Origin of the sequence: Xenorhabdus bovienii (genome assembly GCF_024721015.1) — a bacterium.
In the GTDB taxonomy this organism is placed as follows: Bacteria; Pseudomonadota; Gammaproteobacteria; order Enterobacterales; family Enterobacteriaceae; genus Xenorhabdus; species Xenorhabdus bovienii.
In genome coordinates this window covers 57,672-115,342 of record NZ_JANAIF010000003.1, presented here as the reverse complement: position 1 = coordinate 115,342, position 57,671 = coordinate 57,672, and the positions used below count along the sequence as shown (strand labels likewise).

Below are 57,671 nucleotides of genomic sequence, written 5' to 3'. Positions count from 1 at the left end.
CAGTAGGAAAAGGTGCCGTTCTTCACCGCCCACGTTTCCGTGAGGCGATCCGCACAGGTATTATCTTTGGTTTGGTTGAAGCCTGCACGCCTTTAATCGGTTGGTTTTTGGGACTTTATGCCAGCCAATATATTATGGAATGGGATCACTGGATTGCATTTTCACTGCTGTTCATGCTTGGCTGTCGGATGGTTATTGAAAGTTTGAAAAATAATGTTCAAACTACCGTTGAATCTACTCCTCGCCGTCATAGTTCAACGACATTAGTTATCACTGCAATTGCAACTAGTCTCGATGCTATGGTGATTGGTGTCGGTCTCGCTTTCTTACAGGTCGATATTTTGCATACCGCCATGACAATTGGAATAATAACCATGATTATGGCTACATTAGGAATGTTAATTGGGCGCTATATTGGACCATTATTAGGAAAACGGGCAGAATTGATTGGTGGTCTGATATTAATCATCATTGGGTTCAATATATTATTTGAGCATCTTAAATTATTTATGTATGCAGTATAGTTATCTCTCCGGAATAGATATCTTCCTATATCTATTCCGAATCAAACTATCATTATCAAATACGCCGATAAACTTTTAGCGTAAAATCAGCTTCACAATTAAATAGTTTTTCAGTCATCAAATTAGTTTTAACCTGTTCTGATGCCCGCCAGGCAAAAGGGGTCATCTGCAATAAATTATGAGCTTGCTCTCCATCCAATGACATTGCATAGGCCAGCATTTCTGTCGAAATTAATTCAAATCCCTCCCACTGTTCCTTGTTTTCAGGATGTAAATTCACTTCCTGATAAATCAATTCCTTCAGCTGATACAAATGACGTGGGCCAGGTGTAACCGTCAAAACAATGCCATGCGGTTTTACAACACGAGCTAATTCAGTCGCTTTGCAAGGAGCATAAATCCGCAGAATTCCGTCAAGCGAACCGTCAGCAAATGGCAGGCGGTGGCTGGATGCAACGCAGAAATTGACTTTTGGGTAGCGTTTAGCCCCATAACGAACCGCTATTTTCGCTACATCCAAACCATATACCGTTATATTCTGATGGAGATTCAACTGTGCCTGTACCGCAGCCGTATAATAGCCTTCACCACAACCAATATCCAATAACGTTCCGGCGCCTTCTGGCAAATACTTGTCAAGCAACTGAATAGTTTTCTGTTGTAATTCCTGATAGTAGCCAGAATGTAAAAACACCCTTCTCGCCTGCATCATTTCAACACTGTCACCCGGTTCTTTTGAGCGTTTATGTTGAACTGGCAGCAAATTAACATAGCCTTCTTTCGCACAATCAAACTGATGATTGTTTTCACAGCGCCATTGATGATGAGTGAACAATAATGGTGAATGACATAGAGGGCATTGATAAGACATAACATTCCGATGAATAGGGAAATTTAGAGGCTTACTATAGCATGTTTTTTATGGAACTGCGGGTGATACTGGATTGACTATTCCAAGTTCTAAATTTATTGTCTTTATTACATTTAACAAACATTGTGATTACAAAAATAATGATTATGCCATTTGACAACTTGGAAACCGAACGACTTCTATTAAGAAAATTAGCTTATGATGACGCCCCTCAAATTCAGCAAAAATTCCCTTATTGGGAGGTCGTGAAGTATTTAGACAGCAATGCAGTTCCTTGGCCATATCCGGATAACGGTGCAGAATACTTTGTCAATCACATTGCTATGCCTGAAATACAAACTGGAAAAGCATGGATATGGTCAATCAGGATGAAAAATAACCCTGATAAACTAATTGGTATGATTGGGTTATATGATAAACCGGATAACAACCGAGGTTTCTGGCTTTCTCCAGAATATCATGGCCGAGGATTGATGCGGGAAGCCAGCGAAAGAGTCACTGATTACTGGTTTAATGAGTTGGATCGAACCTTACTCAGAACACTGAAAGCCTGTATTAATGAAAATTCGAGAAAAATTTCATTAATACAGGGAATGCGTTTGATCAGCACCAATAAAAAGCAATATGTGTCAGGTAGATATGATTCTGAAATGTGGGAAATAACCAAAGATGAGTGGCGTAATAAGTATTCTCTTCCTTGACGTAAATTACCAATAAATACGTACAGCAATATTTATATAAAACAAGAGGCAATATAGCTTTTTTAGATAAGAGCATTTACAGATTAAATTTAACTTAAAAAAGAATAAAGTATAAATCTGATAAATTCTCAACACATAAAAATAATTTAATTATCATAATCTATTACCATTATATTATATGGCTTATGACAATAATGTAATAATTGCAATGTGTTGATTTGGCCTCAGATCCCGCTCGAAAACACGATTTACACATACAGTAATGAAAAAATCATGCTGTTGGCATACTCCATACTCTGTTGATTACTGCTCTATTAAAGTATGAGTCATAACTTCCGGCAATCAAATATCCGAAAAATTAAAATAGTCATTAAATATACTGGCTTGATTTAATGAGCAAGAAAAGAAAAAGACCCTGAAATCAGGGCCTTATTTATTAAATCATCATGCAATGGTGACGTATGGAAAGGCTTTGGATCATTCCCACTCGATCGTCGCTGGTGGCTTACCACTGATATCATAAACTACCCGCGATATGCCACTGACCTCATTAATGATCCTGTTCGACACACGACCTAAGAAATCATATGGCAGGTGTGCCCAATGAGCGGTCATAAAATCGATGGTTTCAACCGCACGCAGGGAAACGACCCAGTCGTATTTACGGCCATCACCCATTACGCCGACAGAGCGTACTGGCAGGAATACAGTGAACGCCTGACTGACTTTATTGTACAGATCCGCTTTATGCAGTTCTTCAATAAAAATAGCATCTGCACGGCGCAGCAGGTCACAATACTCTTTCTTCACTTCACCTAATACACGCACACCAAGACCTGGGCCTGGGAATGGATGGCGGTACAGCATGTCATATGGCAGACCCAGTTCCAGACCAATACGGCGAACTTCGTCTTTAAACAGCTCTTTCAGCGGTTCAACCAGACCCAGTTTCATATCGTCCGGCAGGCCACCCACATTGTGGTGCGATTTGATGACATGAGCATTACCTGTCGCAGAAGCAGCAGATTCGATAACATCTGGATAAATCGTGCCTTGTGCCAGCCATTTAACCTGAGTTTGTTTTGATGCTTCTTCATCAAATACATCAATAAAGACATGACCTATGGTTTTACGCTTGGCTTCTGGCTCATCAATGCCCGTCAATGCAGACAAGAAGCGCTCTTCTGCCTTAACATGAACGAGGTTCAGGTCGAATTTACCCTCAAACATCGCCATAACCTGATCGGCTTCATTCAGACGCAACAGACCGTTGTCTACGAAAACACAGGTCAGGCGTTTGCCAATGGCGCGGTTCAGCAGCAATGCGGTTACGGAAGAATCCACGCCACCAGACAGTGCCAGAATAACGTGATCATCACCAATCTGCGTACGTAGGCGTTCTACAATATCGTCGATGATGGAAGCAGATGTCCATAATGCTTCACATTGACAAATATCCAGTACAAAACGTTGCAAAATATTCAAACCCTGATGAGTATGAGTAACCTCTGGGTGGAATTGCACGCCATAAAAACGTTTTTCATCATTGACCATAATGGCAAACGGGCAGGTATCCGTGCTGGCAACGGTGATGAAACCTTCTGGAACAGCAGTGACTTTATCACCATGACTCATCCATACATCCAGCAAAGGCTTACCGGATTCACTCAGGGCATCCTGAATACCACGGAATAATTCACAGTCACTTTTGATTTCAACTTGAGCATAACCAAATTCGCGCTCAGTGGAATTACCCACCTTGCCACCCAGTTGCGTGGACATGGTTTGCATACCATAGCAAATTCCCAGTACCGGCACGCCTGCATCAAAGACATATTCCGGCGCACTCGGGCTATTATTCTCTGTTGTACTTTCCGGTCCACCCGAAAGGATGATACCACTCGGGTTAAATTCACGGATTTGCTCTTCCGTGACATTCCATGTCCAAAGTTCACAATAAACACCAATTTCACGAATACGGCGGGCAATTAGCTGGGTATATTGCGAACCAAAATCAAGGATCAGAATGCGATGCTGGTGGATATTAGTTGTCATTTGAGGTGAATTCCAAAAACAAGTGGCAAGAAAAATAAAGAAGTCAGTGGCCCGATAGCGGGCCACCCTAAATAAATTACAAACCTAAACGATAGTTTGGTGATTCTTTGGTGATGGTCACGTCATGTACGTGACTTTCCTGAATGCCCGCACCACTGATACGAACGAACTCTGCTTTAGTTCTCAGTTCGTCAATAGTGGCACAGCCTGTTAACCCCATGCAGGAACGCAAGCCACCCATTTGCTGGTGAACGATGCTTTTCAACAGGCCTTTGTAAGCCACACGGCCTTCGATGCCTTCTGGCACCAGTTTGTCAGCCGCGTTATCGGTCTGGAAATAACGGTCAGAAGAGCCTTTGGACATCGCGCCCAGTGATCCCATACCACGGTAGGATTTGAAAGAACGTCCCTGATAGAGTTCAATTTCCCCTGGGGATTCGTCTGTACCAGCCAGCATTGAACCCACCATGACGCATGATGCGCCCGCTGCAATCGCTTTAGCGATGTCACCAGAGAAGCGGATTCCACCGTCAGCAATCACAGGAATGCCAGTACCTTCCAGTGCATCCACAGCATCAGCAATCGCCGTGATTTGAGGGACACCAACACCAGTAACGATACGGGTAGTACAGATAGAACCAGGGCCAATACCAACTTTCACTGCGTTAACGCCGGCTTCAAACAGTGCCTTAGCACCTTCGCCAGTCGCTACGTTACCACCAATGATTTGCAAATCAGGATATTTAGCACGGGTTTCACGAATACGCTGCAAAACACCTTCAGAATGGCCGTGGGATGAATCAATAAGCAGGATATCCACTCCCGCAGCCACCAGCGCATCAACACGTTCTTCATTGCCAGCGCCCGCACCGACCGCAGCACCAACCCGCAGACGACCTTCTTCATCTTTACAGGCGTTAGGCTTACGTTCTGCTTTCTGGAAATCTTTCACAGTGATCATGCCAAGCAAGTGGAAGCTATCATCAACGACCAGTGCTTTCTCAACACGCTTTTCGTGCATTTTCTGCAACACAACTTCGCGCGCTTCACCTTCTTTTACGATGACCAGACGCTCTTTCGGCGTCATTACCGCAGTCACTGGCTGATCCAGATCAGTAACGAAACGTACATCACGGCCAGTAATGATACCTACCAGTTCGTTCTCTTCTGTCACGACAGGATAACCCGCGAAACCATTACGTTTAGTCAGTTCATGTACTTCGCGCAATGTAGTTTGTGGCGTTACAGTAACAGGATTAGTCACGACACCACTTTCATGCTTTTTCACGCGACTGACTTCTTCTGCCTGACGCTCAATGGGCATATTCTTGTGAATGAAGCCGATGCCCCCTTCCTGGGCCAGTGCAATTGCCAGAGCAGATTCCGTCACAGTATCCATGGCCGCTGAGAGCATAGGAACGTTCAGACGAATAGTGGAAGTTAATTGAGTGGACAGATCTGCCGTATTAGGCAGGACTGTAGAATGGGCAGGAACCAACAAAACGTCATCAAAAGTTAATGCTTCTTTTTTAATTCGCAACATGGGCAATATCTCACCAAGCTATGGGCAATAAGGCATAAAATATTGCCGCGGCATTATACAGGCCGTAATCGATTGCCTCCAGCATTTTTTAAAAAAATTTCTTGATTCGTACTCTGGGATGATTAGTATCAGTTAATTAACCTCTTGCTTTGAAATTTGATCTGGCTCACATGTCACTACCAACCAACACCGGAATTTTTTCTGTTAGTCGTCTGAATCAGACTGTCCGTCAGCTATTAGAGCTGGAAATGGGTAGAATTTGGCTAAGTGCTGAAATTTCTAACTTTTCCCAGCCTTCATCAGGGCATTGGTACTTCACTTTAAAAGATGAGCGGGCGCAAATTCGTGCTGCTATGTTTCGCAGCAGCAATCTGCGGGCAACATTTCGTCCACAAAATGGTCAGCAGGTGTTGGTGCGTGCACAGATTACGCTATATGAACCACGGGGGGACTATCAACTGATTGTGGAAAGTATCCAACCTGCTGGAGATGGACTGCTACAGCAACAATTTGAGGTGCTGAAACAGAAACTTACCTCAGAAGGGTTATTTGATTCGATCCATAAAAAACCACTGCCCTCACCAGCAAAACGCCTCGGTGTCATTACCTCCGCCAGTGGCGCTGCGCTGCATGATATTCTCAATATCCTGAAACGCCGCGATCCATCACTGCCAATTATCATTTATCCCACTGCGGTTCAGGGAGCTGAAGCGCCGTTACAGATTATTCGGGCGATTGAGCTGGCAAATGATCGGCAGGAGTGTGATGTTTTAATTGTCGGCCGTGGCGGTGGATCACTGGAAGATTTGTGGTGTTTCAATGATGAGCAGGTAGCACGGGCGATCTTCCAGAGCCGTATTCCTATCGTTAGCGCAGTTGGGCATGAAACCGATGTCACAATTGCAGATTTTATAGCCGATCTGCGCGCACCTACGCCTTCTGCGGCCGCTGAGCTAGTCAGTCGCAATCAAATTGAGTTGTTAAGGCAAGTTCAATCTCTGCAACAACGACTCGAAATGGCGATGGATTACTTTTTTGCCCAAAAACTGCGTATTTTTAATACGTTGCAGCATCAGCTCCAGCAACAGCGCCCCGATTTACGGCTGGCTCGGCAACAGAACAAGTTAGTGGAGTTGCGTCAAAAATTGGTCGATAGCCTCCTGCGCTGTTTGAAGCAACATTCTCTTTCACATGAGAAGCTAAATCTACGACTCTTACAGACAAATCCCGATCAGCAAATTCGGCATTATAGCCAACAGAGCCAACAATATGATTTTCGGTTGAAGCAAGCGATTGAACGCCAATTAGGACATTATCGGGAAAAATTTGCGGTGTCCTGCTCGCAGCTCAATGCCGTCAGCCCGCTGGCAACTCTGCAACGCGGTTACAGTATCAGTGAAACATCCGATGGCACGTTACTGAAGGAAACTAAGCAAGTAAAAGTTGGGGATACCCTAAACACCCGATTACAGGATGGCTGGGTTAAAAGTCAGGTGATTCAAGTAAAAAGACAGACCAAGAGAGAAAAATCACAATAGATACAAAAAATAGAAATAGCGGTGATTTCCTACCGCTATTTAAATTCTATTAGAAGCGAACTTCCGCACCCATTACGTAGGTTCTGCCACGAGCAGTTTGGGTCACTGCATCATCATCTCCCATAAATGCTGAGGAATTCATACGGTTCAATGCATCAGCATAGTTTCTATTGGTCAAGTTCTGTACGGATAATTTAACAGAAATATTTTTATTGATCTGGTAATCCGTGTATAAATCGACAATAGTTGGTATCTTATCATCTTTCATCATCTTTATATGGCCACCATTGTTTTTATCCACCTCCATTGAAGGATCTTGATGATAAGATTTTCCCGTATATTTCACTATAGCTCCAACACGAATTTTTTCGTCCAATAAACGAACGCCCATATCCAATGTGATATAACGTTCTGGCAATTGAGATGCTGGACTTGCCCCAAATTCGGATGTTGCTTTGGAAGTCGGCTGTTGTGTTTTTTGCTGGCTATACGCCAATGAACTGTAGAATATACCAGCATCATAGTTTGCCGAAAGCTCGTAGCCACTCATATCAACTGGTGTCAAGCTATTGGTATAAACCATTATATTAAAGGGTCTTTCATGGTAATCTTTGGGTTCCAATGAACCATCATCTTTGCAGATTTTTCCTGTTGCACACAGTGTATAAGATTCACTTCTAATGTAATTTTTAATCTTGGTATGGAAATATGCTGCTTTCAGGCGGAACGTATCTCCTTCCACAATTAAATTTGGACGATAGCTATTAAAACCAATTTGATAAGTATCCGCTTTCTCCCCTTTCAGGAAGGGATTTACAGAAGCCCCCGCTTCATTGGAATAAAAAACTTCCTGAGCATTTGGTGCCCGCATTGAATGGGCATAACTTACAAATGGCTGGAATGCAGGGGTGATTTCTGCGGATAATAAAATGCCCGGATTAAATCCACGCGATTTTATATTTAATAATGCTCTTCCCTGTGGGAAACAGTCCAATATTTCATCACAAGCTGGTTTTATTCCTTTTAAGCTGGAATCTAAATAATTTAGTCCCAGATCTGCGGTATAAATACCGTGTTCAACTTTTAACTTGCTATAAATACTGGTAGTATTCTGTTTTCCACTTGGTGAAAATACGTTATTCTCTTCTGTAGATACATACATCTGCCCATCACCGAAATCAATACCTGTTCTCTTACGATATTCATTACGCATCAATTTACTACCAAGCGTAAACGCAAAATCGGTATCACCGTAATTAAATCGACTGGTGTTTTTAATATCAATAGCATCAGATTTATTACATGATTCACTCCTACTCAGTCCAGCCAAAGTGCCACCCTGAACGTCTTGAATACTATTTCCCGTACTGAGCAAAATTTTTGTGTCAATTAATTCACTAAATGGTGTGTAATGATATTTCAGATAATAGTCATAACTATCAATATGACGTTTATTAAATTTGTTGTGATAAAAACGCCCGCTTAACTCTAGATCGTGAAAATCATTGGGCTTGATATTTATTTTCATTAATTGAGAATTTGGCTTTTGTTTAAATGTATCTCTTGTACCAAATTCATTACTACTGACACCCATAGCATTTTTATAATGCGCATCAATACTGTGTCCACTGACAGCAAACATCGCACCAAGGGAACCTTCTGGACTAAATGTCTGTGTTTTTCCTGCAACCGCCATCATTCCACTTTTGCCGATACCATTGTTACCGTATGCCCATTTAGTACGCACTCCTAGTTTACTCCCTTCAAAGATGACATCATCGACACCAATGGTACGGAAGTTAGCACTTCCCACCAACGCATTAACTGAGTCAGAATCACTGGATTGCCCACGATCAATATCTGTTCGTATAATAAAATTAGGATCAAGCAGTACACCAAATTGGTTATAAGGCTGCGCCCCATGCCCATATTCACTCGGTGAAGTACCATAAAAACTCTGGCTCACACCATCCACCATCATATTGACGCGGCCAAAACCACTTAACCCACGGATATTAACACTTATAGTTCCCTGACTTGCATCCATCTGGGTATAAGTGCCCGGCAGGCTTCGCAGGACGCTGTCCATAGATTCCAGTTTATTATCTTCACCGACAGAACTATAAGCGCCGGGTTTTTCCATTGCCTGAATCTGTGGGGAATTATTATCTTGAGCACCTGAGACTTTCAGGCTACTAAAGCGCATAACTTTTTCTTTTTTATTGTCACTCGCATTTTCAGCATAAGCTATCCCCTGAAGCCCAATAAGTATTACACTGGCTCCCGCTATTTTTGCCACAATTCTCATTAGCATCACATCCTAAATAAAATAATACTGATTAATACTCACATTGCTTCGCAAATTTGGCGATAAAATACCCATGACACTGATAACAAATTATCAGCGCCTTGGGTTATAAATATATTTTTTATTAGTCTTTTAGTTGTGGAAAATAAACTTTGGCATCATCTAACATTAAAAGGAAACTATAATCAAAGGCAATATCATTCAAGCGATTAAAACGCCCTGGTTTTCCACCATGCCCAGTATCCATATTCGTTTCCAGTAATAAAAGACTATCCCCCTGCTTTATTTCCCTTAATTTGGCTACCCATTTTGCAGGTTCCCAATATTGCACCTGAGAATCATGCAAACCCGTCGTAACCAATAAATGAGGATAACGCTGATGTTTGACATTATCATAAGGGCTATAAGACTTAATGCGGAAGTAATCCTCTTTGTTATTTGGATTGCCCCACTCTTCATATTCACCCGTCGTCAATGGAATGGATGGATCAAGCATTGTAGTCACAGCATCCACAAAAGGCACTTTTGCAATCACCCCACGATATAGCTCCGGAGCCTGATTGATCACCGTTCCCATCAATAAACCCCCTGCGCTGCCACCTTCGGCATATACGCGCTGGCTGTCACCATACCCATCAGCAAGCAATGTTTTGGTTGCATCAATAAAATCATGAAAACTGTTCATTTTGTTTTCGACTTTACCTTGCAGATACCAGTTCTTACCCAATTCACCACCACCACGCACATGCACCAAGGCATACACAAAGCCGCGATCCAGCAAACTCAGCAGCGGAGAGCTAAAATAAGGGTCCATACTGATACCATAAGAACCATAACCGTAAATCAAGATTGGATTTTCCCCTTTCTTAAACAATGATTTACGGTATACCAGAGAAACCGGCACTTCTACGCCATCCCGGGCTTTTACCCAAATACGCTGGCTTTCATAGTTCTCTTTGTCGAACCCTTTGACTTCCTGCTGTTTCAGCAATTCACGTTCACCCGTTTGCATATTCCACTGGAATACCGAACTCGGTGTAGTCATGGACGAATAACTATAGTGCAGTAAATCAGTATCGGGTTCCGGGTTATAGTCTAACGATGCCATATATGCAGGTTCATCAAACTTAACGCGTTTTTCCTGCTGGGTTTTCCAATCAATCTGACGAATTGTTGACAATCCTTTGGTACGCTCTTGCACTACCAACCAGTTGTTGAACAGCGCAAAATTTTCCAGATCAGTCTCTTCCTGGGGCGCAATTACCGTCTCCCACGGTTTATTAATAGCGCCTGCTTGGTATAAGCCAAACAATGGATGTTCATGGTTGGAACGGATATAGAATTGTCCACGGAAATGATCGAGATCATATTCACGCCCAGCCTGACGAGCAGAGAAAATCTGAGTTTCTGATTGAGGATTATTGGCATCAATCAGCCGATATTCCGAGGTCGTACTGCTGGCAATAGAGATCAAAATATAGTCAAGCGAGGTACTTTCTGATATTCCCAGATAAAAACGGTCATCATCTTCCTGATAGATTTTTTTATCCTGTTGGATATCAGTGCCATATTGATGACGGAATAATTGATAAGGCAACAGAGTCTGTGGATCTCTACGCACATAAAACAGCGTATTACCATCATTTGCCCACACAATATTGCCAGATGTGTTTTCAATGACACTGTTCTGCCATTCACCATCACCTAAATTTTTAAATGAAACCTGATAATTGCGGCGACCTTGAGTATCTTCTGCCACAGCTATACGCTTGTTGTCCCGCGTAACCGCAAACCCACTGACTCGATAGAACTTATGGCCTTTTGCCCGTTCATTACCATCAACCATCACCTGCCAGTCGGTTGAATTATCGACAGGTTTACGCTGATAGATCGGGAAATCTTTCCCTGCCTCATAAACGGTACGATAAACATACCCATTATAGGTATAAGGAGCTGACTGGTCTTCTTTACTCATTCTGCCAGCCATTTCGTTATACAGTGTTTCCCGTAATTCCTGGCCTGATTTCAGCATCTGCTCGGTATACTTATTCTCAGCCGTCAAGTAATCAATAACGTCTTTATCCTGACGAGTGTCATCGCGCAGCCAGTAATAATTGTCAACACGGGTATCACCGTGAAATGTCATCTTATGTGGCTGTTTTGTAGCTATAGGTGGCACCATATTTTTCTCCATTGCAATAGCGGCAAAACTGTTACACAGCAAACTACCACCCAGTAGAAAGCTGCGCACTACCCTTTTTGTTTGAGGTGAAAATACCGTTTTATGCTGTAACATGCCATTAATCCTGTATTTTTACTGAGATAAATAAAAATCAATCGGCAGTTCAACTGTCACCCTGCCATTGATTAAAATAACATCAGGGGGTAAAGGTAAGGGTTGCGATCTTTCCAACACGAGCCTTGCTTCCCGGTCGAGTGAGTTCGTCCCCGAACGTTTTATTAATTCACTATCAATCACAGTACCCAACTGATTAACCGTGAATTTTACCATCGGTCGCCCTGTTCGGTTTCTTCTCTGGGCATCCGGCGGATATTTCTTATAGCGATTTAAATGCCCACTGACCTCAGCCTGCCAGACCGCTCTCGCATCAGCAATGGCATCGGAATTACTTTCATAAGATGCGGCTGTACGAGAGGTTATATTATCTGCCGTCGCATTACTGGTTGTCGGTGCAGCGCTACTGCGAGACTTTTCACTTTCCTGTTTCTCTGCCTTCACACGCTTAACAGGCTGTGTTTTTTTAGGTGCATCCTGTTCTTTCTGTTTTTTCTTCGGCTTATGCACCAAAATATTGGCATTTTCATTCACATCCAATTTTGGCATGTTGATTTCATCAACCTTACTTTCCTGTTGCTGGCTGGCAACAGACAATTGCTGTTCAATTCCAATAGGTTGATTCTGTATCTTGTGTATCGCTTCTGTCTGCAATGATAATTCCACCATAACCGCAGGCGGAGGCAGGAACTCCTCAATATCAATATCCTTGGGTGTATAAATAAACCAGCCCACCAGCAAAGCATGGAGAGTGATCGCAGCGAGAAAGGATTTTGTCACGTGACCAACGTGAGTGGTTTGATACGTGGTATACGTCAACATTTCTTATAACACATAATATCAATGATAAATTAAGAGAATGATAATCAATTAGATATATAAATGAAAACTATTTTTATTTATTGGTGTCATCACATCCTTGTGATATTTACAACTATTGGGTTATAGCTTTAGTTACTTTGGGGGTAAACCAGACAAAATCAGCATATTCTCTGTTCAGAGAAACCCCTTGCTCTGCGATAACGAATACAGCAACCTGCTCATTTGGCGCTATTTTTTTCACATGCTGAGGGACTCCCATCGCTTTTACCGCGTGGTATCCGCCCGCAAATAGCAAAGCAGGTGATGGCGCGTTAACCAACTGCTCAGCCATCCGCCGATCACGCATTTGTTGAATCATCGTCATGGCAGAAAGGTGTTTTGCCTCTATGTCCGCACCGTGAGAATTTTTAATCGTTTCTTCGATTAATTTTTTAACGTCATCAGAAACCCACGCCGTTTTATCCGTAGGGGAATGATTTTTATATGCCTGATCGATCTCCGAGCGATCCAAATTCGCCGCCAGCAACGGATAAGGTGCTTTCACCAGCTCCGTAACCAGCTCCCCATACAATTCCCACGGCCAGCCTTGTTGCCACGCCAATAATTGCTTAATTCTTTCCTCTCTGACAATCGGATTGCTCTGCAACCAGCTTTTGACTTTATTCACTTTTTCCTGCTGGTTTGGGTTAATCATTTCCAGCAATACGGAACCGTGGGGGCGTTTCTGCCCAAGCTGCTGAACCAGCCATAACTCGATCTGATGGTGGTAGGGATTATCATGCTTTTCACCCACAATGACTCTAGGGTAAGCAGCCAGTTGCTCAAGCAGTTCAGCGGAGGTGATCGCTTTGCCCGTTGTCATATCAAGCAACATGCCGGATTGCACTAATTCACTGGAAAGGGTTTGAAGCGCTCTTTGAGATCCATTTTGAGGATCGTGCTGTGGTGTTACACAGCCGCCAAACAGGAAGGCACACGCTAAAAAAGTCGATTTTATACAGGTAGATGCTTTCATAGGTATTCATTATCAAAATATAAATTTTCCGCATATTATAGATAATGAGAATTATTTACAAATAAAACTACCCTGTTAAGCCTATGCTTGGCAGGGTAGCTGATTTCTTCATCCCGACCTGATTACTGCTATCGGGACGGGTTATAAAGATGACTTACAGTGGATTGGTCTGTGCTTCAACGGCAGCCAACGCAACCATGTTCACGATACGACGGACAGAAGCAATCGGCGTCAAGATATGCACTGGCTTCGACACGCCCATCAATACTGGGCCAACTGTTACACCATCGGAGCTGGTGACACGCAGCAGGTTATAGCTGATACGCGCAGCTTCCATATTTGGCATAATCAACAAATTAGCTGCACCTTTCAGTGGGCTGTCCGGCATAATGTCACGACGAATGTTTTCCACCAGTGCCGCATCTCCGTGCATTTCGCCGTCGATTTCAAGTGACGGAGCCGCTTTCTGCACCAGTTCTAGCACCTTACGCATTTTTTGTGCGGAAACACAATCAGAAGAACCAAAACTCGAACGTGATAACAAAGCAACTTTAGGTTCAATACCAAAACGGCGCACAGTTTCGGCAGCCATCAATGTAATTTCAGCCAGTTCCTCTGGAGTAGGATCTTCATTGACATAAGTATCTGCAATAAAAGTATTCCCCATCGGCAACATCAAGGCATTCATCGCACCTGCGGTATGTACCCCCTGACGGAAGCCAAAGAAATCTTTCACTACTTGATAATGTTCGCTGTAGCTGCCGACAGTGCCACAAATCAAGCCGTCTGCTTCACCACGATGTACCATGATTGCACCGATCAGTGTCGGATTACCAATAACCGTACGGCGGGCCTGCTCCTGAGAAATACCACGGCGTTTCATCAGTTGGTAATACTCCTGCCAATACTCTTTAAAACGCGGATCATTTTCGTTATTCACGACTTCAAAATCTTTACCAACTTCAATGTGCAGACCTTGCTTCTTAATACGCATTTCAATGACGCTGGGGCGACCAATCAATACTGGGAATGCCAATCCAAGGGAAACCAATTCCTGCGTGGCATGCAGTACACGAATATCTTCCCCTTCCGCCAATACAATACGCTTTTTCTCTTTTTTCGCCTGAGAGAAAATCGGTTTCATAAACAGGTTGGTTTTATAGACAAACTCGTTGAGCTTCTCAATATAAGCCCCAAAATCAGCGATAGGCCGCGTTGCGACACCGGAATCCATCGCAGCTTTCGCCACGGCAGGCGCGATTTTGACAATCAGGCGTGGATCAAATGGCTTCGGAATAATGTATTCAGAGCCAAAGAACAAATCTTGGTCGCCATAGGCTGAAGCCACTTCCTGGCTTTGTTCGGCCAGTGCCAAATCCGCAATCGCGTGAACACAAGCGAGTTTCATCTCTTCATTAATCGTTGTCGCTCCGACATCAAGTGCGCCACGGAAGATGAATGGAAAACAGAGCACATTGTTAACTTGGTTAGGAAAATCAGAACGGCCTGTACAAATAATAGCATCAGGGCGTACCGCTTTTGCCAGTGGTGGCAAGATTTCCGGTTCTGGATTCGCTAACGCCATGATGAGCGGATCTTTCGCCATCGTCTTCACCATCTCTGGTGTCAGGACACCCGGCCCAGAACAGCCAAGGAAAATATCGGCATCAGGGATCACATCCATCAACGTACGACACCCATTATCTTCGATAGCATAATCGGCTTTGGTCTTTTCCATATTCTCTTCGCGACCACGATAGATAACACCCTTCGAGTCACAGACGGTAATATTTTCACGCTTCAGACCCAGAGCCACCAGCAAGTTCATACAGGCAATAGATGCTGCACCCGCACCAGATACCACCAAGCGTACTTTGCCGATATCTTTATTGACAATGCGCAATCCATTTAATACCGCAGCCGTACAGATAATCGCCGTGCCGTGCTGATCATCATGGAATACAGGAATTTTCATCCGCTCACGGAGTTTCTGCTCAATATAGAAACATTCCGGTGCTTTGATATCTTCAAGGTTAATGCCACCAAAAGTCGGCTCCAATGCAGCAATGATATCAATCAATTTATCAGGATTGGACTCATCAACTTCAAGATCAAAAACATCAATGCCAGAGAATTTCTTAAATAGAACGCCTTTACCTTCCATAACGGGTTTGCCGGCTAATGCACCGATATTCCCCAAGCCCAAAACAGCAGTACCGTTGGAGATAACCGCGACAAGATTGCCGCGTGCAGTATATTTATAAGCCGCCAGTGGATCTTTTGCTATCTCAAGGCAAGGCGCAGCAACGCCTGGCGAATATGCCAATGCCAAATCACGCTGTGTTGTTAATGGCTTGGTCGGGGTAACCGTGATTTTCCCTGGTTGCGGAAATTCATGAAAATCAAGAGCACTTTGTTTTAATTTCTCGTCCATCATCTGATCCTTTGCGAGTCATATCGAAGTGAAAACCCGCCCAGTATAGTAGTTACAGAAGGTTAAATCATGATGTCAGCGACATTTTGTTAAGAACCCTTGGGAATCAAGAATAAAAAACAGACAAAATATGATCTTATGTTAACCAATACTAGATAAATAGTATTCTTATAATACTCATAAGGAGGTATTTTATCTTCAATTAATTAATAACCCGCTAAATTAATTAAAGAAGCATTCTAAAAACAACTTTTAAAATAAGCTTACAAAAACGAAATTTAATCTATAAAATCATCATGCGTATTTTATTTAGAAAATTATTAGCAATTAAGGAAACGCATTTTCTTATGGCAGTGAATTTTATTTCGCCTGAATGGATAAACCTGTTTGCGATATTTTTATTTTTATATCAGGATATATTTTCAGAATCTCATTATCTATGATTCAATATACTCTATAAAAATTACACAGCAATTTAACATAAAGCAGAGTCCTGTCTTTTATGTTTTATTAAATATAAAAATCTGCATTTCTATATGGGAGAAGGAACATGCATAATCATTCAGTCATGATAGTCGATGATCATCCTATCATTCGTCACGGTTTAAAAAGGTTGATTGAATTGGAACGTGAACTCATTGTGACTGCTGAAACAGGCAATGGTGAAGATGCTATTAATATAGCTTGCCAGATAAAACCTGACATTATTCTGATGGATTTAAAAATCCATGGCCTTTCCGGAATTGATACGATTAAATCTCTCCGCCGAAAAGGGCTTGATTCCTATGTTTTGGTACTCTCAGATTCAGATAATCGCGGTGATATTTATGATGCAATTGATGCCGGTGCAAATGGTTATTTATTAAAAGATATTGAACTGGCTCCTCTGATGAGTAACATAAAAAAAGCCGCAAATGGCGATGCAGTGTACAGTGAAAAAGTCTACCAATATTTATCCACCCGTCATCTTTATATTGATCCTTTATCAAAATTAACCAAACGTGAATTGGATGTCCTAAAAGAAATCTCAGAAGGAATGACAAATAAAGAAATCGCTGACTTTCTTTTTATTTCAGAAGAAACTGTGAAAGTTCATACCCGTAACTTATTGAAAAAACTTAAATCCCGCTCCCGTCTAGAAGCCACCATCATCTATCTAAGGCATAGAAAACCAGAGTTAATCTGACATCTGGTTGATCAATGTCCTCAATATGCAACACAATTTCCCTGAGTCTGCCAACGGGGAAATTGTGAGTTAATGAGATTGTCAATTAATTACCAACCAATTAGTTTCATATATGATTAATAACAACTGTTATTTATATAATTTATTATTTCACGTGATTAACTAATGTCAACAGACAAAATAACTTGATCAAGTTTAATTAAATTTGAACATAAGCAGAGTAGATTGTTATCCATCCTAAAGAAATGACGTAGATGGCGCACATGAAAGATGCCGTGTTATCTGGATAAAATGCCAAATTTCCCGCATTATGTCGGATGTGTAAAACCAGACTAAGGATCTCATCATGTCAGATACCACTTCTCACAAAGCATTCACTCTCTACGGTATCAAAAACTGCGATACCATGAAAAAAGCGCGTCGCTGGCTAGAAGACCAAGAGATCCTCTATCAGTTTCATGACTATCGCGTTGATGGTCTATCCTCTGAGTTGCTACAGTTATTTATTGAACAAGTGGGCTGGGAACCTCTGTTGAATACTCGCGGTACAACTTGGCGCAAATTGTCTGATGATCAAAAGTCAGCTATTAATAATACAGAAGCTGCCAAAAAATTGATGCTGGAACAACCTTCAATCATAAAACGCCCGCTATTGGTGTCAGAAACAGGGAATTATTTACTCGGCTTTAACGCCGAACAATATCAACAGTTTTTCTTTCATGACTAGATAAAGGCCAAATAATGACTTGTCCAGTAATTGAACTTACCCAGCAGCTAATCAAACATCCTTCTGTCAGCCCTGATGACCAAGGATGTCAGGATATACTCATTCAACGTCTGCAAAATACTGGCTTTACAATAGAACGAATGCCTTTCGGGGATACTCTGAATTTCTGGGCTTACCACGGAACAGGCACAACGTTTGCCCTCGCAGGACACACTGACGTGGTTCCTGCCGGTGATACTTCAAAATGGCAAACCCCTCCTTTTGATCCCGTTATTCGTGATGGCATGCTGTATGGCCGTGGTGCAGCGGATATGAAAGGTTCTCTGGCGGCCATGGTTGTTGCTGCTGAACGTTTTGTTAAAGCTAATCCTGACCATCCAGGCCGCCTCGCTTTCCTGATTACTTCAGATGAAGAAGCCAGCGCGACAAATGGCACAGTCAAGGTGGTCGAAACTTTAATGTCACGCCATGAACGCCTGGATTACTGTCTGGTAGGAGAACCTTCCAGCCAGCAACGTCTGGGTGACATAATTAAAAATGGGCGTCGGGGTTCCCTGACAGCCAGTCTGACTATCCACGGTATTCAAGGGCATGTTGCCTATCCACAGCTGGCAGATAACCCTATTCACCATTCACTGCCTTTTCTACAAAAACTGGTCAATACCCAATGGGACAATGGCAATGAATTTTTCCCCGCAACCAGTATGCAGATCGCCAATATTCAAGCGGGAACTGGCAGCAATAACGTCATACCGGGTAAATTGTGGGTTCAATTTAATTTCCGTTTCAGTACTGAATTGACAGATACCGAGATCCGCCAGCGGGTTGAAGAGATGCTGAAAAAACATAATCTGAAATATGACATTGACTGGTGGCTATCCGGCCAGCCTTTCTTGACCTGCAAAGGTGAACTTGTCGATGCCGTGGTTGAATCCATTGAACAGTGTTGCGGATATAAACCAGAGATATCAACGAGTGGCGGTACATCGGATGGGCGTTTTATTGCCAAAATGGGAGCGCAGGTTGTGGAATTAGGGCCTATCAACGCCACTATCCATAAAGTTAATGAAGGTATCAGCGTGTCAGATTTACAGAAATTGAGCCTGATTTACCAACGTATCATGGAGCAATTAATCAAATGATGACGCCTGAAATGTTGACAGGTCTGTCAACAGATCACTTGGTGACATTAGCGGGTAATCACCGTTTACAGTTCAATGCCACTAAAGCGTTTCTTGCTATGCAAAGAGATGCAGCCAAGGCAGGTTTTAAATTACAGCCCGCCAGTTCATTTCGTGATTTCGCGCGCCAGCAAACTATCTGGAATGAAAAATTTCGGGGACAACGTCCGGTATTGGATGACAATAGCCAGCCCCTTGATATTACAAAAATGACCGAAGGAGAGATTTGTGAAGCTATTCTCCGCTGGTCTGCTCTGCCGGGAGCCAGCCGTCATCACTGGGGTACTGAACTGGATATTTATGACCCATTCCTTCTGCCACAAGGTAAGAAATTGTTACTGGAACCATGGGAATATGAAAACGGCGGCTATTTTGAACCACTATCAGACTGGCTGACTGAAAATATGTCTATTTACGATTTTTATCGCCCATTCAACCAACATAACAGTGGTGTAGCATATGAACCGTGGCATATCAGTTTTTGGCCGCTGTCTCATGAAGCAGAAAATTTGTTCAATGAGCAAGTGCTGCTAAATGTCTGGCAGGATCACAATATTGCTGGTATTGATTGGTTATCAGCCAACCTCTCCTCTCTTTTTGAAAAGTATGTCAAGATAGCTGAGCCGGATTAAGCGTAATCCCAGTAGGCACTAATTTCATAATATTCCCAGGAGAGCATGATGCACTGGTTGATGGATTATTGGTGGGTTATTCTGCTACTACTCGTCGGTATTATTGTTAATGCAATAAAAGAGTTGAGCCGCGTCGATACGAAGCGCTTTTTAGATAACAAACCAGAATTACCCCCTCACCGAGATTTTAATGATAAATGGGATGATGAGGACGATTGTTCCCAGAAACACCGCAAGAAATAGTCCAATTTTTCCACTGATTGGCAAGTATCTCATCAATGCTTGCCAATGCTCCTGCAGTTTCTTCCCGACAACGTTTCAACAACGCCTTACGTCCGCTCAGGGATAAATCGCGTGCGCACTGTTCAATATCTATCTGTTGTTGAAGATATTTTCTCAATGCTGGCAAAGCCAGATCATGTGCCAATAATAACCGCTGTAACGCAAAATAAGACGCAGACAGGGGACGATGAGCGAATGCAAAACCCGCCAGTTCCTGCCAGTCGCTATCACTGAGCTGGTTATCACCATGATGATAAATAGGTAAGGAAAAACCGATCAGTAATTCCAGCCAGTATGCATCACGACATAATTGCTGTTGCGCGGACTCAGCCAGCCATTTGCCCTTCTCACTCAGTGGCAAAATAGCCATCGCGGTATAGCAACCACTGCTCGCTTCAAGATGGGTCCCCATCCGCACCAATCGAAAGCCACATGTTTGCCAGAGTGACCAAAGTTCAGCGGTATAACCAAAACTGACAGAAAGAAAATCCTGCTTTTGTGCACGGGCTTCTTGACACTGTTGAGTAACTAAGCGCTGTGCAATGCCACGGCGGCGATATTGTGCCTGCACAGCAATACGACTGACACGCTGTGAACGCATCGTCGCAGCCTGTGGAAAGCCACCATGTGCTGCCAAAGACTGAGCCACCAGATTCCCCCTTGGACGGCGACGCCCTGCCCACACTTCATGCGCCAATGTCTGTGGCAACTCGCCTTCACTTACCATCCATAACGCACCGATCAATTGTTGATTATTCACAGCGGAACGAGATATAGCGGCCAGAAAAGTCATTCCGTTACCATCCAGCAAACGGCGCAAATCAAGAGGGGATGTGCGGTAATGAGCACTGGTCAACAATCCATAAAACTGACGCAGTAATTCAGGTTGTCGCAACCACATTGCCTGAGTGATGGGATAAAAGTGCAAATTTTTCTCAGGCTCGGAATAAACCAATGGCTCATCCGGCAACGATTTTTCGTTAAATAACCGTTTGTCGTCGAATAACAGTGAGCTATCTAACCATGTTTCCAGTGGATCATTTTCAGCCCAACGCATCGGTGTTTCCAATTCTCTAACATGGCAATCAGGCAATGTGGCACACAACTTCAGCAAAAATCCACGTCCGGTTCCTTCATAGCCCTGCACCGTTGTCGTTAATAACACTCGTGGAAAATATCGGATTAATTCGGCTAATTGCGGGGTTGGGATCGCCGCAGCTTCGTCAATCAGAAGCCAATCAGCATCAATATCGTGACCTTCTCGATTGTTTTTCAATCGACAATATTTCAATAAATTGTCTACTGCCCAGAATGGGGTTTTATCAACAGGAGAATCCTGCTCAGGATCGGAAGTCCCGGAATAATGTCGAATAACTTCTGTCGTGATTTTTGCAGGTGCACAGAGCCAACACTTCCCCTGCCATTGCTGTATGAGCATTCCGGCCAGGGCAGATTTTCCGCGTCCTCGGGGCGCAGTGACCACCCAAACCCCCTGTGAAGCCCGTAGTAATTGTTCAAGAATAGCCTGCTGGCTGGCAGTAGGATTACCATCAGGCATCTGCCACGGTACGGTTTGTGATAATTGCACTGGCTGAAAGGGTTTTCCCTGTTGCCATAACAGGATATTGGGAAGCTCAAGGATTTGCTGTTGAATATGTTGGATAAAATGAGGCGTAGAGATCACGCCAGCCGACTCGTTCCAACGCGAACTGTCTTCATCTGGCTGTGCTGGCCATTGTGACCAAGTTGGTACACGCATCACCAGCCAGCTTCCGGCTTTTAGCGTACCAGCCAGAATCGCCAGCGCTTCGGCATTAAAACCACGGGTTACATCAAAAACCCCATGCATAAATTCGCGCCCAAGCAAACTAAACGCTTTTGCTGGCTCAATCGCATCCTCGTCTCCAGATGCGACGGTTACCCAATCCCCCTGAAACTGTTTTTTCAGATGAATAACAATCTGCTCGCTCCACTGGACATCACCACTTAAAACCACCAAGCGGCGCTGCCCTTGCTGCTGCATTTGTTCCTGCAACTTTTTCCAGATCGAATCTAACACGGTCATGGTTTACCAATCATGATAGATAAAATACCCGCTGCAATCAGCGGGCCGACGGGAACGCCCTTGAACAACGCTACACCCAATACAGTACCGACCAATAACCCCGCCACTGTAGAAGGCTGACTCGACATCAAGGCAACACCTCGGCTTCCCAGCCACGATACGATAATACCGACAGCGATAGCGAGCAGTGATTTCCAGTTCAAAAATGAACTGAATATGTCCTGCGCAGAAATTTTTCCACTTGCTATAGGTGCCATAACTCCGATGGTGAGAATCAGGATACCTATCGTCAAACCATATTTTTCCACCCAAGGGAAAAATTGATTCAGTGGTGTAATGCGGACTATCAGCAAAAACAACATAGCAAGCGTTACTGTCATGTTATGGCTGATAATGCCAAGGCCTGCCAGCACTAACAAAATAAGTAAAGTAGGGTCAATATAGTTCATGAATTTTTGTTCCCTGCAAAAAAATTTTACTGATGGTTTTTACACCGACCAATACACATCTAATACATAGCAGAATAATAACTTAAAATTTAATATCTTAATCATATTATTTGCATTCAATAAGATATTGCTAATTAATGGCCACATTAGTAGAAAAAACAGTCTGTAAGAAAAAATACATAAGATTCCCCCTTCCCTATTATTTAACAATAACTTTAATTTATAGTTACATTTATTTATTTGATTATGAAAAAATTAATATTCTCAATCATATTCAATATGTTATTAACTGACTATACCTCTCAATGAGTGCCTGCAATGAATGAAAATTATACTTTGGATAATCAATCAGCCAATTGACTATCCTAACCGCCTTCCAACTTATCTAATATTTATCATTTAAATCATATCATTATGAATATTTGTTGTTTTTTGCATCATAATTATTATTAATAATTGTTGATAATAACATTAAATAATTTATTGGTAATGGAAATATTATAATGAGATGTGTATGAAACAAAATGGTTGGAAAAAACAAATAAAACACTTGTCTTAATATGCTCACATTAATAAAAAATCATGTTTTGATAGTCAATCAATCTATTAGCCATTCTGGTTCCTTTTTATATTTATCAAAATTTTTCTCATCAAAGCTACCCCCACTATTTTGATTAAGGGCTATCTCTAATTATTAGTTTAAATAATCATTTAATACATTAATCCAAATCACCATTTTGTAACGGTAATAGATCCCTCTCCTGAATATCCAATAGTTTCAGAAAGTGCTTTAAGATAACCCTTTCCCATTTACCCGATGTTTACAGTCCTGATCATAGAATTGCTGGCATTTGGAATTATTGGTTTACATAATAACGGTTATCAATAATAATAATTAGTGATAATCAAATTAATTCACTTACTAAGTGTCTGAAATATCATAGATTGTGACGATTTATTTGTTGGTTCAGCATCAAGCTACATTAACCATACGACACAAACATACATTAAGACTTTTAACAGGGAAAATGCAGAAAGGTTGTAAGGAAAGCCTTACAAACGGGATGCATTCGTATGAAAGATATGAAAAAAACACTCTTCTCAATCATGTTCAGTGTGGCATTAACTGGTTGCACCACTCAATGGGTGCCGGTAGGAAGTCACTATACCCCTTTTAATGAAGCGAACGCAGAGTGCAATATAGAAGCACTCCAGCAGTTCCCTGTGAGAAACGAAGTTGCCCAACGGTCTTCAATCAAAACCGTAAAACATTACTGTCCTGCCTGTTGTAAATCTGACAAAGCTGATAAATCTGACAAAGACTGTTATTTCGATCAGAGTGTCCCTACGACCGAAAGTTATGTTATGGATGTTAACGAACGCTCCAGACATCAATTATATAGCAGCTGTATGGAGCGAAATGGTTGGGAAGAACAGACAAAATATCTGTTTTAATGTGCTGTAATAAATAAGAATTATGGTCTGGGTAGTCAATCAAGCTATTGGCTATCCTGAATATTCCCTATTACCATACCTCTTTTTCACATTTATCAAATAAATATCCCCATCATCATGATCAAAGATATCCCCCACTATTTTAGTGGAGGATATCTCTGATCATCGGCTTAAGTAATCGTTTGCGTCGTTAGTCCAAAATAACCCCGATTCGGCGTGCTACTTCTTCATACGCTTCAATCAAGCCACCAAGACTCTGGCGAAAACGGTCTTTATCCATTTTATCCAAAGTCTGCTGATCCCACAGGCGACTACCGTCCGGAGAAAACTCATCCCCCAATACGACGTTGCCGTTGAACAAACCAAACTCTAATTTGAAATCCACCAGAATCAAACCAGCATCATTGAACAGTTTACTCAATACTTCGTTGGCTTTGTAACTCAGTCGTTTCATCTCGGCCAGATGCACCTTGCTAACCCAGCCGAATGTTTCACAGTAAGACTCATTGACCATCGGATCATGCTTGGCATCATTTTTCAAAAACAGATCAAACAGGGGGGGATTCAATACCATTCCTTCTTCCACACCAAGGCGCTTCACAAGAGAACCCGCAGCACGGTTGCGGATAACACACTCAACCGGCACCATATCCAGTTTTTTCACCAGGCATTCGTTATCTGACAGCAGCCGTTCCATTTGCGTCGGAATACCCGCCTCTTCCAGTTTGTTCATAATGAAATGGTTGAATTTATTATTCACCATACCCTTGCGATCAAACTGTTCGATGCGTTCACCATCCAAGGCTGATGTATCATTACGGAATTCCAGCACAAGCAGGTCAGGGTTGTCAGTGGAATACACTGTTTTTGCCTTTCCACGATACAACTCAGCTTTTTTCTGCATCTTACACTCCAGAGATGTGACATCTTTAAACAAAAAAATTAAACGAAAAAATTTCACCCAAAATATAAAGGGGCCTAGGCCCCTTTATGTATTACTTGTCTGTAGTTCTGCTGAATGCTGCCTTAAATACAGCCATCATTTGATCATTTTCAGCCTGAGTCAGCGGCTGGCCTTTCTCTTTGATAAATTGCAGGCTGCTTCGGTTATCCAAGTCGCCCACCTGTAACTTGTAATTTCCTTCGCTGATGGAAGGAGCCTCGACGCCCAGTTCTTTCCAGCCTGAAGAACTCAGCTCTTTATAAGTCACCTCTATCATTCCCGTCGCACGCGTACGATCAGTGACACGCATGCCTATACTTTCCAACGTATGCGGTAATCGGTTCCAGACCACAGTGTATGGCGCACGGACAATGATTTGTGGCAAAGCTGTATTATCGCTGCCACTGTTTACTACTAACACCCCTGTATTCTTCGTGCTGTTCAAACTTGCTAACTCCTGCTGCTGATTTAAACCATCAGACAGCTCGTTAAGCATGATTAAATCATAATCTTGGATTATTGCCGGATCAGAGACGACTTTCCCATCATGTTCCAAACTTTCATTTGTAACAGACAGCGCAATTTGAGAACCCTGCGGAGACACTTCAATACGGTAGCGTCCACGATAAGGAATATTTTCATCTGCCCGCGACCATGAGATCCAATCAGTGACCAGAATTTGCTTGGTATCATCTTTTTCGCTAATCTGGTAATTCTTCTTCGCCAATAGACTAACCACTTGTGACCACAGATTGCTGTGTTCTGGGGTATTTTCAATCAACAACTTACCGGTTCGCACATTATTTCCCATGTGGGAACCCGCCAATAACTGCATCGCCTGTACTGGCGGACGAATATCAAGGGATTTACCCACCGCCCCTTTTTCGGTCGCTGATGAAATAGTATATTCACTATTTTGCGGCGGCAATATCATTCCTGCTGGAACGTTCAATGCTTTCAGCGGTGGCGTCTCAAGATAGGACTCATCCCCACTCACCTGACGTTTATAGTGCTGATCTTTGGAACAGGCTGCCAGCAAAACGACTAATGACAGGCCAGCAACCTTCATGACCTTCGATTTTTGCAATAATGTTGCCATTAAAATTCCCTAATTTTTACAGTAATCCAGCCAATTTCAAGGCATTATTAACCGAAACTTGTCCTGCCTGCGTCAACGGAATCATTGGCAGGCGCAGCGTGTCATCGGCAATCAATCCCAGTTTACGACAGGCCCACTTGGCTGGCGTCGGGCTAGGTTCAACAAATAATTGATGATGCAATTCCATCAGTCGGTTGTTCAGGCTACGCGCCTTCACAAATTCACCCTTCTGAGCCAGTTCGTATATTTGTGCCATCTCCGCAGCCGCTACATTCGCCGTCACAGAAATAACCCCTTTTCCACCAAGCTGCACAAAATCAAGAAAACTTGCATCATCACCACTCAGCAAAATGAAATTTTCATCATTAACCAATTCTTGGATCTGACTGACACGACTTAAGTTCCCAGTCGCTTCCTTAATCGCAACAATATTTTCCAGTTTTGCCAGACGGGCAACAGTCGATGGCAGTAAATCACATGCGGTCCGAGAGGGTACATTATACAGAATTTGTGGTAAGTCAGTATTGTCAGCTATCGCTTTATAATGCTGATATAAACCTTCCTGTGATGGTCTATTATAATAAGGTGTCACAGACAGGCAACCAGCAATACCCGTATTTTCAAAACGACGAGTCAGCGAAATGGCTTCTGCCGTCGCATTTGCCCCTGTTCCGGCAATCACCGGAATGCGGCCATCAGCCAATTCCAATGTTGTCAGTACGACATCCACATGTTCATCTTGGCTGAGTGTTGCACATTCACCCGTTGTCCCAACAGAAACAATTGAAGATGTACCACTGGCGATATGATAATCAATTAACTTTTTCAAACTGGTTTTATCAATCTGACCGTTTGAATTCATTGGCGTTACCATTGCAACCATACTGCCCGTAAAACCAGAGTTACCACTCACCATTGCCATTTCCCCTTAACTAAACCTTAAACTGCGGATGAGAAGTTCATGGTACTTTCTTGTCATACAGAAGAAAACTCTTTAAGCGCACGATTTCAATGAATTTTGTTAATATCAAGTGTAGTCGATTAAACAGAGATTATAATCGCACTTCCCTTCACAAATACAATTGACCTTCTCCTGATCATTTTTTATGTTTAATGACGACACACACAGCAAACATCTACCGTAGAAAGGAAAATCGCTTTGCCAAAATCAGAACAGTATTTTTTAGTGATCACTGCCCTTGGTGCAGATCGCCCCGGCATCGTCAATACCATTACCCGCCTTGCCAGTGCATGCGGCTGTAATATTGAAGACAGCCGTCTGGCAATGTTTGGCGAAGAGTTTACCTTTATCATGCTGCTATCCGGTAGCTGGAACGCCATTACCCTGATCGAATCCACTCTGCCACAGAAAGGGGCAGAACTCGAATTGCTTATTGTGATGAAACGGACTCGGTGCGGTGTCCAGACAAAATTTCCTTCGACAATTTCCGTCAGAGTGGATGTGGATGATTCACCGGGTATTGTTGAACGTTTTACCAATCTGTTCACGACCCAGAATTTCAATATTGCTGAACTGGCATCAAAAACCCACCCCGCTGAGGAAAATATGCCCGCCCGTCTGCAAATCCACATTACAGGCCATAACCCACTGGATGATAATGGCCTCATATTCAAAGAATCCTTTTATCGCCTATGTACAGAATTAAATGCACAAGGCAGTATTAGCGTACTGGATCATTTAAATAAAAACGATTAAACGGAGAATACGTGATGAGCCAATTGAAAACTGGTGATAAAGCCCCAAAATTCAGTCTTCCTGACCAAGATGGCGAAACCGTTAGCGTATCTGACTTCAAAGGTCAGCGTGTTTTAGTTTATTTTTATCCCAAAGCGATGACGCCAGGCTGCACTGCTCAGGCTTGTGGCTTACGTGACAAGATGAATGAACTGAAAGAAATCGGTGTTGAAGTGTTGGGTATCAGTATAGATACACCTGAAAGGTTATCTCGTTTTGCAGAAAAAGAGAGGCTGAATTTCACACTTCTTTCTGACGTTGACCATCAAGTTGCTGAGCAATTTGGTGTTTGGGGAGAAAAACAGTTTATGGGAAAAACCTATGATGGCCTTCACCGCATCAGTTTCTTAGTTGACCCAAAAGGTGATATTGAACACGTTTTTAATAAATTCAAAACCAGTAACCATCACCAAATCGTACTGGACTACCTGAAACAACATTCATCATAATCCGGCATCGACCAATCCCCCTGTTTGACAGGGGGAGTTTCGTTATCTACGTTGACGTCGTGCCTGAAATGTCAGTGCAATTATTATTCTGATCCTACGATTTTTTCTTCAGACCAAACACGAATAACAGCCTTGATCAAAGTTGCCAGTGGAATGGCGAAAAAGACGCCCCATAACCCCCAGAATCCGCCAAAAATAATGACAGAAAGAATGATCACGAGTGGGTGTAAGTTCACCGCCTCTGAGAACAAGATAGGTACAAGGAGATTACCATCCAGCCCCTGCACAACCAGATAGGCAATAAACAGTGTCCAGAAATCAGTACCAAGCCCCCATTGAAACAGCGCCACAATAATGACAGGAATTGTGACAATCACCGTGCCGATATAAGGGATGAGTACAGACAAACCAACAAATACCGCAAGCAGCAGAGAATAACGTAATCCAAAGAAAGCAAACACCGCATAAGTACAAATAGTCAGAATAACCATCTCCGTGACTTTTCCACGAATATAGTTGACGATCTGTTGATTCATTTCATGCCATAGTTTACCCGCTAAGCCGTGATTACGTGGCAACACACTCTGTAATGCTGCAACCATCTGGCTTTTATCTTTCAGCAGGAAAAACACCATCAAAGGAACTAGGATCAGATAAATCGCGAGCGTCAGTAAACCAATCACGGACGCCACTGAAATCTTTAAAAAAGACTCACCGGCCAGAGGAAGCTTAGTACGCAGATTATCGGCAATCATTTCAATAATACCGGCATCGACCAAAGCAGGATAACGGGAGGTTAAAGTGTGTGCATATTCATTAAAGCGATTGAACATATTGGGTAAGTCAGAAAACAGATTTAACCCCTGTTGCCAGACAGTGGGAGCAACGATCAGGATAACCAGCGCACTTATCCCCATAAAAATTGTCAATACGATGGTCACTGAAAGAGTTCGACTACAACCCAGTTTTTCCAGTTTTACTGTAGGCCATTCCAGTAGATAAGCCAGCACAATTGCGGCAAGAACAGGAGCCAGGATGCCATTAAAAAAATAAATGACGCCAAACCCAACCAACAAAATTACCAATAGTGCAGCAACCTGCGGATCTGCGAAACGGCGATGATACCATCGCATGATCATATCCAGCATAAATACAACTCCTCGACAGCGAACACTCAATTATGATTTTTACTAAATTTATTACGATGGACTGATTTTAAGTTATGATTTGCTATCATACACACATTCATAAGTTAATAACTAACTGGGACACATTGTTTTTACGAGAATCATTTTATGATAAAAACACCCAAGAAATCCCTGATAGTGACATTGATTAGCCTATTACTATTTGGAAATTCACCCGCTTTATCTGTAAGTTCCGAAAATTCACTACCCGATATCGGAACAAGTGCGGGGGCGACTCTCAGTATCAACCAAGAAATAGCAATGGGGGATTTTTTTATACGTCAGATACGTGCTGGAGCGCCGCTAATTGATGACCCCCTGCTTAAACAATACATTAATAAATTAGGCCATAAATTAGTTAATCATGCCGATTCAGTAAAAACGCCTTTTCAATTTTATCTGATCAATAACCCCGCTATTAACGCGTACGCTGTTTTCGGTGGTAACGTAGTGCTACATTCCGGTTTATTCCGCTATAGCCGCAATGAGAGTGAGTTGGCTTCTGTCATGGCTCATGAAATCTCCCATGTAACACAACGCCACTTGGCTCGTTTTATGGAAGATACACAGCGCAAAGCGCCATTCGCATGGGCAGGAATATTAGGATCCATACTGTTGATGATGGCCAATCCACAAGCAGGAATGGCGACACTCAGCGGCACACTGGGTGGTTTTCAGCAAGGTATTATCAGCTTTACCCAGTCAAATGAACAGGAAGCTGATCGCATTGGTATGCAGATTCTCAACAATTCAGGTTTTAACCCTCATGGTATGCCTGATTTCATGCAGATTCTGGTTGATCAGACGCGATATAGCTCTAAACCGCCAGAAATGTTATTAACCCATCCACTACCCGATAGCCGTTTATCCGATGCTCGTAACAGGGCAAATCAGTATCCGAAAAAAACCGTTCCAGAATCAGAATCTCAAGATTTTCTGTTTGCCCGTGTTCGCATCCTGACAATCAGCGCTACAGATCAGCTCAATTACATTGAACAAATTCTGAATAATTACAGTCAGGGAACCACTAAAGAACAGCTCGCCGCTTCTTATGGACGGGTTCTCCTTCTGTCTCAGGCTCAAAAGTATGCTGAAGCCAAAACAGTATTGTCTCCATTACTGGATAAGCAGCCTGATAACATCTGGTTTATCGATGCTATGACGGATATCGATATTGAGCAAAAACAGTATGAGCAAGCGATTACCCGTTTACAGCATGCTCTCCAGAAACATCAAAATAACCCGGTACTACAAATCAATCTTGCCAATGCCTATATTCAGGCCAAACACTATCCGCAAGCATCACAACTGCTATTTCGCTATACCTTCAACAATCCTAATGATCCCACTGGCTGGTCACTAATGACAGAATTAGCCAAAAAACAGGGAAAACGTGATAAAGAGCTGGTTTCCTACGCTGAGACTATGGCATTGCAAGGCAAATTTGACATGGCTATAAACTATCTCAGCCAAGCCAGTGCCTTGGTAACATTAAATAGTGATGATCAGGCTCGTTATGATGCCCGTATTGATCAATTGCGCCAATTGCAACAACGTTATAGCCAATATGACAAATGAGGACTTTTTACATGCCACAGGTTATTTTTTATCATAACCCTCGCTGCTCAAAGAGCCGTGAAACACTCAAGCTGGTTGAAGATCTCAGTATTTCACCAGAAATCATTCACTATCTCGACACCCCACCAACGGTAGAGCAGCTTACCGTTTTACTGAAGCAACTGGGTTTCAAAGATGCCCGTCAGTTAATGCGAACCAAAGAAGAACTTTATAAGGATCTCAATCTTGGTGATGACACATTATCCCAAGCGGCATTACTCCAAGCGATGGCAAAACACCCTATATTGATAGAGCGTCCGATTGTTGTTGTCGGTGATAAAGCTCGTCTAGGTCGCCCACCAGAACAAGTTAAGGAGATTCTTGGCTAACACCTCACTTTCCAGAAAAATCATACAAACAAAAAAGTGATAGGGACATATTCACTATCACTTTTTTCCTGTTTCCTTCCTGGCTGGTTCGCTCAAAGATCAAGAATATCTTTCACAAATGGTATCGTCAGCTTGCGCTGCGCCACAATAGAAGCACGGTCAAGCTCATCTAACGTTCTAAACAGTGTTTGCATTTCCCTATCGAGTCGTTTCAACACAAAACGCCCTACATCTTCGGGTAATTCAAATCCCCGTAATTTCGCCCGCAATTGCAATGCCTGAATCTTTTCATCATCAGACAGTGGCTGCAATTTGTAAATCTGCCCCCAATCCAGACGAGAAGCCAGATCCGGCAATGTCAGATTAATTTGCCGTGGAGGACGATCCCCGGTGATCAATAAGCAGGTGCGGCCAATCTCTACAATCCGGTTATAAAGATTGAAGATAGCCATTTCCCATTCTTGATCGCCTGCAATACATTCAATATTATCAATGCACACTAATGATAAATGTTCCATTCCATCAAGGACTTCAGGAACAAAATAGGCACGTTTATCCAGTGGTACATATCCCACCGCCTCTCCCTGTTGGGATAATTCGGCACAAGATGCATGAAGCAAATGGCTCTTGCCCCCGCCATCGCGGGACCAAAAATAGATATAACTGCCGTGTGACTGACTAATGGCCAGTTTTATTGCAGCTAATAAGGAAGTATTCTCACCTGCAAAGAAACTGGCAAATATTTCATCATCGGGCAAATATAGGGGCAAGGAAAGCTGCGACGGTGTATTCAGAAGCACCTCAAACAGAATGGATAACGAACAGCGCTAAGTCTACCACAGAAAGTGACTATAAATGAAATAAATGCGCTGTTCAAAACAGGCATTGATTGTTAACGTCTACCTTTCATGGAAAGGTAGACGTTAACAATACAGTAGATAACAAGGTGTTGTTTTTCTGATTGGAATTAGAATTGACATCCAGATTAGTATCAAAGCCTATTTTTCCATCACAAAGCCGTCTTTATCAATTACCCATCAAATGGCTGGCTCAGGATAAAGACTACTGACATATTTTATTATTATTCAAATAATTAGAGCATTACTATCTGGAGGGTGCTACTGCCACACAAGACATTCAAAAACATTGATGGATTAATAAAACAAAATGTTATCGTATGATATTCTTTATTAATAATTAACGCCCTGATTTTAATAGTTATAATTAGAGATAATCTAAACTAAAAAGAATCAATAAATAGACATTAACGTTGATTAAAATTTATTTAGGGGATTGACGTATCAATTAAAATCACTCTATATAATCTTCCTGATCTCTCAATTGAAAATTAAAGGAAAAAACCAAGATATAGAGTGAATTAGTAAAAATAGCGTTAGGAAAAATATATTAAATAGTAGACTTTCATTATGAGTCAAAAAGAGAAGGGCTTTTTCTTTAAAACCCTTCCTTATAAATTGAATTAATCTTACTTATTCTACAGCTTCACGTTTTTTATCATTGTCAATCGATTCTACAGAAGAAGTAATATAAAGCTCCTCTGGACGGATAACACTGATCAATTTGAATATCAGGCTCAAACCAATACCTACTACAGTTGCCAGTGCCATACCTTTCAATTCTGCTGTACCAATCTGGATCTTCGCCCCACTGACACCAATAATCAAAATAATGGAGGTCAGGATCAGGTTCTGTGCCTTGCTATAATCGACTTTAGAATCAATCAATACCCGAATACCTGATGCGCCAATGACACCATACAGCAACAAGGAAACACCGCCCATAACCGGGACAGGAATGACCTGAATTGCCGCAGCCAGTTTGCCAACACAAGAAAGCAGAATGGCCAGTATCGCTGCTCCACCAATCACCCACGAACTGTACACTCGGGTAATCGCCATAACACCAATGTTTTCACCGTAAGTTGTATTGGGAGTCGAACCAAAAAAACCCGAAATCATGGTTGAAAAACCATTCGCAAACATCGAACGGTGCAAACCAGGATCTTTCAATAAATCCTTCTGCACAATATTAGCCGTGACGACCAGATGACCAACATGTTCCGCAATCACGACCAGCGCCGCGGGCAAAATAGTCATAATGGCAAACCATTCAAAACGCGGTGTATAGAACGTCGGTAATGCAAACCACGGTGCCTCAAGTACAGGTGTAAAATCCACTGCTCCCATAAAAAACGCCAGCGCATAGCCTGCTAAAACACCAATCAGGATTGGAATAATCGCCATAAAGCCACGGAACATCACCGAACCCAAAATTGTCACGGCTAACGTCACCATCGATATGGTCAGGTTAGCCGTATTGACTTCAGCTCCAATGGCTGGGCGCAAACCCGCCATATCTGCTGCAACCCCTGCCAATTCCAGACCAATGACAGCAACAATTGCCCCCATTGCCGCTGGCGGAAATATCACATTGATCCAACCCCGTCCTGCAATTTTGACAATCAACGAAACCAGACAAAACAACAGTCCACAAACAATAAACCCACCCAGAGCCAGTTCATATCCCAGAGGCAACAACAAAAGTACCGGCGAAATAAATGCAAAACTGGAGCCTAAATAAGCCGGAATTTTCCCTTTACAGATAAATAGATACAGCAATGTTCCAATACCATTGAACAGCAGAATTGTGGCAGGATTCACTTTAAATAAGACGGGAACCAAAACAGTTGCGCCAAACATGGCAAATAAGTGCTGTAAACTCAAGGGAATGGTCTGTATCAGTGATGGCCTTTCATCTACCCCAATAGTACGGCGGGTCATTATTTATATCCTCTATGTTACCTTGCTGGAAGCAAAAAAAAACCGACTTTTCAGTCGGCTAAATGTTATTTAGTACCGAATATCTTATCGCCCGCATCTCCCAGACCAGGAACAATATATCCATGCTCATTCAGACATTCGTCAATCGAGGCAGTATATAGCTCGACATCCGGGTGAACCTTCTCCAGTGCGGCAACCCCTTCTGGTGCGGCAACCAAAACCAATACCTTAATCACAGGGCATCCTGCCTTTTTCAGCAGATCAATCGTAGCAATCATAGAACCGCCGGTCGCTAGCATCGGATCAACAACCAAAGCCATACGCTCACTAATATCAGAAACCAGTTTCTGAAAATAAGGCACAGGTTCGAACGTTTCTTCGTCACGATAAACACCGACAACACTGATCCGCGCACTTGGAATATTTTCCAATACGCCATCCATCATTCCCAAACCGGCACGCAGGATAGGAACCACAGTAATTTTCTTCCCTTTAATCTGGTCTATCTCTACCGAACCACACCATCCTTCAATGGTCACTTTTTCTACTTCTAAATCAGCAGTTGCTTCATATGTCAGAAGACTACCCACTTCTGAGGCCAATTCACGAAAGCGCTTAGTGCTTATATCATGAGCTCGCATCAGGCCGAGTTTATGTTTAACTAATGGGTGTTGAACTTCAACGATCTTCATGAATTTCTCCTACTGTATATAGCCGGCAGATAAAAAAATCGCGGGATTATACCTCCTTTTCGACACCGAGCCACTATCAATCCATTGATTTTTATCAAGCATAAGCATTTTTCCTTTTATTTTTGTCTGGCAGGAAACCTGCATAAAGCTATCGCAAACGTTTGCTTAGACTGTTAGAATTGCCGCCGTTCTGTTTTATTCATTCAAATGCAACCGCCTGGGGGCTACGCAGTGACCAACAAAACCTCTCTTAGCTATAAAGATGCTGGTGTCGATATTGATGCTGGCAATACCTTAGTCAATCGTATCAAAGGTGTCGTGAAACAGACCCGTCGCCCTGAAGTGATGGGGGGATTAGGCGGTTTCGGGGCACTATGTGCGCTGCCACAGAAATATCGTGAACCTATCTTAGTTTCCGGTACAGATGGCGTTGGCACCAAGCTGCGTCTGGCTATGGATCTGAAACGCCACGATACCATCGGGGTTGATTTGGTTGCCATGTGTGTCAATGATCTGGTTGTTCAGGGAGCCGAACCACTTTTCTTCCTTGATTACTATGCAACAGGCAAACTGGATGTTGATACCGCAGCCAGTGTCATTACTGGTATTGCCGAAGGTTGCAAACAGTCTGGCTGTGCCCTGGTCGGTGGTGAAACCGCCGAGATGCCGGGTATGTATCATGGCGAAGATTACGATGTGGCGGGGTTTTGTGTCGGCGTGGTCGAAAAATCAGAGATCATTGATGGCAGCCAAGTTCAAGTGGGTGATGCGCTAATTGCACTGGCATCCAGTGGGCCACATTCCAATGGTTATTCATTGATCCGTAAAATCCTTGACGTCAGCCAGACCAATCCGGAAACAACAGAGCTTGAAGGCAAATCGCTGGCAGATCATTTGCTCGTCCCAACCCGAATTTATGTCAAGCCTGTTCTTGAACTGATTGAACAGTTCGAGATCCACGCCATTGCCCATCTGACTGGTGGCGGCTTCTGGGAAAATATTCCCCGCGTTCTACCGGAAAATATGCAGGCCAAAATCAATGCCTCCAGTTGGCAATGGCCAGCTATCTTTACGTGGTTGCAGCAGGCAGGCAATGTCAGCAATCACGAGATGTATCGCACATTTAACTGCGGAGTAGGCATGATCATCGCTCTGCCACAATCTCAGGCAGAACAAGCGGTTGAATGGCTGAACGCGGCAGGTGAAAACGCTTGGCAGATTGGTACTATTACCGAATTTGACACCAATACTGAACTGAACACCAACGAGCAACAAGTTATCATCAGCGAATGAAAACCATGAAAAAAATTGTCGTTTTGGTTTCCGGCAATGGCAGCAATCTTCAATCCATTATAGACGCCAGCCAGCAAAACCGGATTAATGGGCATATCTGTGCGGTATTCAGTAATAACACCAATGCCTATGGCCTGCAACGTGCAGAACAAGCGGGTATCCCCGCCCATTTTCTCAATCCACAAGCGTTCCCGGATCGCACTGCTTATGATTGCGCCCTGCTCACAGCCATTGATCAATATCAGCCAGATTTAGTAGTTTTAGCGGGCTACATGAGAATACTATCGCCTGATTTTGTGCAGCACTACTGTGGACGTATGCTCAATATACATCCTTCTCTGCTGCCCAAATACCCCGGTCTGCATACTCACCGCAAAGCCATTGAAAATGGCGATCAAGAACATGGCACTTCCGTCCATTTTGTTACCGAAGAGCTTGATGGCGGCCCCGTTATTTTACAGGCCAAAGTACCGATTTTTGAGGAAGATCAGGAAGAGGATGTTATCAGGAGAGTTCAGGCTCAAGAGCATGATATCTATCCGCTGGTCATTGGCTGGTTCTTAGATGGGCGCCTGAGCATGAGCGATAATATAGCAATACTGGATGGCAAAACACTGCCACAGCAGGGTTACGCCTCAGAATAATCTATACCGAATGGATTTCGAATTGCAGTGCGGCGGCAAGGGAACGAATCCCCGGGAGCATAGCTAACTATGTGACCGGGGTGAGTGAGCGTAGCCAACAAAGCGGCAACTTGAAAGACGAAGGGTATATATTGCTAGACCGTAAACTTACAGCATTGTGTTAAGACGAAACGTGTTAAGGTAAGACGCGTTAAGATGATACTTTGCTGTAAGTCGTCATTTCAGATTAAATTCTTTATACACCCAGAAAATCGGTTATTTATTCATCTAACAAAATATTAATCTGGCAATAATTATGTATCTGATAATAATTAATTATCCGAACATTATTTTACCGTGAATCATAGTTAGCGTGGGCCAAATTTAAACCAGCACTTATTTTTAAAAAGCACTGAGGTATCCAATGTCCAGTGGTTCTGAAAATCCACCTGTAAATTTACGTCCTCTTGAGCGGGAAGATCTCCCTTTCGCTCACCAAATCGATAACAACGCCAGTGTCATGCGTTATTGGTTTGAAGAACCCTATGAAGCTTTTGTCGAGCTATGTGATCTCTATGACAAACATATCCATGACCAAAGCGAACGCCGTTTTATCATTGAGAGCATGAACGCCAAAGTCGGATTAGTGGAATTGGTCGAAATTGATTATATTCACCGACGCGCAGAATTCCAGATTATTATTACACCAACCTATCAGGGGCAAGGCTATGCAACCAAAGCGGCTAAACTTGCGATGGAATACGCATTTTGTGTATTAAATCTCTATAAACTTTATTTAATTGTTGATAAAGAGAATGAAAAAGCGATTCATATATACAACAAATTAGGGTTCCATACCGAAGGCGAATTAATCGATGAATTTTTTGTAAACGGCTCTTATCATACCGCCATTCGGATGTGTACTTTCCAACACCACTATTTTGCCAATAAAGCCCGTGAATCCCAGACCAGCTCGCTGGCCCATTAAACTAAATGGAGTAGTAATGTCCCACGACCGCCTCTATAACGAAAAAGAACTCAGTTGGCTCTCTTTCAATGAACGTGTACTTCAGGAAGCGGCTGACAAAAGCAATCCACTTATTGAAAGAATGAGGTTTTTAGGGATCTACTCCAATAATCTGGATGAGTTTTATAAAGTTCGCTTTGCCGATGTAAAACGGCGCATTCTTATCAGTGAAGAGCGAGGGTCTGCCACCAGCGGCCGCCAATTATTGAAAAAAATTCAGGCCAAAGTCGTAAAAATCGATCAAGAGTTCGATGAACTCTATAACGATTTACTGCTGGAAATGGCCCGTAATCAGATTTTCCTGATTAATGAGCGACAAATATCCCCCAATCAGCAAATTTGGTTGCGGCAATATTTCCGCCAGCATTTACGCCCACACATTACACCTATCGTCATCAATCCAGAAACCAATCTGGTTGAGTTTTTGAAAGATGATTACACCTATCTGGCCATTGAAATTATTCGTGGGCAAGAGACGAAATATGCCCTGCTGGAAATTCCCTCAGACAAAGTACCCCGTTTCGTCAATTTGCCTCCAGAAATGCCACGCAGACGCAAATCGATGATCTTGCTTGATAATATTCTGCGCTATACGTTGGACGAAATTTTCAAAGGTTTTTTCGATTACGATACGCTGAATGTTTATTCGATGAAAATGACCCGTGATTCCGAATATGATCTGGCAACAGAGATGGAATCCAGTCTGTTGGAACTGATGTCTTCAACCCTGAAACAGCGGTTGACCGCCGAACCTGTCCGGTTTGTTTATCAGCGTGATATGCCTGATGAAATGGTAGATCTACTGCGCAGTAAACTGGGGCTATCCAATGATGACTCTGTGATTGCCGGTGGCCGCTATCACAATTTCAAAGACTTCATCAAATTTCCCAATGAAGGGAACCGAAATCTGCTGAACAAAACGATGCCACGGCTACGCCATACTTGGTTTGAGCATTTTCGTAACGGTTTTGATGCCATCCGTGAGCAGGATGTTCTGCTCTATTATCCTTATCACACCTTCGAGCATGTGCTGGAATTGCTGCGTCAGGCATCGTTCGACCCCAGCGTGTTGTCTATCAAGATCAATATTTATCGCGTGGCAAAAGATTCACGCATTATTGATTCAGTGATCCATGCCGCCCACAACGGCAAAAAAGTGACTGTGGTGGTTGAATTACAAGCCCGTTTTGATGAAGAAGCCAATATCCACTGGGCGAAGCGACTGACTGAGGCGGGTGTACACGTTATTTTCTCCGCACCGGGCCTGAAAATTCACGCCAAGTTATTTGTTATCTCGCGTCTTGAAGGGGATGAAATTGTCCGTTATGCCCATATTGGAACCGGAAATTTCAATGAAAAAACGGCTCGTTCATACACTGATTATTCCTTGCTGACTGCCAAGCCGGAAGTCACCAACGAAGTTCGCCGTGTATTTAACTTTATTGAAAATCCTTATCGCCCAGTCACGTTTGAGAATCTGATGGTATCACCGCAAAATTCGCGCGCCATGCTCAACCAACTGATTACTCAGGAAATTGAAAATGCCAAAGCAGGGGAAGCGGCGGGCATCACTCTGAAAATCAACAATCTTGTGGACAAGGAATTGGTGGATCGCTTGTATGATGCCTCAGAAGCGGGAGTCAAAGTGCGCCTTCTGATACGGGGAATGTGCTCTCTAGTGCCAAATCAAGCGGGCTTCAGTGAAAATATACAAGTCACCAGCATTGTGGATCGCTTTCTTGAACACGATCGAGTTTATGTTTTCACTAACAAAGGGGATGAGAAGGTTTTCCTTTCTTCGGCTGACTGGATGACCCGCAATATCGATTATCGTATTGAGGTCGCAGTTTGTCTGCTCGATCCTCAGTTAAAACAGCGGGTTTTGGATATTCTGGAATTACAGTTCAGTGATACAGTTAAAGCTCGCTATATCGATAAAGAGTTAAGCAATCGCTATGTTCCACGCGGAAATAAGCGTAAAATTCGCGCACAAATTGCCGTCTATGATTACTTGAAGACATTGGAACAACCGGAGCCAAGAGCCTGATCTATGCCGTTGAAACACGACAAACCAACGCCCAAACCCATGGAAATTGCCACCATTGATCTGGGCTCTAATAGCTTTCACATGGTGATCGCCCGTATTGTGAATGGCGCACTACAGGTGATCGGGCGTTTAAAGAAACGGGTTCACCTCGCTGATGGCCTCAACAATAAAAATGAATTAAGTGAAGAAGCTATCAATCGGGGCCTTGCCTGCCTTTCTCTGTTTGCAGAACGGTTGCAGGGTTTTTCCGCGAATAATGTCTGTCTCGTAGGTACTCACAGCCTGCGTGAAGCCACCAACACACAAGAGTTTCTAAAACGGGCGAAAGAAGTCATCCCCTATCCCATTGAAATCATTTCCGGTCATGAAGAAGCCCGCCTGATCTTCATGGGTGTTGAGCATACTCAGCCGGAAAAAGGCCGCAAGCTGGTGATCGATATCGGTGGTGGTTCTACAGAACTGGTGATTGGTGAAAATTTCGAACCGCTGTTAATTGAAAGCCGTCGTATGGGCTGTGTTAGTTTTTCTCGTCAATTCTTTCCTGACAACATAATAAACGAACAAAATTTCCGTAGGGCACGGCTTCAGGCTGCACAAAAGTTAGAAAACCTCGTTTGGCAATTCCGGATGAAAGGCTGGGATTTTGCCTTGGGAGCATCAGGAACCATCAAAGCAGTACATGAATTACTCGTCGGATTAGGTGAAAAAGATGGTCTGATTACACCTGAGCGTCTCAATATGCTGGTAAAGCGGGTTCTGAAATACAAGAATTTCAAATCACTGGATCTACCTGGTTTATCCGAAGACCGCAAACAAACCTTTGTTTCCGGCCTGGCTATCCTGTGTGGTGTATTCGATGTCCTGCATATTCAAGAACTGCGCTTATCTGACGGGGCACTGCGTGAAGGCGTACTTTACGAGATGGAAGATCGTTTCCGTCATCAGGATATTCGCCAAAGAACCGCCAAAAGCCTTGCTGACCATTATAATATCGATAGAGAACAAGCCGATCGCGTTTGGAGTACTGCCAAGACACTTTACGAACAATGGGCGGCACAGAATCCGAAACGGCTCCAGCCACAACTGGAATCAATTCTGCTTTGGGCGGCAATGCTGCATGAAGTCGGTTTAAGCATCAACCTAAGTGGACTACAGCGGCATTCCGCCTACATCCTGCAACACACCGATCTGCCGGGCTTTAACCAAGAACAGCAATCATTGCTGGCAACATTGGTACGCTATCATCGCAAGGCCATTAAAGTGCATGAGCATCCCCGCTTTTACCTGTTCAAGAAAAAACAATATCTTCCGATGCTCCAGATATTACGGCTGGCAACACTGCTCAACAACCAGCGCCAATCCACCACAACACCCGAATCGCTTAGGCTGGACACCTCTCATGGTCACTGGACGCTCTACCTGCCACAAAACTATTTAACCCAAAATGCCCTGATGCAGCTCGATTTGGAAAAAGAGCAGGCTTACTGGAGTGATGTGATTGGCTGGTACTTGCATATCAAAGAGGAATCGACGTAACGATATCACCCTATGAAGAAGAAAAAGAATACCGTTCAGATTACAACATTAATTCTGCTGATCAGTTTTCTGATTTTATTTGGGCGCTTTATCTATTCATCCATCGCAGCATTGGAACATCACCGGCAAAAGCAACAACATTCGATGGAGCATATTAGGAATACTAAAACAAAATAGTCATCCTATTATCCCTAAAAGCCATTTTTCAGATTATATTATCGTTAGATAATAGGATCGCCCTGTTTTTTTTGCACTATTTTGCACCAAAGGTACACCATGTTACAACCGGCCTTTAAATCTGGTAATTCAACTGTTGCCAGTCAACATTCCCAAAAGCTGGCAGTTGTTCGCCAACGTCTGCTGTCTCTTTTTATTAACGATAAATTATTCGTTGATACGTTATTGGGTCAGGCTGATGAACATTCAACAATCAGCGACGAGCAGTTGCTGGAGAAAATTGAGGAAGTCAGTGCGCAGCTGACCGATCTGCACGCTGCCGACATTGCAGATATTCTGGAGGCTCTGCCCTACGATGAACGTCTTGCTTTATGGCGACTCATCGATAATAACCAGCGCGGTGAGGTTTTAGTGGAAGCCTCCATTCCGGTCTGGGACAATTTGATCAAGGATATGTCTGACCTTGAACTATTGAAAGCCATCGGCACGCTGCATGTGGATGAGCAGGCTTATATTGCGGAATATCTACCCCGTGATACTACACGCCGTTTACTGACTTATCTGGAACCGAGTCAACGCAACCGTATTCGCGAAGTATTGCAGTACCACAAAGACAGCATCGGCCAGATGATGGATTTTGAATTTGTGACAGTGCGAGGCAACATCACACTCAGTACAGTACAACGTTTCCTGCGTTCCAGAGGCTCCATTCCCGACGCAACGGATAAAATTTTTGTTATTGACCGCAAAAACCGCCTTCAGGGGGAACTCCCACTCACAACTTTGCTAATCAATGCCCCGGACAAGTTGGTTGTAGAAGTGATGAATACAGATACTGTCACCTTCTTACCAGAGCAAAAGGGCGAAGATGCCGCCAGTGCGTTCGAACGTTACGATTTAATCTCTGCTGCAGTGGTAGATAATAACGGGCGCCTGATGGGGCGTCTGACCGTTGAGGATATCATTGATACCTTAAGTGAAGAAACAGACACCAATATCCGACGCATGGGGGGATTAAGCCGTGAAGAAGATGTGTTCGCCCCTGTTGGGCAGACAGTAAAAACCCGCTGGGCATGGCTCGCCATTAACTTGTGCACCGCTTTTGTTGCTTCTCGGGTGATTGGCTTGTTTGAACATACCATTTCCCAACTGGTTGCCCTTGCGACATTAATGCCCATTGTGGCGGGTATCGGAGGTAACACGGGCAACCAGACCATTACCATGATCGTCCGGGCGTTGGCACTCCACCAAATCCAATCCGGCAGTTTTTCTTATCTGTTATTGAGGGAGTTCGGTGTTGCTCTGATTAACGGTGTTATCTGGGGTGGAATCATGGGCGTTGTCACCTATCTACTCTATGGCGATCTTGCGATGGGCGGCGTGATGACAATGGCAATGATATTAAATCTGCTGATGGCAGCGCTAATGGGCGTATTGATCCCATTTATTATGATGAAACTGGGGCGAGATCCGGCCATTGGTTCCAGTGTGATGATCACGGCAATGACCGATACTGGCGGATTCTTTATCTTTCTGGGATTGGCAACGCTGTTTTTGGTTTGAGCTTTATGGAAGAAACGCCGATTTATAAATGATATCGGCGTTTTTTCTCAAACTATTAATAAACCCTTTCGTCCCAAACACTATATCCAGATGTCCCTGCCATGTGGTGACGGCAAATAATGTCTTTATATTTAATAGAAACAATTTATCCCGGCTGCACTTCCGCATGAGTAATACTGTGCGGATAGTTTGGTGATAATTCAATAATTGCCATAACTTCCATATTTTCTCCACCATTGACTATTTCCCTTTGGTTACACTAATAATATATGTTTATTAAACCGATTTAGCATAAGATGCTGCGTGACTGGTCACCGCAACAATACTGAGAGAATGTCGAGCACATGAAGAATAAACGTCGTACTTATTTTTTCCGATTTGCGGTACTAGCCGTTGTCATCGCAGCCGCTTATTTCGCGTGGAACTATTTCAAAACACCCACAATATCAGAAGAAAAATCGGCTCAGGCATCAAAATCTCCGCGAAATTTAAGACATTCGCCACAACCGCCTGTGCAAGTAGCAACAGCCAAAATACAAACTGTACCCCACTATTTAGGAGGACTAGGTACTGTTCAGGCGGCCAATACCGTGACTGTCACCAGCCTTGTTGCTGGCCAATTAACCACCTTGCATTTTGATGAGGGTCAGTTCGTCAAGCAAGGCGATTTATTAGCAGAAATCGATCCCCGTTCCTTTCAAATTCAACTGGCAAAGACACAAGGCCAATATGCCAGAGATCAGGCAACACTGGCCAATGCCCGACAGGATTTAGCCCGCTATCAGCAATTAGCAAAAAACAACTCAATCTCCCAACAGGATCTAGATAAGCAAATATCTGCTGTGCGCCAGTATGAAGCTCTCCTGAAAGCTGATCAGTCAGGTATTGATGACGCGCAACTGCAATTGACTTACAGCCGGATTACAGCCCCTATTTCCGGCCGTGTTGGTCTGAAAAAGATTGATGTTGGCAATTACATATCTGCTGGTGGAGGAACGCCACTCGTGATCATCACACAGATCGATCCGATTGATGTGTTGTTTGCCCTGCCGGAAAACGATATCAGCGCGGTATTGAAAGCACAAAAAAACAATAAGGATGTTGTCGTCACCGCTTGGGATCGCAATAACCAGCAGCAATTGGCACAAGGTAAATTACTCAGTATCGATAACCTGATTGATGTGACTACTGGCACGATTAAGATGAAGGCACGATTCGATAACCAAAACAACGTACTGTTTCCCAATCAATTTGTCAATATTCAGATTAAGGTTAATACACTGGAAAATGCCATCGTTATCCCGAATGCCGCACTACAGATGAGTAATGAGGGGCATTATGTCTGGAAGGTGGATAAAGAAAACAAAGTCAACAAGCATAAAGTCACAATCGGGTTACAAAATGCTCAGTTGGTAGTCATCAGCAAAGGTCTGGCAACAGGTGATCGAGTCGTTACGGATGGTACTGACCAATTAACCGAAGGTACTGGCATCAATATTGTCAAACCACTGAAATCAGAATCCGCCAATACTCACGATCATACAGGTAAATCAAAGCCATCAAACAGTAAGGTGGAGAATACTTAATGCATTCTGATTCTCCAATGACTGGCGGTGGTCCATCTCGCCTGTTTATTCTACGCCCTGTTGCTACCACGCTGTTTATGATGGCAATACTACTGGCAGGGATCATCGGCTACCGGATGCTGCCAGTTTCCGCTTTACCTCAAGTGGATTACCCTACTATTCAGGTGGTGACTCTCTACCCCGGAGCGAGTCCCGATATCATGACGTCTGTCGTAACCGCCCCGCTAGAACGCCAATTCGGGAAAATGTCCGGCCTGAAACAGATGACGTCACAAAGTTCTGGGGGCGCCTCCGTTATAACACTGGTATTCCAGCTCTCGTTGCCATTAGATGTCGCTGAGCAGGATGTACAGGCAGCGATTAATGCAGCGACGAATCTATTACCCCATGACCTGCCTTATCCGCCAATTTATAGCAAGGTCAATCCGGCTGATCCTCCTATCTTGACGTTGGCCGTCACTTCTGATGCCCTGCCGATGACTCAGGTACAGGATATGGTGGAGACCCGTATTGCCCAGCGTATTTCTCAAGTCGGAGGCGTTGGCTTGGTGACACTGGCTGGTGGGCAGCGTCCGGCTGTGCGCGTGAAGTTTAATGCACAGGCCATCGCCGCACAGGGATTAAACAGCGAAGCCATTCGTACCACAATAATGAATGCGAATGTGAGTTCAGCAAAAGGCAGTTTTGATGGCCCGACTCGCTCAGTGACGTTAACCACCAACGATCAAATGAAATCCATCGACGAATACCGCAATTTGATCGTGGCCTATAAAAATGGTGCTCCTATTCGTCTACGTGATGTCGCGACTATTGAACGAGGAGCGGAAAATACCAAATTAGGCGCTTGGGCAAATGAGAAACCCGCCATTGTTATCAACGTTCAACGTCAGCCTGGTGCCAATGTCATCGATACCACGGACAATATCCGTGCCATGCTGCCGGAGCTGATCAACAGCTTGCCCAAATCGGTTAACGTGGATATTTTGACAGATCGGACTGTCACTATTCGTGCGTCGGTTCAAGATGTTCAGTTTGAGTTGTTACTGGCTATCGCGCTAGTCGTGATGGTGATTTATCTGTTTTTACGTAATGCAACAGCGACCTTGATTCCAAGCATTGCGGTGCCACTTTCTCTGGTTGGTACATTTGCCGTCATGTATTTCTGTGGTTTCTCTGTCAATAACCTCACGTTGATGGCATTAACCATCGCAGCAGGTTTCGTTGTAGATGATGCAATTGTTGTGATCGAAAATATCTCCCGCTATATCGAACGAGGAGAAAAACCGATGGCTGCTGCCCTGAAAGGAGCAGGAGAAATCGGTTTTACCATCATCTCTTTAACGTTTTCATTAATTGCTGTTCTGATCCCACTTTTGTTCATGGGAGATATTGTCGGCCGGCTGTTCCGAGAATTCGCCATTACACTTGCTGTTGCCATTTTAATTTCTGCCGTGGTATCACTCACATTAACGCCAATGATGTGCGCACGGATGCTAAAAGCAGAAGCTGAAACTAAACATAACCGCTTTGAACAGGCTAGTGAACACTTCTTTGAGCGAATAATTGCAATATATGGCGAATGGCTGAAACGGGTTTTAAATCATCCCTGGATAACTCTCGGAGTTGCATTCAGCACATTGGCATTCACCGCCCTGCTCTATTTAACGATCCCAAAAGGATTTTTCCCATTACAGGATAACGGCTTGATTCAGGGTACACTGGAAGCGCCGCAATCTATTTCATTCAATGCCATGTCAGATAAACAGCGGCAGGTAACGGCTCTGCTACTGCAAGATCCTGATGTAGAGAATGTGACAACGTTCATTGGTGTTGATGGCAGCAACTCAACGCTGAATAGTGGGCGTCTGCAAATCACCTTAAAACCTCTCAATCAGCGTGATATCCGAGTTGATGAGATCATCCCGCGCCTACAGGCTCGCGTCGCTAACGTACCTGACGCCAAACTGTATCTACAACCGACACAGGATTTGACGATTGATACCCAAGTTGCCCGCACGCAATATCAATTTACATTGCAGGCGACTGTCTCTAGTGACCTTAACATTTGGGTTCCCAAACTACAGGAAGCACTGAAACAGCGCCCTGAATTGGTGGATGTTGGTACTGACTGGCAGAATCGGGGGTTAGTGGCTTATATCAATGTCAATCGCGATATGGCCAGTCGATTAGGTATTTCCATGACTGCCATAGATAATGCACTGTACAACGCTTTTGGCCAACGCTTGATTTCAACGATTTATACCCAAGCTAACCAATATCGGGTAATCCTTGAGCAGGATACACAAAATGAAGCGGGTATAAATGCACTCAATAATGTTCACCTGATCGGAACCGATAACAAGGTAGTGCCACTCAGTACAATTGCCACTGTTGAGCAAAAATTGGGGTACTTATCCATCAATCATCTGCAACAATTTCCTGCAGTCACTTTTTCGTTCAATGTCGCACAAGAGGCTTCTCTTGAAGCCGCAGTTAATGCAGTCAAAGAAACAGAGCAGTCGATTGGGATGCCAAAAAACATCAATACGCAATTTCAAGGGGCAACACTGGCGTTCCAGAATGCGCTCGGCAATACCCTGTGGCTGATTTTGGCTGCCGTTATCTCCATGTATATCGTGCTGGGTATTCTGTACGAAAGTTTTATTCACCCTGTTACGATCCTGTCAACTTTGCCCACTGCCGGCGTAGGGGCATTGTTAGCCCTGATGATGGGTGGCTATGAGTTAGATATTATTGCCATTATCGGGATCATTTTGCTGATCGGGATTGTGAAGAAAAACGCCATCATGATGATCGATTTTGCCCTGGCGGCAGAACGTGAAAAAGGCATGTCGCCTTATGACGCGATTTTTCAGGCTTGCCTTCTACGTTTCAGACCCATTCTGATGACAACGATGGCGGCGCTGCTGGGAGCATTACCGTTAATGCTCAGTACGGGAATCGGGGCTGAGTTACGCCGTCCATTAGGTATCTGTATGGTGGGCGGATTGATCATGAGCCAGATCCTGACGCTCTTTACAACGCCTGTTATTTATCTGTTATTTGACCGATTAGCGAACTATTTTAAAAACAAGCGCCAAAACAGACTCCAGAGCCAGAATCAAGGGGAATTAGATCATTCATCGGTTAATCATCAGGAGCCGCTGTGAAGTTTTTCGCCCTATTTATCCAGCGGCCTGTTGCCACGACGCTACTGAGTTTAGCCATCACTTTATGTGGCGCACTCAGTTTTGTTCTGCTGCCTGTATCGCCGCTACCGAAGTTGGACTTCCCCTTCATTTCAGTTAGTGCTTACATGCCAGGCGCATCACCTGAAACCATGGCATCTTCCGTCGCTACACCACTGGAACGTTCACTCGGTAAGATTGCTGGCGTGAAGGAGATGACCTCCGACAGTTCGCTAGGCAATACCAACATTACGTTGGAATTCGAACTTAGCCGGGATATCAATGGCGCCGCACGGGATGTCCAAGCGGCGATCAATGCAGCAGAAAGCCTGCTGCCTTCCGGTATGCCAAGCCGGCCAAGGTACTATAAGGCGAATCTCTCTGATGCTCCGATCATGGTTTTGACTTTAACGTCAACTAATTATAGTGAAGGGCAACTGTATGATATTGCCTCAACATACCTTGCCCAAAAGCTTTCTCAAGTAGAAGGCGTCAGTAATGTGTCTGTCGGAGGCAGTTCCCTGCCTGCGGTAAGGATTGAACTGAATCCCAATGCCTTGTTCAATCAGGGCGTTTCACTCAATGATGTCAGCCAAGCCATCAACAGTGCCAATGCCCAACGTCCAACAGGACATGTGGATTCAGCGCAACAGAACTGGCAAATACATACTAATGACGAACTGAAGAGCGCAGACAGTTATCGCTCCATTATTGTGCATTATCGTAATGGTTCTCCTGTGCGTTTGCAGGACGTTGCTAATCTCAAGGATTCCGTCGAAGATATTCGAGCAGCAGGAATGTCCGGAGGTAACCCCGCCATCGTACTGATGATTCGTCGTGAATCGGGAGCCAATATCATTGCAACCATAGACCGAATTCGTGCTGAACTGCCTGCTCTGCGTGAATCTATTCCTGCCAATATTCAGCTTAACGTCGCACAGGATCGCTCACCGCCCATTCGTGCCTCCCTGCAAGAAGTGAAACAGTCACTCGCCATTGCTGTCGCTTTAGTGATTCTGGTGGTTTTTCTGTTTTTGCGTTCAGGCCGCGCCACCCTGATTCCCGCAATTGCAGTGCCTGTATCACTCATTGGTACATTCACCGCCATGTATTTGTGTGGTTTCAGCCTGAATAACCTCTCTCTGATGGCATTGACCATTGCGACAGGATTTGTTGTCGATGATGTCATTGTGGTACTGGAAAATATTTCCCGCCATCTGGAAGCTGGATTGAAGCCTGCCCAAGCCGCACTAAAGGGTGTCAGAGAGGTTGGATTCACGGTTCTTGCCATGAGTGTTTCACTCGTTGCAGTTTTTATTCCGCTTGTATTGATTGATGAATTACTCGGCAGGCTGTTCCGCGACTTTGCCGTGACACTCGCGACAGCTATCGGAATTTCACTACTGATTTCTCTTACCTTAACCCCGATGATGTGCGCGCGTCTGCTCAAATCATCACCGAAAAAATCGCAAAAACGTATTAGAGGTTTTAGCAAGGTACTGTTGAAAATTCAGCAGGGCTATGGGCGTTCTCTGAAATGGGTACTCAATCATACCCGTTGGGTACTGCTAACATTAGTTGGTATCGTTGTGCTGAATGTTTGGCTCTATATCAACATCCCGAAAACCTTTTTTCCTCAGCAAGATACCGGACGACTCTTGGGATTCGTCGTTGCCGATGAAAACAGTTCATTCCAGGCCATGCGCGACAAGATGAAACATTTTATGCAGGTCATTGATGCCGATCCAACGGTCGAAAATGTATCAGGATTTACTGAGAGCCGCTCAGGAGTTATGTTGATAGCACTAAAGCCACTGAGAGAGCGTACTGAAAGTATTGAACAAGTGATAACCCGTTTAAAAGGGAAACTCTCGAATGAAGCGGGTGCCCAACTGTATTTGATCCCCATTCAGGATCTCAGATCGGGTGGACGCGGCGGTGCTAAATCAATTTATCAGTTTACGTTGCTGTCCGATGATCTTGGTGAACTGCGCAAATGGGAACCTGTTATTCGCAAAGCATTGGCGAAATTGCCTCAATTGACTGATGTTAATTCAGATTATGAAGGTAAAGGCTCAGAAATAGCCATTATCTATGATCGTGATCTGATGGCTCGTTTGGGCATTAGTGTCAATGAAGCCAATGCTTTGCTTAGCAATGCTTTCGGGCAGCAGTCTATTTCCACAATTTATCTGCCCCGGAATCAATACAAAGTGGTCATGGAAGTCGCACCTGAATATACACAAGATGCCAGCTCATTAGAAAAAATGTTTGTGATCAATGCCAAAGGTGAACGTATTCCACTTTCCTATTTTGCCCGCTGGCAACCTGCGAATGCACCATTGGGTGTTTATCATCAGGGGCTGTCAGCCTCCTCGACTATCGCTTTCAATGTCGCGAAAGACTATACACTGTCGGATGCGATCAGTGCGATAGAACGAACAATGACAGAGTTGAGTGTCCCTTCCGCAGTACGCAGCTCTTTCGCAGGCACAGCCCAGGATTTTCAGAAAACTCAGAGCTCACAATTGTGGGTGATCCTGGCGGCTATTGTGACCGTTTATCTGGTTTTAGGGGTGCTCTATGAGAGTTATATCCATCCTCTGACAATCCTTTCCACTCTGCCTTCTGCGGGAGTTGGCGCTTTACTTGCACTAGAGCTGTTCAACACACCATTTAGTCTGATCGCCATGATTGGGATCATGCTGCTAATTGGCATTGTGAAGAAAAATGCCATCATTATGGTGGATTTTGCCCTTGAAGCGCAGAAAAGTGGAAAATTGAGTGCACAAGAAGCGATACTTCAGGCCAGTTTATTGCGCTTCAGGCCAATTATGATGACTACTCTTTCAGCATTATTCGGCGCCTTACCTTTGGTTCTGAATAGCGGTGATGGGGCTGAACTGCGTCAGCCTCTGGGCATTACCATTGTCGGAGGTCTAGTGATGAGCCAGCTTCTCACATTATATACCACGCCTGTTGTGTATCTGTTCTTTGACCGACTGCGTGAAAAATGGCACCACCGCCGTACGATAAAATCTCAGGCGATGAAACCATCATGAGACACATAATGAGAGCAGGTATTAGTGGTAAGCTATTTTTGGCTATTTTCGCGACCTGTATGCTGGTGCTGGTGACAATGCACTGGGGGATTCGCCTCAGCTTCCAGCATAGTTTCATTGGTTATATTAAGCAAAATAGCCAAATGCGAGCCAATAAGATGGCAGAAGCATTGACGGAACAATACCAGAAATATGGTAACTGGGATTTCCTGCTTCAAAACGATCGGATGATCTTTCAAATCATGCGAACTATTGAACAAAACAGCGATAGCCGCCAAAGCCCGTCATCCCGTGGCTGGCGCAGTCAATTCTGGGTAGTTGACAATCAAATGCATCGTCTGGTCGGTCATGGGAGTCAGATCCCTACAGACACCTATCGAAAATCAGTAATTTATCAAGATAATATCGTCGGTTGGGTCATCGTCCGTACATCAGATAAAATCACTCGTCAAGCGGATATCCGTTTTGACCGCCAGCAACAATTAACCAGTTGGATTATTGCTGGTTTTTCAACCTTACTGGCTCTGATTGCCACTTTTCTTCTGTCCCGTGGTTTTCTAAAACCCGTTAAACGGTTGGTGGAGGGAACACATAAACTTGCCGCGGGTGATTTCAGTGTTCGTGTGAAGCCATCCAGTACAGATGAAATTGGTCAATTAGCATCGGACTTTAATCGGCTTGCCAGTACACTGGAAAAAAATGAACAAATGCGCCGTGATTATATGGTGGATATTTCTCATGAACTGCGTACTCCACTTTCTGTGCTGCGCGGTGAACTGGAAGCTTTGCAGGATGGCGTTCGCCAATCAACGCCAGAGACAATCCACTCACTACTGACGGAAATCACCACACTGACAAAGCTGGTGGATGATTTGCATTTATTATCCCTTTCTGATCGTGGTTCGTTAGCCTACCGACAGGAACTGACCAATGCCAGCGATCTGCTGCAAGTCACCCTAGCCGCTTATCGTGGACGTTTTGCTGACAAGCAGATCACACTGGAACTGAACTTGACGGAAAACGCAATTCTGTTCGCAGACCCAGGCCGGCTAACACAGTTATTCCAAAACTTGCTGGAAAATAGCCTGCGCTATACCGCTGCTCCCGGAAAAATCATCATTCGGGCACATCTCACTCCCCAAAAGTGGATCTTGGATTGGCAGGATAGCGCACCCGGACTGACTGTCGAGCAATGCCAACAGATTTTTGAACGTTTTTACCGCTGCGAGTCTTCCCGTAATCGCGCCAGTGGTGGTTCAGGTTTGGGGCTGGCGATCTGTTACAATATCGTCGAAGCACACGATGGCGTTATTTATGCAGAAAGATCATCTTTAGGTGGTCTTAAAATTCACGTAGAATTACCGCTGGTTGAACTGCCTGAATATAAAGCACAATGAGTACGCATTCTACACAATATACCGTTTTAATCGTTGAAGATGAGCCAAAATTAGGGCAACTGCTCATTGATTATCTGCAAGCTGCAGATTATCAGACACAATGGCTGATACGTGGTGATGAAGTTATTGCCCATGTTCAGAAGCACCAGCCTGATATTATCCTGCTTGATATCATGCTACCCGGCCTTGATGGGATATCGATTTGTCGAGAAATTCGCCGGTTTTCTGATATTCCCATTGTGATGATGACCGCCAGAACAGAAGAAATTGACCGGCTACTGGGGTTGGAAATCGGTGCCGACGATTATATCTGCAAGCCTTATAGCCCAAGGGAAATGGTTGCCAGAGTGAAGACCATTTTGCGCCGTTGCTATCGTCCACAAGATATCATCAGCGAACATGGCTCCCTGACAATTGATGAAAATCATTTTCAAGCACGTTATCTTGATCGCGTCCTTGAGCTGACGCCTGTTGAGTTTCGCTTACTGAAGATCATGTCCAGCCAACCCGGACGAGTATTCTCCCGCGATCAACTGTTAAATAACCTCTATGATGATCACCGTATTGTTAATGACCGTACTATCGACAGCCATATCAAGAATTTGCGCAGAAAACTGGAACAATTAGATGATGATAAATCCTTCATCCGCTCCATTTATGGGTTGGGCTATCGTTGGGAAGCGGAGATATGCCGTTTAATGTGAAACTTCATCCAACTGGAACCGTGATAATCAATCCCATCTGTCGGATTTCTGAAGAAGCCCAAAATATCACCGTTAATCATTTCAAAGTCATAAGATTTTTTTGCCCCGAGACTTAATTGTATAAAATTCAATCTAAACTTAAGCTGATAATTACCCAATCAGGGGAGTTTTTTATGGCTACTCTATTCAGTACGGGTCAACTGACCTGACAAAGCCCGCCATTCGGCTGTAATCACAATTATATTCCCACAATAAATTTGTGCCATAGATGGATTAAACGTTAAAATTCTTGTTTCCTTAGCCTTGCTTTTAATGACAAGGCCTGACTTGAACTCAGATCGAGAACGTTATTAATTATGTTTACTCCAGAATTACTATCTCCTGCCGGCTCCTTGAAAAACATGCGCTACGCGTTTGCTTATGGTGCAGACGCCATCTATGCCGGGCAGCCCCGTTATAGTCTGCGTGTCCGCAATAACGAATTTAATCATGAAACTCTGGCTCAGGGGATTAAGGAAACGCACGAGTTAGGCAAACGTTTTTATGTTGTCGTCAATATTGCTCCCCACAATGCAAAGCTGAAAACGTTCATCCGCGACTTGAAACCCGTCGTTGAAATGGGACCTGATGCGTTGATTATGTCCGATCCTGGCTTAATTATGATGGTACGTGAAGCATTTCCTGAGATAGATATCCACCTTTCAGTTCAGGCCAATGCCGTTAACTGGGCCACGGTTAAGTTCTGGAAACAGATGGGACTGACACGCGTTATTCTCTCCCGTGAGCTTTCGCTGGAAGAAATTGCTGAAATTCGTCAGCAAGTTCCTGATATGGAGCTTGAAGTTTTTGTTCATGGCGCACTTTGTATGGCTTATTCTGGTCGCTGTCTGTTATCAGGCTATATCAACAAACGCGATCCAAATCAGGGAACATGCACTAATGCCTGCCGCTGGGAATACAATGTGCAGGAAGGCAAGGAAGATAATGTCGGTAATATCGTTCATATGCATGATCCTATTCCGGTCAAAAACATGGAGCCGACACTTGGGCAGGGAACGCCGACAGACAAAGTTTTCATGATTGAAGAAGCTAAACGCCCAGGGGAATATATGAGTGCTTTTGAAGATGAGCATGGCACTTATATCATGAATTCGAAAGATCTTCGTGCGATTGAGCATGTCGAAAGGTTGGCCAATATAGGGGTTCATTCACTGAAAATCGAAGGACGCACTAAATCCTTCTATTATTGTGCCCGTACTGCACAAGTGTATCGCCGTGCTATTGATGATGCAGCTGCTGGCAAGCCTTTTGACTCCACTCTGATGACCACACTGGAAGGTCTGGCACACCGTGGTTACACAGAAGGGTTCCTGCGGCGCCATACCCATGACGCGTACCAGACTTATGAATACGGCTATTCAATGTCAGATACCCAGCAATTTGTCGGCGAGTTCACTGGCAATCGCGTAAATGGTCTGGCTGAAGTTACCGTAAAAAATAAATTTCTGGTCGGAGATCAACTGGAACTGATGACACCATCAGGTAATATCAACTTTACGCTGGAATCTATGGCAAATAAAAAAGGCCAGACAATCGAAGTAGCACCCGGAGATGGTCATATCGTCTATCTGCCCATTCCTGAAGAAATTATTTTGAATTATGCGCTGCTTATCCGAAATTTAAAGGGAGCTAATACCAGAACACCACATACAAAAGAAATACAAGAAAAATAACTGAAAATGAATTTTTAAAGAAATTGTTCTGTTTTTTTAGAAACAGATCACATCAATGCTATTTTATTTCTCGTATTATCGAGCTTGAAAAATGAAGAACTAAAAAAGTTTTACTGTAAGACTAGGAACCACCTCCTTGGCTAGCTCAATCTCCCTTGAGCTGGCCTTTTCTTTTATCCCAAAATAAATAAAATATAATAAATTCAAATGGTTAAAAATAAAACCACAATAAAAAAATATTGTTTTAATTAATACTTTCTGTTTCTTCATTACAAATACCCTAACGAATAATTAATCACTCTATTTATTATAAATAAAAAAATCATCTCATGATAAATATCATTAATAATTCTTCAGTTTAGTGAAGGAAATTTTAGGAAAACTCTTTTCAAATTATTAGATTGAAGAATAATACTTATGTTTAATTTTCATCATGCCAAATGATGATTATTTAATTTACTCCCCTGCAAGATAGTTAAATTTTAATAAATGCTGTTCTAACTGAAGCGATCCACTGCTGTTTCCTTCTCTGCTTACCTTGTGCTCAACGTAAATATAAACAACAATCAATAGCGCCTTTTGCAAACTGGAGTTCATTATGACTGATATCGCTAAGTTGTTAGGAAAAGACGCAGAAAGTTTATTGCAGCATCAATGTACTACTATCCAAAGTGAACATCTTTACCTTCCAGGCGCAGATTTCGTCGATCGAGTCATGATCGAAAACAATCGACCAAATACCGTCCTGCGTTCAATGCAGACTTTATTGAATCATGGACGTCTGGCAGGGACTGGCTACCTTTCGATTTTGCCAGTAGACCAAGGCGTTGAACATTCAGCCAGTGCCTCTTTTGCAGCCAACCCTCTCTATTTTGATCCCAAAAATCTCGTTGAATTAGCGATCGAAGCGGGTTGTAACTGTGTTGCTTCAACTTATGGTGTTCTAGCATCTGTCTCTCGCCGTTATGCCCATAAAATTCCGTTTCTGGTGAAACTTAATCACAATGAAGCATTAACCTATCCAGCCCAATATGACCAAACCCTGTATACCAGTGTCGAACAAGCATTTGATATGGGAGCGGTTGCGGTTGGTGCAACGATCTATTATGGCTCTACCGAATCACGCCGTCAGATAGGAGAAATTTCCGCCGCCTTCGAACGTGCTCACGAATTAGGCATGGTGACCGTGTTATGGGCCTATCTGCGCAATTCAGCTTTCAAGAAAGATGGCGTTGATTACCATACAAGCGCCGATTTAACCGGCCAGGCTAACCATCTGGCAGCAACTATCGGTGCAGATATCGTTAAACAAAAAATGGCTGAAACCAATGGCGGATATACTGCAATTGGCTTTGGTCACACGGACAAGCGTGTTTATACCCATTTAACAACCGAGCATCCTATCGATCTGGTCCGTTATCAGCTTGCTAACTGTTATATGGGACGTGCGGGATTGATCAACTCTGGCGGCGCATCCGGAGCCAATGACCTGAGCGACTCCGTTCGCACTGCCGTCATCAACAAACGAGCAGGTGGTATGGGGCTGATTCTTGGCCGTAAAGCGTTCAAAAAATCAATGAAAGAAGGGGTAGAGTTAATCCATTCGGTTCAAGATGTTTACCTCGATAAGAAAGTAACCATTGCCTGACCGAACTTCTCCAACTCGCCATTTTTCATGATGGGGATAACCATATCCCCATCACTTAATCACCATATGGTTATGGTGCTTCTACTACCACCATTGATGAAAATGGTGCACTGGCCCTATTCCCTTTCCAACATCCAGTGTATCCGCCTGCGCCAGTGCATTCTGCAAATAAGTTTTCGCCGCTGGCAGTGTGTTTTTCCAATCAGGATAACGGGGACGTAATGCGGCAAGCGCCGCAGAGAGCGTACAACCTGTGCCATGAGTGTGTCGCGTATTGATTCTGGGAGCAGTAAAACGCCACTCTCCTTCAGCAGTAAACAGCCAATCTGGACTTTCTTCATTAACCAGATGTCCTCCCTTCAGTAAAACCGCCTGACATCCCATTGAAAGCAATTCACGCCCCTGATGCAACATTTCACCTTCCGTTCCGGCAATGTTACATTTCAGTATGGCCGCCGCTTCTGGCAAATTTGGCGTAATCAGGGAGACGTTTGGCAAGAGTTGCTCTACCATCGTAGTTATTGCTTCTGAGGATAATAAGGGATCACCACTCTTAGCCACCATAACCGTATCCAACACGATATGGGGAACAGGGTAACGATTCAGAGCTTCTGCAACTACATTGACATTGGCAACATTGGATAACATACCTATCTTGATGCTATCCATTCTGACATCAGAAAGCACCGATTCAAGCTGCGCAGCGACAAAGCGGGGATCAATGTCATAAACTGATTGGACTCCCATCGTATTTTGGGCAACCAAAGCGGTTATTACTGTTGTGCCATAGACCCCAAGTGCGGAGAAAGTTTTTAAATCAGCCTGAATGCCGGCACCACCGCTAGGATCGGTTCCTGCGATGGTCAATGAATTAATTCTCATGATGGTGACTCCTAGCACCAGCCAAAGAAAAGCCAGTATCCGAATAGGAGATACCATGACTTCCCTACGCTGGCATTATCCAGATCAGGTAATACGGGTACTTCTCAGTTCAATCAAGAACGCCCCGAGTCAAAATAAAAAATTACTCTATTAGTAGCGCAATAGAGTGATATTTGCAATCAGTTATCGTTAAGAAACCAAACTAACGATAAATCTATTTGGTCAGTAATCAAATACCAGCCAAAATA

Annotated in this window: 44 protein-coding genes and 1 riboswitch (1 of these 45 only partly in view); of the genes, 26 read left to right on the top strand and 18 right to left on the bottom strand. The window is 43.6% G+C overall.

Annotated features, from left to right (window positions below; genetic code table 11):
- Positions 1–524: the 3' portion of a manganese efflux pump MntP gene (mntP, locus tag NXS07_RS01780; protein WP_238099600.1), read on the top strand. Its footprint begins 61 nt before the window's first position; the window shows 524 of its 585 coding nt (coding positions 62–585); the start codon falls outside the window, past its left edge; it ends in the stop codon at positions 522–524.
- Positions 525–579: 55 nt separating this feature from the next.
- Here the strand turns inward: mntP and rlmA are convergent, their stop codons facing one another.
- Positions 580–1,395, bottom strand: coding sequence for a 23S rRNA (guanine(745)-N(1))-methyltransferase (rlmA, locus tag NXS07_RS01775; RefSeq protein ID WP_258086056.1), 816 nt, complete (start codon positions 1,393–1,395; stop codon positions 580–582).
- A gap of 146 nt (positions 1,396–1,541) precedes the next feature.
- On the opposite strand from rlmA, the gene NXS07_RS01770 reads away from it, so the two are divergent.
- Positions 1,542–2,096, top strand: a complete 555-nt coding sequence (locus NXS07_RS01770) for a GNAT family N-acetyltransferase (protein WP_438818358.1) — start codon at positions 1,542–1,544, stop codon at positions 2,094–2,096.
- 477 nt (positions 2,097–2,573) lie between these two features.
- Here the strand turns inward: NXS07_RS01770 and guaA are convergent, their stop codons facing one another.
- Both guaA and guaB read right to left on the bottom strand, forming a co-directional pair.
- Positions 2,574–4,151, bottom strand: coding sequence for a glutamine-hydrolyzing GMP synthase (gene guaA / locus NXS07_RS01765; protein WP_038206618.1), 1,578 nt, complete (start codon positions 4,149–4,151; stop codon positions 2,574–2,576).
- 76 nt (positions 4,152–4,227) lie between these two features.
- A complete protein-coding gene (gene guaB, locus NXS07_RS01760) occupies positions 4,228–5,694 on the bottom strand; it encodes an IMP dehydrogenase (protein WP_038196795.1) in 1,467 nt (488 codons plus the stop codon).
- Positions 5,695–5,864: 170 nt separating this feature from the next.
- Between guaB and xseA the strand changes: the two genes are divergently transcribed.
- Positions 5,865–7,232, top strand: a complete 1,368-nt coding sequence (gene xseA, locus NXS07_RS01755) for an exodeoxyribonuclease VII large subunit (RefSeq protein WP_038206669.1) — start codon at positions 5,865–5,867, stop codon at positions 7,230–7,232.
- A 49-nt stretch (positions 7,233–7,281) separates the two neighbouring features.
- On the opposite strand, the gene NXS07_RS01750 is transcribed toward xseA, so the two are convergent.
- From NXS07_RS01750 to maeB, 5 genes are all read right to left on the bottom strand, one after another.
- Positions 7,282–9,540 carry a TonB-dependent receptor domain-containing protein gene (locus NXS07_RS01750; RefSeq protein ID WP_080717480.1) on the bottom strand — a complete coding sequence of 753 codons (2,259 nt, stop codon included), beginning with the start codon at positions 9,538–9,540 and terminating at the stop codon, positions 7,282–7,284.
- Between the two features lie 124 nt (positions 9,541–9,664).
- Complete coding sequence (locus NXS07_RS01745; RefSeq protein ID WP_258086063.1) at positions 9,665–11,722, bottom strand: S9 family peptidase; 2,058 nt, start codon at positions 11,720–11,722, stop codon at positions 9,665–9,667.
- Between the two features lie 132 nt (positions 11,723–11,854).
- Positions 11,855–12,658, bottom strand: coding sequence for an energy transducer TonB (locus NXS07_RS01740; protein ID WP_258086055.1), 804 nt, complete (start codon positions 12,656–12,658; stop codon positions 11,855–11,857).
- 112 nt (positions 12,659–12,770) lie between these two features.
- Positions 12,771–13,673: a ChaN family lipoprotein gene (locus tag NXS07_RS01735; RefSeq protein ID WP_038221578.1), complete on the bottom strand. Its 903-nt coding sequence runs from the start codon at positions 13,671–13,673 to the stop codon at positions 12,771–12,773.
- A 154-nt stretch (positions 13,674–13,827) separates the two neighbouring features.
- Positions 13,828–16,107: an NADP-dependent oxaloacetate-decarboxylating malate dehydrogenase gene (gene maeB, locus NXS07_RS01730; RefSeq protein ID WP_038206606.1), complete on the bottom strand. Its 2,280-nt coding sequence runs from the start codon at positions 16,105–16,107 to the stop codon at positions 13,828–13,830.
- Between the two features lie 550 nt (positions 16,108–16,657).
- Here maeB and NXS07_RS01725 point away from each other — a divergent pair.
- From NXS07_RS01725 to NXS07_RS01705, 5 genes are all read left to right on the top strand, one after another.
- A complete protein-coding gene (locus NXS07_RS01725) occupies positions 16,658–17,293 on the top strand; it encodes a response regulator (RefSeq protein WP_238099609.1) in 636 nt (211 codons plus the stop codon).
- A 346-nt stretch (positions 17,294–17,639) separates the two neighbouring features.
- The gene (locus tag NXS07_RS01720; RefSeq protein ID WP_258086054.1) at positions 17,640–18,020 is read left to right on the top strand and encodes an ArsC family reductase; all 381 of its coding nucleotides are present in this window, start codon (positions 17,640–17,642) and stop codon (positions 18,018–18,020) included.
- A gap of 14 nt (positions 18,021–18,034) precedes the next feature.
- Positions 18,035–19,162: a succinyl-diaminopimelate desuccinylase gene (gene dapE / locus NXS07_RS01715; RefSeq protein ID WP_258086053.1), complete on the top strand. Its 1,128-nt coding sequence runs from the start codon at positions 18,035–18,037 to the stop codon at positions 19,160–19,162.
- Positions 19,159–19,833, top strand: a complete 675-nt coding sequence (locus tag NXS07_RS01710) for a M15 family metallopeptidase (RefSeq protein WP_238127194.1) — start codon at positions 19,159–19,161, stop codon at positions 19,831–19,833. The genes dapE and NXS07_RS01710 overlap by 4 nt, the downstream gene beginning before the upstream one ends.
- A 48-nt stretch (positions 19,834–19,881) precedes the next feature.
- Positions 19,882–20,076: a YpfN family protein gene (locus NXS07_RS01705; protein WP_071826233.1), complete on the top strand. Its 195-nt coding sequence runs from the start codon at positions 19,882–19,884 to the stop codon at positions 20,074–20,076.
- Here the strand turns inward: NXS07_RS01705 and NXS07_RS01700 are convergent.
- Entirely contained in the window at positions 20,021–22,180 is a 2,160-nt protein-coding gene (locus tag NXS07_RS01700; RefSeq protein ID WP_038206594.1) for a tRNA(Met) cytidine acetyltransferase TmcA, read from the bottom strand. The genes NXS07_RS01705 and NXS07_RS01700 overlap by 56 nt on opposite strands.
- A complete protein-coding gene (locus NXS07_RS01695) occupies positions 22,177–22,629 on the bottom strand; it encodes a DUF441 domain-containing protein (protein WP_038195212.1) in 453 nt (150 codons plus the stop codon). Before NXS07_RS01695 ends, NXS07_RS01700 begins: the two co-directional genes overlap by 4 nt.
- Before the next feature lie 1,074 nt (positions 22,630–23,703).
- Here NXS07_RS01695 and NXS07_RS01690 point away from each other — a divergent pair.
- The gene (locus tag NXS07_RS01690) at positions 23,704–24,084 is read left to right on the top strand and encodes a hypothetical protein (RefSeq protein ID WP_051861350.1); all 381 of its coding nucleotides are present in this window, start codon (positions 23,704–23,706) and stop codon (positions 24,082–24,084) included.
- A 190-nt stretch (positions 24,085–24,274) separates the two neighbouring features.
- Here NXS07_RS01690 and purC read toward each other — a convergent pair whose 3' ends face one another.
- The 3 genes from purC to dapA form a co-directional block, all read right to left on the bottom strand.
- The gene (gene purC, locus NXS07_RS01685; RefSeq protein WP_038195211.1) at positions 24,275–24,988 is read right to left on the bottom strand and encodes a phosphoribosylaminoimidazolesuccinocarboxamide synthase; all 714 of its coding nucleotides are present in this window, start codon (positions 24,986–24,988) and stop codon (positions 24,275–24,277) included.
- 91 nt (positions 24,989–25,079) lie between these two features.
- Entirely contained in the window at positions 25,080–26,126 is a 1,047-nt protein-coding gene (bamC, locus tag NXS07_RS01680) for an outer membrane protein assembly factor BamC (protein ID WP_258086052.1), read from the bottom strand.
- Between the two features lie 16 nt (positions 26,127–26,142).
- Complete coding sequence (dapA, locus tag NXS07_RS01675; RefSeq protein ID WP_038206591.1) at positions 26,143–27,042, bottom strand: 4-hydroxy-tetrahydrodipicolinate synthase; 900 nt, start codon at positions 27,040–27,042, stop codon at positions 26,143–26,145.
- Between the two features lie 243 nt (positions 27,043–27,285).
- Between dapA and NXS07_RS01670 the strand changes: the two genes are divergently transcribed.
- Entirely contained in the window at positions 27,286–27,843 is a 558-nt protein-coding gene (locus tag NXS07_RS01670) for a glycine cleavage system transcriptional repressor (protein WP_038221570.1), read from the top strand.
- A gap of 14 nt (positions 27,844–27,857) precedes the next feature.
- Entirely contained in the window at positions 27,858–28,331 is a 474-nt protein-coding gene (bcp, locus tag NXS07_RS01665; RefSeq protein WP_038221569.1) for a thioredoxin-dependent thiol peroxidase, read from the top strand.
- A gap of 83 nt (positions 28,332–28,414) precedes the next feature.
- Here bcp and NXS07_RS01660 read toward each other — a convergent pair whose 3' ends face one another.
- Complete coding sequence (locus tag NXS07_RS01660; protein WP_038221568.1) at positions 28,415–29,479, bottom strand: AI-2E family transporter; 1,065 nt, start codon at positions 29,477–29,479, stop codon at positions 28,415–28,417.
- A 147-nt stretch (positions 29,480–29,626) separates the two neighbouring features.
- On the opposite strand from NXS07_RS01660, the gene bepA reads away from it, so the two are divergent.
- Positions 29,627–31,096, top strand: coding sequence for a beta-barrel assembly-enhancing protease (gene bepA, locus NXS07_RS01655; RefSeq protein ID WP_038221565.1), 1,470 nt, complete (start codon positions 29,627–29,629; stop codon positions 31,094–31,096).
- An 11-nt stretch (positions 31,097–31,107) separates the two neighbouring features.
- Positions 31,108–31,464: an arsenate reductase (glutaredoxin) gene (gene arsC / locus NXS07_RS01650; protein WP_038221564.1), complete on the top strand. Its 357-nt coding sequence runs from the start codon at positions 31,108–31,110 to the stop codon at positions 31,462–31,464.
- Positions 31,465–31,556: 92 nt separating this feature from the next.
- Here the strand turns inward: arsC and hda are convergent, their stop codons facing one another.
- From hda to upp, 3 genes are all read right to left on the bottom strand, one after another.
- On the bottom strand, positions 31,557–32,264 hold the full coding sequence (gene hda / locus NXS07_RS01645; RefSeq protein WP_038188693.1) for a DnaA inactivator Hda: 708 nt from the start codon (positions 32,262–32,264) through the stop codon (positions 31,557–31,559).
- A gap of 690 nt (positions 32,265–32,954) precedes the next feature.
- The gene (gene uraA, locus NXS07_RS01640; protein ID WP_258086051.1) at positions 32,955–34,265 is read right to left on the bottom strand and encodes a uracil permease; all 1,311 of its coding nucleotides are present in this window, start codon (positions 34,263–34,265) and stop codon (positions 32,955–32,957) included.
- Positions 34,266–34,330: 65 nt separating this feature from the next.
- Positions 34,331–34,957 carry a uracil phosphoribosyltransferase gene (upp, locus tag NXS07_RS01635; RefSeq protein ID WP_046336814.1) on the bottom strand — a complete coding sequence of 209 codons (627 nt, stop codon included), beginning with the start codon at positions 34,955–34,957 and terminating at the stop codon, positions 34,331–34,333.
- 231 nt (positions 34,958–35,188) lie between these two features.
- On the opposite strand from upp, the gene purM reads away from it, so the two are divergent.
- The 13 genes from purM (at position 35,189) to fbaB (ending at position 56,541) form a co-directional block, all read left to right on the top strand.
- The gene (gene purM, locus NXS07_RS01630) at positions 35,189–36,250 is read left to right on the top strand and encodes a phosphoribosylformylglycinamidine cyclo-ligase (protein WP_258086050.1); all 1,062 of its coding nucleotides are present in this window, start codon (positions 35,189–35,191) and stop codon (positions 36,248–36,250) included.
- Between the two features lie 5 nt (positions 36,251–36,255).
- Positions 36,256–36,894, top strand: coding sequence for a phosphoribosylglycinamide formyltransferase (gene purN, locus NXS07_RS01625; RefSeq protein ID WP_038195196.1), 639 nt, complete (start codon positions 36,256–36,258; stop codon positions 36,892–36,894).
- A 403-nt stretch (positions 36,895–37,297) separates the two neighbouring features.
- The gene (speG, locus tag NXS07_RS01620) at positions 37,298–37,861 is read left to right on the top strand and encodes a spermidine N1-acetyltransferase (RefSeq protein WP_038257923.1); all 564 of its coding nucleotides are present in this window, start codon (positions 37,298–37,300) and stop codon (positions 37,859–37,861) included.
- A gap of 16 nt (positions 37,862–37,877) precedes the next feature.
- Positions 37,878–39,947, top strand: a complete 2,070-nt coding sequence (gene ppk1, locus NXS07_RS01615) for a polyphosphate kinase 1 (protein ID WP_012988525.1) — start codon at positions 37,878–37,880, stop codon at positions 39,945–39,947.
- Between the two features lie 3 nt (positions 39,948–39,950).
- On the top strand, positions 39,951–41,483 hold the full coding sequence (ppx, locus tag NXS07_RS01610; protein ID WP_258086049.1) for an exopolyphosphatase: 1,533 nt from the start codon (positions 39,951–39,953) through the stop codon (positions 41,481–41,483).
- 276 nt (positions 41,484–41,759) lie between these two features.
- Positions 41,760–43,223, top strand: a complete 1,464-nt coding sequence (gene mgtE / locus NXS07_RS01605) for a magnesium transporter (RefSeq protein ID WP_038195189.1) — start codon at positions 41,760–41,762, stop codon at positions 43,221–43,223.
- A gap of 344 nt (positions 43,224–43,567) precedes the next feature.
- Positions 43,568–44,809 carry an MdtA/MuxA family multidrug efflux RND transporter periplasmic adaptor subunit gene (locus NXS07_RS01600; RefSeq protein ID WP_038212767.1) on the top strand — a complete coding sequence of 414 codons (1,242 nt, stop codon included), beginning with the start codon at positions 43,568–43,570 and terminating at the stop codon, positions 44,807–44,809.
- Positions 44,809–47,979 (top strand): MdtB/MuxB family multidrug efflux RND transporter permease subunit, encoded by a 3,171-nt coding sequence (locus tag NXS07_RS01595; protein WP_258086048.1) that lies wholly within the window; start codon positions 44,809–44,811, stop codon positions 47,977–47,979. Before NXS07_RS01600 ends, NXS07_RS01595 begins: the two co-directional genes overlap by 1 nt.
- Entirely contained in the window at positions 47,976–51,059 is a 3,084-nt protein-coding gene (gene mdtC, locus NXS07_RS01590; RefSeq protein ID WP_258086047.1) for a multidrug efflux RND transporter permease subunit MdtC, read from the top strand. The genes NXS07_RS01595 and mdtC overlap by 4 nt, the downstream gene beginning before the upstream one ends.
- An 8-nt stretch (positions 51,060–51,067) precedes the next feature.
- On the top strand, positions 51,068–52,456 hold the full coding sequence (baeS, locus tag NXS07_RS01585) for an envelope stress sensor histidine kinase BaeS (RefSeq protein WP_046336819.1): 1,389 nt from the start codon (positions 51,068–51,070) through the stop codon (positions 52,454–52,456).
- The gene (gene baeR / locus NXS07_RS01580) at positions 52,453–53,160 is read left to right on the top strand and encodes an envelope stress response regulator BaeR (RefSeq protein WP_038195177.1); all 708 of its coding nucleotides are present in this window, start codon (positions 52,453–52,455) and stop codon (positions 53,158–53,160) included. Before baeS ends, baeR begins: the two co-directional genes overlap by 4 nt.
- A 356-nt stretch (positions 53,161–53,516) precedes the next feature.
- Positions 53,517–54,893: a prephenate-dependent tRNA uridine(34) hydroxylase TrhP gene (gene trhP / locus NXS07_RS01575; protein WP_258086046.1), complete on the top strand. Its 1,377-nt coding sequence runs from the start codon at positions 53,517–53,519 to the stop codon at positions 54,891–54,893.
- Positions 54,894–55,491: 598 nt separating this feature from the next.
- Positions 55,492–56,541: a class I fructose-bisphosphate aldolase gene (gene fbaB, locus NXS07_RS01570; protein ID WP_038182222.1), complete on the top strand. Its 1,050-nt coding sequence runs from the start codon at positions 55,492–55,494 to the stop codon at positions 56,539–56,541.
- An 84-nt stretch (positions 56,542–56,625) separates the two neighbouring features.
- Here the strand turns inward: fbaB and thiD are convergent, their stop codons facing one another.
- The gene (gene thiD / locus NXS07_RS01565; protein ID WP_258086062.1) at positions 56,626–57,426 is read right to left on the bottom strand and encodes a bifunctional hydroxymethylpyrimidine kinase/phosphomethylpyrimidine kinase; all 801 of its coding nucleotides are present in this window, start codon (positions 57,424–57,426) and stop codon (positions 56,626–56,628) included.
- Positions 57,427–57,467: 41 nt separating this feature from the next.
- Positions 57,468–57,560: riboswitch (TPP riboswitch) on the bottom strand.
- Positions 57,561–57,671: the final 111 nt, after the last annotated feature.

Coding starts and splice junctions, on each gene's coding strand:
- ppx (WP_258086049.1), top strand. CDS start 39,951: ATGCCGTTGAAACACGACAAACCAACGCCCAAACCCATGGAAATTGCC.
- NXS07_RS01745 (WP_258086063.1), bottom strand. CDS start 11,722: ATGGTGCCACCTATAGCTACAAAACAGCCACATAAGATGACATTTCAC.
- NXS07_RS01700 (WP_038206594.1), bottom strand. CDS start 22,180: ATGACCGTGTTAGATTCGATCTGGAAAAAGTTGCAGGAACAAATGCAG.
- NXS07_RS01660 (WP_038221568.1), bottom strand. CDS start 29,479: ATGCTGGATATGATCATGCGATGGTATCATCGCCGTTTCGCAGATCCG.
- uraA (WP_258086051.1), bottom strand. CDS start 34,265: ATGACCCGCCGTACTATTGGGGTAGATGAAAGGCCATCACTGATACAG.
- guaB (WP_038196795.1), bottom strand. CDS start 5,694: ATGTTGCGAATTAAAAAAGAAGCATTAACTTTTGATGACGTTTTGTTG.
- xseA (WP_038206669.1), top strand. CDS start 5,865: ATGTCACTACCAACCAACACCGGAATTTTTTCTGTTAGTCGTCTGAAT.
- NXS07_RS01725 (WP_238099609.1), top strand. CDS start 16,658: ATGCATAATCATTCAGTCATGATAGTCGATGATCATCCTATCATTCGT.
- fbaB (WP_038182222.1), top strand. CDS start 55,492: ATGACTGATATCGCTAAGTTGTTAGGAAAAGACGCAGAAAGTTTATTG.
- dapA (WP_038206591.1), bottom strand. CDS start 27,042: ATGGTGAGTGGTAACTCTGGTTTTACGGGCAGTATGGTTGCAATGGTA.
- purN (WP_038195196.1), top strand. CDS start 36,256: ATGAAAAAAATTGTCGTTTTGGTTTCCGGCAATGGCAGCAATCTTCAA.
- trhP (WP_258086046.1), top strand. CDS start 53,517: ATGTTTACTCCAGAATTACTATCTCCTGCCGGCTCCTTGAAAAACATG.
- bepA (WP_038221565.1), top strand. CDS start 29,627: ATGATAAAAACACCCAAGAAATCCCTGATAGTGACATTGATTAGCCTA.
- NXS07_RS01720 (WP_258086054.1), top strand. CDS start 17,640: ATGTCAGATACCACTTCTCACAAAGCATTCACTCTCTACGGTATCAAA.
- baeR (WP_038195177.1), top strand. CDS start 52,453: ATGAGTACGCATTCTACACAATATACCGTTTTAATCGTTGAAGATGAG.
- NXS07_RS01600 (WP_038212767.1), top strand. CDS start 43,568: ATGAAGAATAAACGTCGTACTTATTTTTTCCGATTTGCGGTACTAGCC.
- NXS07_RS01740 (WP_258086055.1), bottom strand. CDS start 12,658: ATGTTGACGTATACCACGTATCAAACCACTCACGTTGGTCACGTGACA.
- dapE (WP_258086053.1), top strand. CDS start 18,035: ATGACTTGTCCAGTAATTGAACTTACCCAGCAGCTAATCAAACATCCT.
- NXS07_RS01750 (WP_080717480.1), bottom strand. CDS start 9,540: ATGAGAATTGTGGCAAAAATAGCGGGAGCCAGTGTAATACTTATTGGG.
- NXS07_RS01595 (WP_258086048.1), top strand. CDS start 44,809: ATGCATTCTGATTCTCCAATGACTGGCGGTGGTCCATCTCGCCTGTTT.
- NXS07_RS01690 (WP_051861350.1), top strand. CDS start 23,704: ATGAAAGATATGAAAAAAACACTCTTCTCAATCATGTTCAGTGTGGCA.
- baeS (WP_046336819.1), top strand. CDS start 51,068: ATGAGAGCAGGTATTAGTGGTAAGCTATTTTTGGCTATTTTCGCGACC.
- NXS07_RS01705 (WP_071826233.1), top strand. CDS start 19,882: ATGCACTGGTTGATGGATTATTGGTGGGTTATTCTGCTACTACTCGTC.
- NXS07_RS01695 (WP_038195212.1), bottom strand. CDS start 22,629: ATGAACTATATTGACCCTACTTTACTTATTTTGTTAGTGCTGGCAGGC.
- NXS07_RS01770 (WP_438818358.1), top strand. CDS start 1,542: ATGCCATTTGACAACTTGGAAACCGAACGACTTCTATTAAGAAAATTA.
- ppk1 (WP_012988525.1), top strand. CDS start 37,878: ATGTCCCACGACCGCCTCTATAACGAAAAAGAACTCAGTTGGCTCTCT.
- bamC (WP_258086052.1), bottom strand. CDS start 26,126: ATGGCAACATTATTGCAAAAATCGAAGGTCATGAAGGTTGCTGGCCTG.
- NXS07_RS01710 (WP_238127194.1), top strand. CDS start 19,159: ATGATGACGCCTGAAATGTTGACAGGTCTGTCAACAGATCACTTGGTG.
- purC (WP_038195211.1), bottom strand. CDS start 24,988: ATGCAGAAAAAAGCTGAGTTGTATCGTGGAAAGGCAAAAACAGTGTAT.
- arsC (WP_038221564.1), top strand. CDS start 31,108: ATGCCACAGGTTATTTTTTATCATAACCCTCGCTGCTCAAAGAGCCGT.
- maeB (WP_038206606.1), bottom strand. CDS start 16,107: ATGGACGAGAAATTAAAACAAAGTGCTCTTGATTTTCATGAATTTCCG.
- NXS07_RS01735 (WP_038221578.1), bottom strand. CDS start 13,673: ATGAAAGCATCTACCTGTATAAAATCGACTTTTTTAGCGTGTGCCTTC.
- speG (WP_038257923.1), top strand. CDS start 37,298: ATGTCCAGTGGTTCTGAAAATCCACCTGTAAATTTACGTCCTCTTGAG.
- rlmA (WP_258086056.1), bottom strand. CDS start 1,395: ATGTCTTATCAATGCCCTCTATGTCATTCACCATTATTGTTCACTCAT.
- bcp (WP_038221569.1), top strand. CDS start 27,858: ATGAGCCAATTGAAAACTGGTGATAAAGCCCCAAAATTCAGTCTTCCT.
- guaA (WP_038206618.1), bottom strand. CDS start 4,151: ATGACAACTAATATCCACCAGCATCGCATTCTGATCCTTGATTTTGGT.
- upp (WP_046336814.1), bottom strand. CDS start 34,957: ATGAAGATCGTTGAAGTTCAACACCCATTAGTTAAACATAAACTCGGC.
- mgtE (WP_038195189.1), top strand. CDS start 41,760: ATGTTACAACCGGCCTTTAAATCTGGTAATTCAACTGTTGCCAGTCAA.